48 protein-coding genes, 2 tRNA genes and 1 pseudogene (1 of these 51 only partly in view) are annotated in these 57671 nt (G+C 42.3%); 28 read left to right on the forward strand and 23 right to left on the reverse strand.

Annotated features, from left to right (window positions below; translation table 11 throughout):
• Nucleotides 1–372: 372 nt before the first annotated feature.
• The 12 genes from QQ041_RS12750 to QQ041_RS12805 all read left to right on the forward strand — a co-directional run bounded on the left by QQ041_RS12750 (nt 373) and on the right by QQ041_RS12805 (nt 11147).
• The gene (locus tag QQ041_RS12750; protein WP_285954106.1) at nt 373–984 is read left to right on the forward strand and encodes a flavin reductase family protein; all 612 of its coding nucleotides are present in this window, start codon (nt 373–375) and stop codon (nt 982–984) included.
• 58 nt (nt 985–1042) lie between these two features.
• Nucleotides 1043–2089: a nicotinate-nucleotide--dimethylbenzimidazole phosphoribosyltransferase gene (gene cobT, locus QQ041_RS12755; protein ID WP_285954107.1), complete on the forward strand. Its 1047-nt coding sequence runs from the start codon at nt 1043–1045 to the stop codon at nt 2087–2089.
• Nucleotides 2089–2895: an adenosylcobinamide-GDP ribazoletransferase gene (locus tag QQ041_RS12760; RefSeq protein ID WP_285954108.1), complete on the forward strand. Its 807-nt coding sequence runs from the start codon at nt 2089–2091 to the stop codon at nt 2893–2895. Before cobT ends, QQ041_RS12760 begins: the two co-directional genes overlap by 1 nt.
• 9 nt (nt 2896–2904) lie before the next feature.
• The gene (cobU, locus tag QQ041_RS12765; protein WP_285954109.1) at nt 2905–3507 is read left to right on the forward strand and encodes a bifunctional adenosylcobinamide kinase/adenosylcobinamide-phosphate guanylyltransferase; all 603 of its coding nucleotides are present in this window, start codon (nt 2905–2907) and stop codon (nt 3505–3507) included.
• 9 nt (nt 3508–3516) lie between these two features.
• Entirely contained in the window at nt 3517–4134 is a 618-nt protein-coding gene (gene cobC / locus QQ041_RS12770) for an alpha-ribazole phosphatase family protein (protein WP_285954110.1), read from the forward strand.
• A gap of 134 nt (nt 4135–4268) precedes the next feature.
• Nucleotides 4269–6065 (forward strand): M3 family oligoendopeptidase, encoded by a 1797-nt coding sequence (locus tag QQ041_RS12775; protein WP_285954111.1) that lies wholly within the window; start codon nt 4269–4271, stop codon nt 6063–6065.
• A gap of 278 nt (nt 6066–6343) precedes the next feature.
• Complete coding sequence (locus QQ041_RS12780; protein ID WP_285954112.1) at nt 6344–7372, forward strand: succinylglutamate desuccinylase; 1029 nt, start codon at nt 6344–6346, stop codon at nt 7370–7372.
• A gap of 135 nt (nt 7373–7507) precedes the next feature.
• A complete protein-coding gene (gene btuC, locus QQ041_RS12785) occupies nt 7508–8503 on the forward strand; it encodes a vitamin B12 ABC transporter permease BtuC (RefSeq protein ID WP_019824084.1) in 996 nt (331 codons plus the stop codon).
• Nucleotides 8490–9248 (forward strand): vitamin B12 ABC transporter ATP-binding protein BtuD, encoded by a 759-nt coding sequence (gene btuD / locus QQ041_RS12790; RefSeq protein ID WP_285954113.1) that lies wholly within the window; start codon nt 8490–8492, stop codon nt 9246–9248. Before btuC ends, btuD begins: the two co-directional genes overlap by 14 nt.
• Before the next feature lie 92 nt (nt 9249–9340).
• Nucleotides 9341–9700 carry a DUF6559 family protein gene (locus QQ041_RS12795; RefSeq protein ID WP_285954114.1) on the forward strand — a complete coding sequence of 120 codons (360 nt, stop codon included), beginning with the start codon at nt 9341–9343 and terminating at the stop codon, nt 9698–9700.
• Between the two features lie 498 nt (nt 9701–10198).
• Entirely contained in the window at nt 10199–10378 is a 180-nt protein-coding gene (locus tag QQ041_RS12800; protein ID WP_285954115.1) for a hypothetical protein, read from the forward strand.
• A gap of 280 nt (nt 10379–10658) precedes the next feature.
• A complete protein-coding gene (locus tag QQ041_RS12805) occupies nt 10659–11147 on the forward strand; it encodes a GNAT family N-acetyltransferase (RefSeq protein WP_285954116.1) in 489 nt (162 codons plus the stop codon).
• 121 nt (nt 11148–11268) lie between these two features.
• Here the strand turns inward: QQ041_RS12805 and QQ041_RS12810 are convergent, their stop codons facing one another.
• Nucleotides 11269–11844: a nucleoside triphosphate pyrophosphohydrolase family protein gene (locus QQ041_RS12810; RefSeq protein ID WP_017059167.1), complete on the reverse strand. Its 576-nt coding sequence runs from the start codon at nt 11842–11844 to the stop codon at nt 11269–11271.
• A 213-nt stretch (nt 11845–12057) separates the two neighbouring features.
• Between QQ041_RS12810 and QQ041_RS12815 the strand changes: the two genes are divergently transcribed.
• A complete protein-coding gene (locus tag QQ041_RS12815) occupies nt 12058–13128 on the forward strand; it encodes a diguanylate cyclase (RefSeq protein ID WP_285954117.1) in 1071 nt (356 codons plus the stop codon).
• Between the two features lie 28 nt (nt 13129–13156).
• Here QQ041_RS12815 and QQ041_RS12820 read toward each other — a convergent pair whose 3' ends face one another.
• Entirely contained in the window at nt 13157–13723 is a 567-nt protein-coding gene (locus QQ041_RS12820; protein WP_017096948.1) for a DUF1415 domain-containing protein, read from the reverse strand.
• 85 nt (nt 13724–13808) lie between these two features.
• On the reverse strand, nt 13809–15008 hold the full coding sequence (locus tag QQ041_RS12825; RefSeq protein ID WP_146491207.1) for an MFS transporter: 1200 nt from the start codon (nt 15006–15008) through the stop codon (nt 13809–13811).
• Nucleotides 15009–15118: 110 nt separating this feature from the next.
• On the opposite strand from QQ041_RS12825, the gene QQ041_RS12830 reads away from it, so the two are divergent.
• A complete protein-coding gene (locus tag QQ041_RS12830) occupies nt 15119–15991 on the forward strand; it encodes a LysR substrate-binding domain-containing protein (RefSeq protein WP_285954118.1) in 873 nt (290 codons plus the stop codon).
• 89 nt (nt 15992–16080) lie between these two features.
• On the opposite strand, the gene QQ041_RS12835 is transcribed toward QQ041_RS12830, so the two are convergent.
• The gene (locus QQ041_RS12835) at nt 16081–16317 is read right to left on the reverse strand and encodes a glutaredoxin family protein (RefSeq protein WP_016786183.1); all 237 of its coding nucleotides are present in this window, start codon (nt 16315–16317) and stop codon (nt 16081–16083) included.
• A gap of 153 nt (nt 16318–16470) precedes the next feature.
• Between QQ041_RS12835 and QQ041_RS12840 the strand changes: the two genes are divergently transcribed.
• On the forward strand, nt 16471–16968 hold the full coding sequence (locus tag QQ041_RS12840; RefSeq protein WP_004734935.1) for a YgjP-like metallopeptidase domain-containing protein: 498 nt from the start codon (nt 16471–16473) through the stop codon (nt 16966–16968).
• Between the two features lie 4 nt (nt 16969–16972).
• Complete coding sequence (gene rlmF / locus QQ041_RS12845) at nt 16973–18274, forward strand: 23S rRNA (adenine(1618)-N(6))-methyltransferase RlmF (protein WP_285954119.1); 1302 nt, start codon at nt 16973–16975, stop codon at nt 18272–18274.
• 89 nt (nt 18275–18363) lie between these two features.
• Here rlmF and pilW read toward each other — a convergent pair whose 3' ends face one another.
• Nucleotides 18364–19131, reverse strand: a complete 768-nt coding sequence (gene pilW, locus QQ041_RS12850) for a type IV pilus biogenesis/stability protein PilW (protein WP_285954120.1) — start codon at nt 19129–19131, stop codon at nt 18364–18366.
• A 168-nt stretch (nt 19132–19299) separates the two neighbouring features.
• A complete protein-coding gene (gene metA, locus QQ041_RS12855) occupies nt 19300–20241 on the reverse strand; it encodes a homoserine O-succinyltransferase (protein ID WP_060981869.1) in 942 nt (313 codons plus the stop codon).
• Between the two features lie 275 nt (nt 20242–20516).
• On the opposite strand from metA, the gene QQ041_RS12860 reads away from it, so the two are divergent.
• On the forward strand, nt 20517–20885 hold the full coding sequence (locus tag QQ041_RS12860; RefSeq protein WP_146491203.1) for an ATP-binding protein: 369 nt from the start codon (nt 20517–20519) through the stop codon (nt 20883–20885).
• Between the two features lie 121 nt (nt 20886–21006).
• The gene (locus QQ041_RS12865; RefSeq protein ID WP_048611912.1) at nt 21007–21429 is read left to right on the forward strand and encodes a DUF3859 domain-containing protein; all 423 of its coding nucleotides are present in this window, start codon (nt 21007–21009) and stop codon (nt 21427–21429) included.
• 105 nt (nt 21430–21534) lie between these two features.
• Here the strand turns inward: QQ041_RS12865 and QQ041_RS12870 are convergent, their stop codons facing one another.
• On the reverse strand, nt 21535–22641 hold the full coding sequence (locus QQ041_RS12870) for a M20/M25/M40 family metallo-hydrolase (protein ID WP_285954121.1): 1107 nt from the start codon (nt 22639–22641) through the stop codon (nt 21535–21537).
• 258 nt (nt 22642–22899) lie between these two features.
• On the opposite strand from QQ041_RS12870, the gene QQ041_RS12875 reads away from it, so the two are divergent.
• On the forward strand, nt 22900–24858 hold the full coding sequence (locus QQ041_RS12875) for a GGDEF domain-containing protein (protein WP_285954122.1): 1959 nt from the start codon (nt 22900–22902) through the stop codon (nt 24856–24858).
• A gap of 129 nt (nt 24859–24987) precedes the next feature.
• Here QQ041_RS12875 and QQ041_RS12880 read toward each other — a convergent pair whose 3' ends face one another.
• Nucleotides 24988–25173, reverse strand: coding sequence for a hypothetical protein (locus QQ041_RS12880; protein WP_048658547.1), 186 nt, complete (start codon nt 25171–25173; stop codon nt 24988–24990).
• Nucleotides 25174–25446: 273 nt separating this feature from the next.
• Here QQ041_RS12880 and QQ041_RS12885 point away from each other — a divergent pair, with 273 nt between their 5' ends.
• The 4 genes and pseudogenes from QQ041_RS12885 to QQ041_RS12900 all read left to right on the forward strand — a co-directional run.
• The gene (locus tag QQ041_RS12885) at nt 25447–26109 is read left to right on the forward strand and encodes a DUF2726 domain-containing protein (protein WP_048658548.1); all 663 of its coding nucleotides are present in this window, start codon (nt 25447–25449) and stop codon (nt 26107–26109) included.
• A 168-nt stretch (nt 26110–26277) separates the two neighbouring features.
• Nucleotides 26278–26354: transfer RNA gene (locus QQ041_RS12890), tRNA-Val, on the forward strand.
• A 70-nt stretch (nt 26355–26424) separates the two neighbouring features.
• Nucleotides 26425–26501, forward strand: a tRNA-Val gene (locus tag QQ041_RS12895).
• 333 nt (nt 26502–26834) lie between these two features.
• Nucleotides 26835–27060, forward strand: a pseudogene (locus QQ041_RS12900) (IS481 family transposase); the annotation flags it as partial.
• Between the two features lie 199 nt (nt 27061–27259).
• Here QQ041_RS12900 and QQ041_RS12905 read toward each other — a convergent pair.
• Together QQ041_RS12905 and QQ041_RS12910 are read right to left on the reverse strand one after the other, a co-directional pair.
• Nucleotides 27260–29497, reverse strand: a complete 2238-nt coding sequence (locus QQ041_RS12905; RefSeq protein WP_285954123.1) for a hypothetical protein — start codon at nt 29495–29497, stop codon at nt 27260–27262.
• A gap of 554 nt (nt 29498–30051) precedes the next feature.
• Nucleotides 30052–30273 carry a helix-turn-helix transcriptional regulator gene (locus QQ041_RS12910; RefSeq protein ID WP_285954124.1) on the reverse strand — a complete coding sequence of 74 codons (222 nt, stop codon included), beginning with the start codon at nt 30271–30273 and terminating at the stop codon, nt 30052–30054.
• A 111-nt stretch (nt 30274–30384) separates the two neighbouring features.
• Here QQ041_RS12910 and QQ041_RS12915 point away from each other — a divergent pair, with 111 nt between their 5' ends.
• The 4 genes from QQ041_RS12915 (at nt 30385) to QQ041_RS12935 (ending at nt 32585) form a co-directional block, all read left to right on the forward strand.
• Nucleotides 30385–30621 carry a hypothetical protein gene (locus tag QQ041_RS12915; protein WP_017070423.1) on the forward strand — a complete coding sequence of 79 codons (237 nt, stop codon included), beginning with the start codon at nt 30385–30387 and terminating at the stop codon, nt 30619–30621.
• Nucleotides 30614–31834, forward strand: a complete 1221-nt coding sequence (locus QQ041_RS12925) for a tyrosine-type recombinase/integrase (protein ID WP_353057836.1) — start codon at nt 30614–30616, stop codon at nt 31832–31834. The genes QQ041_RS12915 and QQ041_RS12925 overlap by 8 nt, the downstream gene beginning before the upstream one ends.
• Complete coding sequence (locus tag QQ041_RS12930; protein WP_061018163.1) at nt 31831–32142, forward strand: hypothetical protein; 312 nt, start codon at nt 31831–31833, stop codon at nt 32140–32142. The genes QQ041_RS12925 and QQ041_RS12930 overlap by 4 nt, the downstream gene beginning before the upstream one ends.
• Nucleotides 32143–32294: 152 nt before the next feature.
• Nucleotides 32295–32585: a hypothetical protein gene (locus QQ041_RS12935; RefSeq protein WP_285954125.1), complete on the forward strand. Its 291-nt coding sequence runs from the start codon at nt 32295–32297 to the stop codon at nt 32583–32585.
• Nucleotides 32586–33009: 424 nt separating this feature from the next.
• Here QQ041_RS12935 and brxL read toward each other — a convergent pair whose 3' ends face one another.
• The 13 genes from brxL to QQ041_RS13000 form a co-directional block, all read right to left on the reverse strand.
• Nucleotides 33010–35049, reverse strand: a complete 2040-nt coding sequence (brxL, locus tag QQ041_RS12940) for a protease Lon-related BREX system protein BrxL (protein ID WP_285954224.1) — start codon at nt 35047–35049, stop codon at nt 33010–33012.
• Nucleotides 35050–35193: 144 nt separating this feature from the next.
• The gene (pglZ, locus tag QQ041_RS12945; protein WP_285954126.1) at nt 35194–37914 is read right to left on the reverse strand and encodes a BREX-1 system phosphatase PglZ type A; all 2721 of its coding nucleotides are present in this window, start codon (nt 37912–37914) and stop codon (nt 35194–35196) included.
• A gap of 166 nt (nt 37915–38080) precedes the next feature.
• Nucleotides 38081–38959: a hypothetical protein gene (locus QQ041_RS12950; RefSeq protein WP_102573398.1), complete on the reverse strand. Its 879-nt coding sequence runs from the start codon at nt 38957–38959 to the stop codon at nt 38081–38083.
• Nucleotides 38959–39702, reverse strand: coding sequence for a DUF3944 domain-containing protein (locus tag QQ041_RS12955; RefSeq protein WP_285954127.1), 744 nt, complete (start codon nt 39700–39702; stop codon nt 38959–38961). Before QQ041_RS12955 ends, QQ041_RS12950 begins: the two co-directional genes overlap by 1 nt.
• Before the next feature lie 117 nt (nt 39703–39819).
• Nucleotides 39820–41577 (reverse strand): hypothetical protein, encoded by a 1758-nt coding sequence (locus QQ041_RS12960; protein ID WP_285954128.1) that lies wholly within the window; start codon nt 41575–41577, stop codon nt 39820–39822.
• Nucleotide 41578: 1 nt separating this feature from the next.
• Nucleotides 41579–43012, reverse strand: coding sequence for a hypothetical protein (locus QQ041_RS12965; protein ID WP_285954129.1), 1434 nt, complete (start codon nt 43010–43012; stop codon nt 41579–41581).
• Between the two features lie 148 nt (nt 43013–43160).
• Nucleotides 43161–44957, reverse strand: coding sequence for an ankyrin repeat domain-containing protein (locus QQ041_RS12970; RefSeq protein ID WP_285954130.1), 1797 nt, complete (start codon nt 44955–44957; stop codon nt 43161–43163).
• 118 nt (nt 44958–45075) lie between these two features.
• Nucleotides 45076–47001, reverse strand: a complete 1926-nt coding sequence (locus tag QQ041_RS12975; RefSeq protein WP_285954131.1) for a DUF262 domain-containing protein — start codon at nt 46999–47001, stop codon at nt 45076–45078.
• A 58-nt stretch (nt 47002–47059) separates the two neighbouring features.
• A complete protein-coding gene (gene pglX / locus QQ041_RS12980; protein ID WP_285954132.1) occupies nt 47060–50767 on the reverse strand; it encodes a BREX-1 system adenine-specific DNA-methyltransferase PglX in 3708 nt (1235 codons plus the stop codon).
• A 106-nt stretch (nt 50768–50873) separates the two neighbouring features.
• Nucleotides 50874–54617, reverse strand: coding sequence for a BREX system P-loop protein BrxC (gene brxC, locus QQ041_RS12985; protein WP_285954133.1), 3744 nt, complete (start codon nt 54615–54617; stop codon nt 50874–50876).
• Nucleotides 54618–54726: 109 nt separating this feature from the next.
• Nucleotides 54727–55290: a DUF1788 domain-containing protein gene (locus tag QQ041_RS12990; RefSeq protein ID WP_102420195.1), complete on the reverse strand. Its 564-nt coding sequence runs from the start codon at nt 55288–55290 to the stop codon at nt 54727–54729.
• A complete protein-coding gene (locus QQ041_RS12995) occupies nt 55290–55889 on the reverse strand; it encodes a DUF1819 family protein (protein ID WP_102420194.1) in 600 nt (199 codons plus the stop codon). Before QQ041_RS12995 ends, QQ041_RS12990 begins: the two co-directional genes overlap by 1 nt.
• 9 nt (nt 55890–55898) lie before the next feature.
• A complete protein-coding gene (locus QQ041_RS13000) occupies nt 55899–56798 on the reverse strand; it encodes a WYL domain-containing protein (protein WP_285954134.1) in 900 nt (299 codons plus the stop codon).
• Between the two features lie 192 nt (nt 56799–56990).
• On the opposite strand from QQ041_RS13000, the gene QQ041_RS13005 reads away from it, so the two are divergent.
• Nucleotides 56991–57671 carry the 5' portion of a UvrD-helicase domain-containing protein gene (locus QQ041_RS13005; RefSeq protein WP_285954135.1) on the forward strand. Its footprint extends 2313 nt past the window's final position, so only the first 681 of its 2994 coding nucleotides appear in the window; it begins with the start codon at nt 56991–56993; its stop codon lies beyond the right edge, outside the window.

Consider the following 57671-nt stretch of genomic DNA (forward strand, 5'->3'; position numbering starts at 1 on the left):
GCTTGAATTCGGAATCATTACACCTCCTAAATCACTTTTCTGAACTTTGTTGCTTTCAACCGGTTGTGTTGCTTGGTGTTGCATTTTGTAGCTAATAGTGTGGGTGTTCACTGTATGGATACTTATCAATGGAGAGATCAACAAGTACTTTAAATAAAGCATAAACGGTGCCAAAACATAAGTTATTGATTTTTAGCTTTGGTGGTGTTCGATACGAAACCCTGTTGTGTTTTTTGATTCTCAATTTGAGAAAAAGTGCTCTTGAACTGATTAAATTAAGAACACTCTCTGCGATTTCGGTTGATTAGGCATAGATACAGCATTGCTTAACACGTAAACTGAGTCGTAATTCACATAGACCAAGGACGTGCTATGAACCTCAAGCTTGATACTCTCGCTCCCACTCAGATCTATCACCTGATGACACAAACCGTTGTTCCTCGCCCGATAGCGTGGGCATTGACGGAATCTTCTGACCAAGAGTACAACCTAGCGCCTTTCTCTTATTTCACGCCTGTTTCCAGCAACCCGCCGCTACTGATGCTATCGGTTGGGAAAAAGCCATCGGGCGAAATCAAAGATACCACCCGTAATGCCCTTGAAACGGGTAAATTGGTCATTCATATCGCGTCAGCCAGTTCTGCCGAGGTGATGACGGCGACAGCAGCCACGCTCGATCATGGTGAGTCTGAAGTAACCGCGAATAATATCGAGTTGGTTGAATTTGAAGGCTTTTCTTTACCTAGAGTGAAGGAGTGTGCTGTGGCGTTTGGTTGCACATTGTATGAAGTTAAAGAAGTCGGTGAAGTACCGCAAAGTCTCATCTTTGCTCAAGTTGAAACCGTGTACATTTCCGAAGATGTGATCGATAAAGAGAGTGAGCGCTTGAAGGTTGATGCACTAGCACTGGATCCTTTATCTCGACTTGGTGGGGGGGAATACGCGACGCTTTCCAATGTGTTCTCTGTCGCACGCCCTAAGTAATAATCCCTAAGTAGTAGCTCCTAAATCAACGTACCCAGAATAAGCGTTTTTAAAAACTATGTTAGATACCCAATACTCGCAGTACATCCAACACCGAATTGACCAAAAAACCAAACCGCTCGGTGCGCTTGGCTTACTAGAAAAAGTCGCACATAAACTGGCATTGATTCAGAGCCAAGGCAAAGAAACTGCGGTTGAGCACATCGAATTGAATAAGCCAAGTATCATCATATTTGCTGGCGACCATGGCATAGCCGATGAAGGTGTGAGTATTGCTCCAAGTGCCGTGACACAACAGATGGTGCTGAACTTCTTAAACGGCGGCGCGGCGATAAATTGCTTCTGTGCGGTGAGTGATATCGATATCACGGTAGTCGACACGGGGATATTGTTGCCTGTGGAATCAGACAGTGGCATGTTGATCTCTCAGCGTTTAGGTACACGAACCAATAACTTTGCCAATGAAGCGGCAATGAGCCTCGAAACGGTTGAGCGTGGGATTGAACTGGGTACAGAACTTATTTCTAGAACCATTTCAAATGGAACCAATATCATCATGTTTGGTGAAATGGGCATCGGAAATACCAGCAGCGCATCTGCGATCTTAAGTGCGTTAGCGAATCGGTCTGCAGATGAGTGTGTTGGCCTAGGCACTGGCATCAACAATGAACAGCTTGCACGTAAAGTGGCTGTGGTTGAGCAAGGTGTTGCTCGTTGCAAAGGTTTAGCTGCGAAAGAAGTTAAAGATATTAAAGAGGTACTAGCACAAGTCGGTGGCTATGAAATCGTTCAAATGGTCGGTGGTTTCCTTGGTGCTTACCAGAACAAAACGCCAGTATTAGTCGATGGCTTTATCGTGTCGGTTGCAGCTTATGTTGCGACCTTAATTGAACCGAACTGCCGTGACTATATGATCTTTGCACATCGCTCTGAAGAGTCTGGTCACAAGATTTTGCTAGAGCTGCTCGACGCTGAACCGTTGCTTGATCTTGGATTGAGGTTAGGCGAGGGCACGGGTGCTGCTTTAGCCATGCCAATTGTTCGTGCGGCTGCAGAGTTTTATAACAATATGGCGAGCTTCGAAAGTGCTGGAGTCACGGTTTAATGAGTGATGTACCAGAAAGATCGTTGAAAGATCGAGTCACTTATCAGTGGGAGCTGTTTGCGCTGGCGATGGGTTTCTTTTCTCGCTTGCCAATGCCAAAGAACACGTCCTATTCATCAGAGCGAATGAATCGTTCGGGTCGCTACTTTTCAATGGTTGGTTTGTTACTTGGTGTGTTGTGTGGCGGTGTGTTCTTGTTGCTCGATGCCATACTGCCGAGTGCAGTCGCCATCTTTTTGATGATGAGCTTTAGCTTAATGCTCACCGGTGCTTTCCATGAAGACGGGTTGACCGACATGGCGGATGGCATTGGTGGTGGAATGACGCTCGAACGCCGTTTGACCATCATGAAAGATAGCCGTATCGGCACATATGGCGCGTCTGCGCTTATCATGGCTTTGCTTGGTAAGTGGATTCTTTTGAATGAACTGGTCACCATGACTGCTCTGTTTATGGTTATCGTTACCAGTTATACCTTTAGTCGCGCGATTGCTGCATCGCTGATTTACGACATGCCTTACGTTAGCGATCTGGATACAAGTAAGAGTAAGCCTCTAGCCAATAAACAAACCAAGGGCGAACTTGTCTTCCTTATGTTGGTTGGTCTGTTACCAAGTTTGTGGTTTGGGTTGGCGTTTACGTGTGTTTTAGTTGTGATTGCTTACCTGTTTAGAGTGGGCTTCAAAAAGTGGTTAATCGCACGTATTGGTGGCTTTACTGGCGACTGCTTGGGGGCAGCTCAACAGTTGATTGAGTTGCTGACTTACCTTGTATTCATTACTGCATTTTACAATGGCTTTCTATAACGGCTTCCTATGACGAACACGAATCAAATTAATCAAACAAAGCAGCGAAACTGCCATCTGATATTAGGCGGGGCTCGTTCTGGCAAGTCGAGTTTTGCAGAGCAACAAGCATTATGTGCGCTTGAAGCATGTTCAAATGGACGCCTCAACTATATTGCGACAGCCACTTATTTGGACGACGAAATGCGAGAACGAATCGCCCATCATAAAGAGCGTCGCGGTAAACAGTGGATTGAGCATGAAGTGCCTGTCGAATTGGCTACGAAACTGCAGTCGTTTAATCAAGATGATGTAGTACTGATTGACTGCCTAACACTCTGGCTGAACAACATCATCTTTGAACTGGGCGATGACACAACCAATGAACAGGTTGAAGCCGTTGTGGAACTATTGGTGCAAAGCGTCGAGCAAAGCCCTGCGCAAATTATCATGGTCTCTAACGAAGTCGGTTTAGGTGTTGTGCCATTGGGTAAAGTGTCGCGCTTGTTTGTGGACAATGCAGGGAGAATGAACCAAGCGCTAGCTTGCGTCGTTGAACGCGTCACACTGGTCGCTGCCGGATTGCCGCTGCACTTAAAACCATCTAATCACTTGCTTGATACTCAAGGCTAGGTCGCACTCATGGTCAATGGAACAACCAAAAATATCTATTTACTGAGACATGGCAAGGTTGAAGGAAAAGCTGCACTCAATGGTTTATCTGATGTGTTGGTTAACCCAAACCTTCAACAACAGATTTGTGATGCGTTGGCTGAGCATGATATCGCTTTCGATGGTGTTATTACCTCACCATTAAGACGATGCAGTGACCTGGCAACCCTGTATGCAGAGCGCATGTCGGTGCCTTTGTCAGTCGCTCCTGATTTCCAAGAAATGAATTTCGGTGAAGTTGATGGTGTCCCATTTGATGAACTTGAAGACAAGTGGGCGATGTTAGACACTTTTTGGCAAGATCCCGCAAATCATCAACTGACTGGTGCGGAAAGTTTACAGAGCTTCCATAACAGAGTAACTCAAGCTTGGTCGCAACTTTTGAACAATCCAAGTGACAATCTATTGTTGGTTACTCATGGTGGCGTTATTCGAATGTTATTGGCGCATTGCCTTGATATTGATTGGAAAAATCCGAGCTTGTACTCGAAGTTATCGATAGAGAATGCATCAATAACCCATATTCAAGTCACTCAGTTTGCACAGAGCTTTATCAGCGTTAAATCGATAGGGTTGCCTATTCTCTGAGTGTTAAAAATACACAGTTTTAAGAATTAACAATCTATTAGAACTGTAAATAGAAATATAAATAGAAGTATAAAGCGGTGTTCACAGCCGCTATACCTGATTGGTATTACTACCTACGTGAAAGGAATTTAGTCATGACAACACCAAGTTGGGATCTAAGCATTGCTTATAGCGATCTTAATGATGCAAAAATCGAACAGGACATTGAACTCATTCAGCAGTGCATTGAGCTGTTGAACCTACACGTTGAAAAGCGTCACATTATTCTAGCGATGCAAAACGCGATTCAGACTTCTGAAGCGGCTGGCACGCTACTAAGCACGATCAACACCTTCGCTAACTGCCACGCATCGGTAGACGCGACGCACACAGAAGCCAAAGCACTGCTTGGTCGAGTTGCCAAATTGAACTCTGAAATGTCTCAAGCATTTAGTCCTTACGAAGACACACTAATTCATGCAGAACCAGAGTTTATTGATGCAGTATTAGAGCATGAGAGTGCGGACGTAGCAGGGCAACGTTTTGCGATTGAAAGTTCTCGTAAGTTATCAAGCAGCCGACTCAGTGTTGCTGAAGAGCAGTTGTTAGCGGCTATGAAGGTTGATGGCCGTGATGGGTGGGGGCGTTTATACGACAACCTAACCGGTTCTTTAAAGCTGTCACTAAAGCTGGACGGTGAAGAGGAAGCTCTGGGCTTTTCTCAAGCGGCGAGCTTGTTGTATGGCAGCGAATTCGACAAACAAGAACCGGCATGGCGTGCCGTTCAAGGCGCAATGAAGACGCATCAAGAGTCGTTTGCTTCGATCCTAAATGCATTGGCTGGGTGGCGACTGACAGAAAACAAAAAGCGCTCGAAAATTAGCGATGTGCATTTCCTTGATCCAAGCCTACACGGCAGTCGCATTGTGCCTGAAACGTTAGACACCATGATGTCTGTCGCTAAAGCTAATCGTGAGGTTGGGCAAAAAGCGGGTCTATTAATGGCAAAGGTTCACGGGCTCGATGAAATGAAGCCTTGGAACCATTTAGCAGCGATGCCACCACTCGGTGACAGCGAATCTAAGGTTTATCCATTTGATGAAGCGATCGAAGTGATTAAAACCGCCTTCGCTGAAGTAAATCCAGAGATGGCTGATTTCGTCGCATTAATGGTTGAGAACGGTTGGATTGATGCCGCTCCAGCAGCCAATAAACGTCTAGGTGCGTACTGCACTAAATTTGCTGCGACACGCACCCCGCTTGTGTTCATGACATGGAGTGGTAGCCGCTCTGACTTAATGACACTGGCACACGAGTTGGGCCACGCATTCCACAACTGGGTAATGAAAGACATGCCGTTGTGTCAAACTCGCTACCCAATGACACTAGCAGAAACCGCTTCAATCTTCGCTGAAAACATCGTTCGTGACCACTTGTTACAACAAGCACAAACACGTAATGAGAAACTTGAAATGCTGTGGGAAGAGCTTTCTTCTTCTTTGGCACTAATGGTGAATATTCCCGTTCGCTTCGAATTTGAAAAAGCCTTCTACGAGCAGCGTGAAAAAGGCGAGCTCACGGCTCAGCAGCTGTGTGACCTGATGGAAACCACTTGGAAAGAGTGGTACGGCGAGGCAATGACAGAAGCTGACCCTTACTTCTGGGCGAGCAAGCTGCACTTCAGCATCTCTCAAGTGAGCTTTTATAACTATCCATACCTGTTCGGTTATCTGTTCAGTAAAGGTGTTTACGCTCAGCGCGATGCGAAAGGTGAGCAGTTCTACAGCGATTACGTTTCGTTGCTTCGTGATACGGGCAGCATGATGGCGGAAGAAGTCGTTCAAAAGCACTTAGGAATGGACCTGACTCAAGTTGATTTTTGGCAACAAAGCATCGACATGGTCAAAGTTCAAATCGATGAATTTGAAAGATTGCTCGATCAGGAAGATTAATTGATCTCAATCTGTTCATGGCAGGTAAGAGCTGTGTTAGCTTACGTGGCTCTTATCTTGCTGACATGACTTGAGAAAAGCTGAGACAGCCAAAAGTTGCTTTAAATAGAGAAAGTTATTTGGAACAGATGTCGGTTAGTAAAGTCAGCAGGTAATATAAAAATATATGGGTAGTATTTGTGAGTGATAACGGAGTTTCTATTGATAAGTGCGATCCTAGCAACACAATTTCTATGTACAATTTATTAACATACGGCCGTGCAATTAAGGAGTAGCGCATGACGAAGACCCTCTTTCGCCAATCATTTCTTTTTGACAGCCTAGATCTTGAGCAAGAAGTGGTTGCAGGACAGACCGTACTGACTAACGGTGTTCAAATTAAGCTTCATCAACGCGGTGTATTGGAAGTGATTCCCGCGGAGTATAATTCCGAAACCAAGAACATCATATTTTCAACCGGTGTTCATGGCGACGAAACCTCACCAATGGAGCTGATTGATAAGCTCATTGAGGATATTGAAACTGGCTTCCAAGTGGTGACAGCAAGATGTTTGTTCATCATCGCACACCCTGAAGCGACCAACGCGCATACTCGTTTTCTTGATGTGAATATGAATCGTCTGTTTGATGATAAGCAGCACGAGAGTAATCGAGAAGTGGATATCGCGAAGAATCTAAAGTACTTGGTTACGGAGTTTTACAAAGAAACGGTACCTGCCACTCGCTGGCATTTAGACCTGCACTGTGCAATCCGTTTATCTAAGCATTACTCTTTTGCCGTGAGCCCTAAGGTTCGCCACGAAGTACGTAGCAAGGCCTTGTTCGATTTTATCAACAGTGCGCACGTTGAAGCTGTGTTGTTGTCGAATGCGCCAACGAGCACCTTCAGCTGGTACAGCGCTGAAAACTTTGAAGCGCAAGCACTGACAATGGAGTTAGGGCAGGTAGCAAGAATTGGTGAGAACCAGCTTGATAAGCTTACTGCTTTCGATTTGGCGATGCGCAATCTGATTGCTGAAATAGAACCAGAGCATTTACCAAAGAAAACCATTACTTATCGCGTAAGCCGAACCATAGTTCGTTTGCACGATGACTTTGATTTCATGTTCTCTGATGCCGTTGAGAACTTTACGGCGTTCAAACACGGTGAAGTGTTCGGTCATGATGGTGATAAGCCATTAATGGCGAAGAATGAAAACGAAGCCGTCGTGTTCCCGAATCGAAACGTTGCTATCGGTCAACGAGCTGCCTTAATGGTGTGCGAAGTTGAAACTCGATTCGACCATGGTCAGTTGGTGTACGATTAATACCTAGGCGTTGTTTTGTTTGTTCAAAACAGCCTCTCAACTGGTTGAAATATCAAGGTTCACATTACGGTGTGAGCCTTGAGTTTATTTGGGGATACAGGTAAGGTTACGCGAACATTTTCAAAGTAGCTTGATATGGATTTCCAACAACTTCTTCACCAAAAACAGCGCAAATGGACCCGAGCCATTTATCTGATGGCAGCACTGCTTGTCGCGCTGAGTGCGATTTACCTAATGGTTGGCGATCTTTTCATTTCACCTCTGGGCACATTGTCCACGTTAGAACAAAAACTACTGATTGATTTACGCTTACCTCGATTATTAGCAGCGATTGCTATCGGGGCTGGGTTAGCCGTATCTGGCGCAAGCTTACAAGTCTTATTGGGTAACGTATTAGCAGAACCTGGTGTGCTTGGCATTTCTGGTGGCGCAAGCTTGGCGATGGTGATTGTACTGTTCTTCTTGCCGTTTGCTCCGACTCCAGAACTGTTCATGATTGCCGCCGTTTTAGGTTCGCTCTGTTTCACCGTGATTCTGGTGAGCATGGTAAAAACGATGCGACTCACCACGGCTAAATTACTGCTGGTGGGGGTAGCGTTAGGCATTCTTTCTGGCGCGATGGTGACATGGGCGTTCTATTTTAGTGATGACCTCAGTCTACGTTTATTGATGTACTGGCTGATGGGCAGCTTGGGTGGCGTCACTTGGTATCAACACTCGCTCACGTTAGTCATGATTCCCGTGATTATTTGGCTGTGCCTGCAAGGTAGCAAGTTGGATAAGTTGATGATTGGCGAGACTCATGCTGCGCAACTGGGTGTGAACGTGCCTAAACTGCGTTGGCGCTTAATCTTCGCTGTGTCTATTTTAGTCGGTTGCGCGGTGGCATTAGGCGGCGTAATCAGCTTTGTTGGCTTGGTTGTGCCACACTTATTGCGTTTAGCGATTGGTACCGATAACCGATACCTTCTTCCTTTATCTGCCGTTGCTGGCGCTGCATTGTTGGTGTTTGCTGATATTTGCGCGCGTACATTACTCGATTCTGCAGAACTGCCTTTGGGTGTGATGACCACAAGTATCGGTGCACCTATCTTCATTTGGATGTTAATTAAAAATCATGATTCAAATTAAGAGCCTGAGCGTCGGCGCTCGTTTATTACCCCTATCATTTGAGCTCAAGCAAGGGCAGGTGACTCACGTTATCGGCCCGAATGGCAGCGGTAAAAGTACCTTACTCGAATCGATATCTGGCATTAGTGATGGTTACAAAGGCGATATAAAGATCGACGGGCAGGATTTGTCGGAACTGTCTCTACAAGATTTATCACTGCATCGTGCTTATCTTTGTCAAAGTGCAAGACCTGCTTTCAACTTAGAAGTGTTCCAATATCTCGCGCTCTCATTACCAAGTTCATCACACGGCCTTGATACTGAAATCAACGCAGCTTTGGAAGAGATAAGCCAGATGTTGGACATCACAGACAAACTTCATCGCTCAATTCAGACACTGTCTGGTGGTGAATGGCAACGCGTCCGTTTGGCGGGAATGTGCTTGCAAATTTGGCCGACGCTTAATCCTTACGCAAAGCTATTGATCCTCGATGAACCCGCAGCTCCGCTGGATATTGCTCAAGAAGCCTTATTGTACAAGCTTATTGAACGAGTGGCGGAGAAGGGTATTACCGTGATCATGGCCAACCACGACCTGAATCGCACCTTAAGACACGCCGACCAGGTGTTGCTGCTCGATAAAGGCGTACTTCAAGCATCAGGTACAGCTGATCAAGTGCTTACTCCAGAACAACTAGAATCGGTGTTCAATACCGAAGTCAAAAGTATCTCAGTCGATAATCAAACCTATCTGCTGTTTGGTTAGAGAGGGCTTTTGGCTAGAAAGAGTATTTGCTAAAAAGGTCATCTGGTTCAGCTGATTATTGGGTTAAAGACGAGCTAGTAAAGGGATCAAATATGTTTAGATACATCCAAAGACGAAGAATCAAAAAGGTGATTAAGCTGCTATCTGCAAAGATGGTAAAGAGCTACGGAAGCCGTGACTTCTTCTCTATCGGACAAGTCGAAACGAGTTCTAAAGAGCTGAGCAACCGCCAACAACAAATTGCATTGGCGTTGTTTGCTGATCCACAGAATCTCGATGCTGAGCTGGCATCCACCATTCAATTGTTGAGAAATGATGTATCTAACGATTTCTTTGGTGGTGAAGGCTACAACGCACGCGACGTTCTAAACCTTTTAGGTGGCAGAGGCTGGAAGGGCGGTCGCATGGACGATGACATGTCACACCGTATGGGCATGAATAGCCGCTATTAAAGCCTGATACCACTTATTTCTTCCGGTATTGTTCTCGTTAAAATCGTTATTTTAACGAGAAGCTCCTTTTCATCCATTCTCTATTCGTTAAAACCCATCTATTAAACAAGCCTAAAATCCTTTTAACAACCAGTAACTGCTTTATTTCTTTTCTGGGCAAACCTCATGTTTTTCAGTTAGATAAACCTCCTTCCAGTTCATGCACATCTGCGATTTATCTAGGTGGTGAAGTTGTTCTCTACACCAACTAACTTTCATAAACTGTTACGGCGTCGGTCTAGTTAGGACTTAGTCAATACTCATATAAATGTAAATGGCACTACAATGATGTAGTGCTATTTTTTAGGCTTAGTTTGTCGTCACTTGGCGTAAAATGGTAAGCCTTAAATCAAGTGTCTGAGTAGAATTATCTCAAACGAAACAAGTGAACTAGGAGTGGTTCTAGTCACTGTATCTTATTCGAATGGATGCTTTGAAACTCCGAAAGAGGAATGACTTATGTACGAACTAACACTACTTCTAAGCCTAATGATCGGTGGTGCGGATAGCACTGCTGAAATGGATATCAATACCCAATTTACGACTCTTGAAGAGTGTAACCAAGAAGGTGCAGCGTTAGCTAAGAAGTTAAATGCAACAGACCTTAAAGTCATTCAAGTTCAATGTGAGCGTGATTAACCAGAACAGAATTAGTTAGATCATGATGAACCAAAGCTAACTAACACCATAGATTTGTCGGTGTGGGCACACCCGAGGTGCCCATATCGAATTACCTCCAGTTTAACTAACCTTGATTCCTCAAATGTACTTCTTCAGATCATCCACATACATTCCCCACATCAGCCCCAATAAAAACAATTTCATCTAACCTATTGTTAATTATTTACTATTTGATAGTGTGTCTAGGTGCACATTAAGGATGTGTTTCATATTTAGCGAAGAAATATTAGGAGTTGCGATGAGTATTATAGTGAGACGGTCTGAACCGTCAGATGCAAAGGGAATCAAAGAAGTTTACGAATGCACTAATGCTTATACCGGTACGCTGCAACTCCCAAATCCGTCTCTTGAAAGCTGGCAAAAACGAATCTCTAATATTCCCGACAACGTGTACTCGTATGTCGCGATGATCGACGATGAGATTGTTGGCAACTTGGGAATGGAAGTGTGTGTAAACCCGAGAAGGCGTCATGTTGCTTCATTTGGTATGGGTGTTAAAGACGATGCATTAGGCAAAGGTGTCGGTAGCCAACTGCTCGCAACAGCAATCGACTTGTGTGATAACTGGATTAACATCAAGCGAATGGAGTTAACGGTGTATACCGATAACGAAAGAGCGATCAGCCTGTATAAGAAATTTGGTTTTGTCATTGAAGGGGAGTCTGCTGGGTTTGCCTTTAGAAATGGCGAATATGTGGCGGCTTACCACATGGCGCGACTGGTATAGCATTTAGCTACAATTAACACACTTAGAATTAACTGACAGATAATAAAACGCCACGTTATTTAAACGTGGCGTTTGCTATTTTAGTCCGTTGGTCGCATTAAACAACCAGTCTTAACCTGGCTTAAGCCGTTAGAGGCTCAAGGTTCGCAGGACGGTAATGTACAGATTTTAGTACTTTACCTTGGCGAACGGTTTTGCCTTCAGATACGAAGTCTTCCGCGCACTTCGCGATGATGTACTCGCCTTTTTGAACCGCCATCAGTTTGATGTTCTGCTCAGCATAGAAAGCTTCAGTTTCTGCGTATTCTGTTTCGTTACGGCACACTTTGCTCATGTTGCTTGAGTGCACTTCATCCCAGCAAGGTAGGAAATCGATTGAGCGGTTTTTAGAAACATTCAACAGTAGATCGATCAGGTAGCTGATTGCTAGGTTGTCTTCTACCTTAGCTTGACCAAGGTGAACCAAACGTCCCATCAAAACATAAACGCTGTCTACAATAGCGTCCGCTTGTTCGATTTTAGAGTCAGCTTCTGCAAGTTCTGTTAGTTCTTCGATCGCTAGAGAGGTGTGTAGCGTATCGCCTTTTTCGTCCATTGTTTCAGGAGCAGCAACAGGCAGATCAAAAGTGCTGCGGAACTCTTCAATGTCGCGGTAAAGGTGATCGTAGATTTCTTGGCTTAGTTGAGAAAGGTTCATATTCCTATCCATTCTGTTTCGTTAATGGGGCATTTTAACAAAGGCGGGAATAGGGTGCTAACGCAAAGTCGAAGAAGTCGACTTTTATTCATTGGACCAATGAGGTATTTTGCATACAAACCAATTGATTATTATGTTTTATTACCCTTTACTCTTCTAAATATACCAAATATTGATGTTGTCATTAAACTCGGCAGCAGTGGGATCCCAGTTATGAACCAAGCCAGTGAAAGTGAAATTGTGATACGACGCTTGTATCAAATCACCAATGATTATCGAAAGGGCTTCGATAGCCAGATCGTTCAGCTGCTTATCATGGGGCTTGAACGCTTCAATCTAGATATTGGAATCTTATCCAAAGTCGATGGTAATACTTATTTGGTTGAACACTGCGTAACACCTGAAGAGGTTGAGCTCAATAGCGGAGATACCTTCGATTATCGTTCTACCTATTGCGAAATTACTTGTAAATCGATTGGTCCTATCTGCATTGAGCATTGCGGTAAACATGATAAGTATGCGACTCACCCTGCCTACCAATCTTTTGGTTTAGAGTCTTACATTGGCATCCCGATCTTCGTTAATGATGAGCTTTATGGCACCTTAAACTTCTCAAGCCCAGCCCCTTATCACCGTGAGTTTAAAGAGTTCGACATCGACGTTATGAGGTTAATGGCTTCATGGATCGAAGTGGAACTGGTTAGAAGACAGCAAGAACGAAAGCTAAAAGAACTGAATGAGAAATTGGAGTACCAAGCACTGTATGACCCTCTGACACATTTGCCAAATAGACGTTGCTTGTTCAAAACGTTGAACGCAGAAGTGGAGCAGTTAAAAGGATCTTTAGGGAAGGGAACCTTGGCAGTTGTAGACATCGATTTCTTTAAACAGGTTAATGATACTTATGGTCACCAAATGGGTGATGTTGTATTAAAGAAAGTGGCAAGCGTACTGAACAATAATACCCAAGAAGGTGAGTTTGTGGCGCGTTTTGGTGGTGAGGAGTTCATTCTTTGGTATCCAAATAAAACACCAAGTTGTGTTGAAGATAAGTTCATGACTCTTTTGCAAAAGATGAAGAAAATCACACTGGATAGAAAGCCTGTCACTATATCAATCGGTGCGTGTCATTTTGAGTTGAGCACAGGGGATACCAAAGGGGAAAGGATGTCGGCGTTAGATAAGCTAATCAAAGTTGCCGATGAATGTCTGTATATTGCGAAACAAAATGGACGAGATCAGTTCATTTCTCGTCCATATCATCAAGAGCGCTCAGGAATATGAGCCAGCATGTTAGCGATTAACTGAACTATTAGCTGAACAGGTAAGGGAACAGTTTACGACGTTCTTCTGGCGTTAAAGATTCAACTCTAGCGATGTTAGTATCTGGAATTGCTTCAGGGTTAGGGTAATGCTTTAACACCTTTTCCATGCTAGCTTCACGAATCAAATGGTAAACCGGATACGGAGAACGGTTCGTTAGGTTTTCATCGTCTTCTGGATCCGCGCCACCAAAGCAATAGTCTGGGTGGAAGGTCGCCACTTGGTAAACACCTTCCCAATCTTCTTGCTTGATCAATGCTTCAATCCAATCAATGAACATGTTGTAGTCAAAGAAATCTTGCAGCATGTTTGGCACGACAACCAGCGTTGTTTCTAACTCAGCGACTGGCGTGTTATCTAACTCTACGAAATGCGTCATGATGTCTTCCAACAACGCTTCTTCCGTATTCGCTTCACTCACAAAGATCTTAATCTGTTTATTACGTTGTGGCTTGGCTGCGAATGGACACAGGTTTAGACCAATAACGACATCATCTAACCACTGTTTTACTTGGTCGTGGATGGTTTGAAGATCTGTGCTTTGAGTGTTCGACATAACAGGTTCCGAAATGAAATTTTGCGTAGGATATCAGAACGGACGTTAATCAAAAGCACTAATTGAGTTACAAACTCAGCCGTAGTTATGCTTGTGCGAGTTTGGACGCCGATACTTGTAGCTGTTTCAACTGGTAGACCCAAGCAAATATCGCGACATAGAAGATTGAACCGCCCGCAATCACGCCATTCCAACCAAACAACTGCCAGCAATATAAGAGTAAGAAACCACCTAAACTGCCGCCGATGTAGTAGTGGACTAAGTAAAGTGCCGTTGCTGTCGCTTTGGCGCTCGGTGCTTTTTGACTCACCCAAGAGTAGGCTAGAGTGTGGGCAAAGAACGCGCCGCCACTAATCAATAACAAGCCCGCTAACATGAACGGGACTTTGTCGACGGCAGAAACCAGCATTCCAATTAGGCTAATGCACACGCCCATCAATATACCGTTTAACGGATCGAAACGAAGTGTCCATTTGTTTGAGAGCTTAGAACTCACTGTTCCGGCCAAGTAACATAAGAATATCAGCGATGCTAAACCCACAGGCACTGAATGAGGTGCGGATACTAGCCTAAAGCCCATTACTGAATACAGGTTTACGAACAGGGCAAAGTTAGCCCCACCAACTAACATCGCGAGCCACAAGGTACGGTTTCTTAAGTGCATCATTACAGAACGGTTATGGTGAAAGAACAGCCCTTTCTGTGGTTTGAAGTTTTGTTGGTCAGGCAGGCTATACGCAATATAGAGTGCGCCAAGCAAAGAGCCGACAACGAAAAACAAAACTGTCGCATGCCAATCGAAATAATCCGTAATCAAGCCACCCAATACACGCCCGAAGATACCGCCTAGTGAGTTAGCCGCAATATAACCACCAATCGCGACTGCGAATGCTTTGGGTGATAACTCCTCGACCATATAGGCAACCGCCACACCAGCGAATGCCGCAACAGCAATTCCCATGAGTGCTCTAGCAATAACCAGTTGTAGTAGGGTAGTTGTGAACACCATGCTCAATCCAATTAAAGGAATAGCGAACAGACTGAACAGAATGATGGGTTTTCGGCCAAAGGTTTCAGAAGCGATTGCCCAAGGCACCAAACTGATGGAGAGCCCAAGTGTTGTTGCAGCAAACAGCCAGTTGATTTGAGTTTCAGATACTTGGAAGTGCTCCGCCATGTGCGGCAAGATTGGCTGAAAGAGGTAAAGGTTACAGAAAATGATAAACGAGCCAATCGCTAATGATTGGGTGATGCGTTTGTATTGAGGACTGCCTTTATCAAACATTTACGTTGTGCCTGCACGAGTTAGTAAGCTATTTGTGAACAAGTTATCAGCACAAGTGTGATTAAAGAAATATATTAAAAATATCACCTCTATATATTAAATATATCGTCATGCTTGAATCAAAACCACTTCGACATTTTCTGGCTGTTGCGCAGTTTGGTAATTTCACTCAGGCCGCCAAAGCGCTGCATATCGCTCAACCCGCATTGAGTATCTCCATAAAAAAACTCGAACAAATGCTTGAGTTGATTCTGTTTCGTCGTGGAGATAAATCCGTCACCTTAACGGAAGAGGGAAAGGTACTGTTTGAGCATGCAAAGCGAATCGCCCAGCAGTTTGATGATGCGCAGCTTGCGATGAATGAGTTAAAGGGGTTGGAGAAAGGCGAGGTGCGGTTAGGCGCTCCAAGCATGATGGGGAGTTATTTTTTCCCGCAAGTTGTGATGGCATTTAAAAGCCAATACCCAAACCTAAAGTTGACCTTGATTGATGCCGGCACCGCATCGATTCGAGAAATGTTGTTAAACGGCGAACTCGATATCGGCGTAATCAACCATGAGAATGTCCCTGATGATCTTGAAACTGACCACCTGTTAAGCTCAGAAATGCTAGCGGTCGTTGGCAAAGATCACCCACTGGCAACGCAACCATCCATCACCTTTGAAGAGTTTTTTGCTCAAGAGCTGATCATGTTCAAATCAGGCTACTTCCACCGTGATTTTATCGATGCTACTTGCAAGAAGTACAACCTCGATATGACCATCGCGTTCGAAACCAATTTATTGCCGATGATTCTTTCTATCGTGAAGCGAGAGTTTGCCATCACCGCTTTGCTCAGTTTGGTTACAGAATACGAGGAAGACGTAGTAGGCGTGCCATTTAAAGACCCTGTGAAGCTGAATCTATCTTTGGCGTGGAGAAAAGAAGGGTATCTGTCAAAAGCAGACCGAACCTTTATCGATTTCGTTAAGCGGTATGTGTGATTTAGAATGTCATAGACAAAACAAAGCCCGAACATCCTAGGTTGGACATTCGGGCTTTGTTTGTAGAAATATAAGTCTCTTAAATCACGTTAAGTGTTCTTTGAGTTATACATCTTATCGAAGTTCTTCTGATTCCAGCCGACCATCACTTGATCGCCGATCTTAAGCACGGGGATAGAACGAGCACCCATCGCTTGTAATTCTTTACGACCACGCTGCATCTTTGCATTCGTCAGGCGGTAAACAATTTTCTTAGAGTCTAAATACCTTTGGGCATCTTTACAGTGCGGGCACTTGTCTGCGACGTACAATACAACACGTTTCATTTTTACAATCTCTTTTTGAGTCTAGCTCTTGGTGAATCTCACTAAAGTGTAACGAATCCTAGGTGATTAGCAAAGTGTGATCAGTTACACTATGCGGCTCAATTTTCAAGACCACAACGTATTGTCGTGGTGTAACTTGTACGGTCTTTCAGCATGCATCCTTCTTTACGCTATATTCAAGGCTATCCAAAGCACATACTTGATCCTGTGACGCAACTTGTTGAGTCGGGAAAATTAGTGCCGTGGTTTGAAGCTCGCTACCCAAAGAATCATGAAATAAAAAGCGAGAAAGCCCTGTTTGACTATGCGATTGAGATAAAAAATCGCTACATGAAAAAAACACCACCGATCAGCAAAGTGATTTACGACGGTAAGATACACCTAATCAACAATGCGTTGGGTCTGCATTCTTACGTTGCCAAGAATCATGGTGGAAAGATCAAATCAAAGAATGAGATTCGTATCGCCAGTGTTTTTAAAAATGCACCAGAACCTTTGCTGAGAATGCTGGTGGTACACGAACTGGCGCATATCAAAGAGAAAGAGCACGACAAAGCCTTTTACCAACTATGCTGTCACATGGAGCCGGAATATCATCAACTTGAGTTGGATGCCCGTTTATTCATGATGTATTTAGATTTAAAGAAGTAGCCCAATGAGCCAATCACAAAATAGAACGACGCTAAGCCTGTCGAAAAACAGCACTTCATCAGTAAAAACAAAAGACAATAAAAATAAAGAAGGTAGCGACAAGCGTATTTCTACAAAGAACACATCTGATAAAAGCCGCAAGAATAGTGCACCGAAAGGTGCGGGCAATAACAAAGCAAAGCGACCTTTTGCAAAAGATAGCAAAGGCAAACCGGGTTCAAATAAAGGATCATCGAATAAGGGTTCTTTCAATCAAACGGCTTTTAACAAGAACGCAGCCCAGAAAAGACGTTCGGCTGAAAAACCTCAAGGTGGGTTACACCCAAGAAACCAGCACACTGGTCGTTATGACTTTGAGTTGTTGGTTGCAGCCTTGCCCGAGCTAAAAGAGCATCTGATCAAGAACCCAGTGGGTGAAGACACCATTAATTTCTCTGATCCATTAGCCGTTAAGCTACTCAACAAAGCTTTGTTGGCGCATCACTATGGCGTTAAACATTGGGATATTCCTGCAGGTTACTTGTGTCCGCCAATTCCTGGTCGTGCAGACTACATTCACAGAGTAGCTGACATCCTTAATAGCGATGGCCAAGGCGAACCTTATAACCACGCGTCTGTGAAAGCGCTAGATATTGGTGTTGGTGCAAACTGTATTTACCCAATCATTGGTGCGACAGAGTATAAGTGGCGCTGCACGGGAACTGATGTCGACTCAGTCTCTATCAAAACAGCGAACTTCATTGCGGAAAGTAACCCTAATCTAAAAGGTAAGATCCGGGCTCGCCTACAAGCGGACTCTGAATCTATCTTTAAGGGTGTGATTAAAGATAATGAACGTTACGATGTCACTATTTGTAACCCTCCATTCCATAGCTCTCTTGAAGAAGCGGAAAAGGGGTCACAACGTAAACTGGATAATCTAGCGGCAAACCGTGCTAAGAAAGCAGGTCAGTCATTCAAGCCAGAAACGAACAAGAAGCCAGTTAAGTTAGATAGATCAACTAAGCAAGATAAACCAACCTTAAACTTTGGTGGTCAAAAAGCCGAGCTTTGGTGCCCGGGTGGCGAAGCCGCTTTCATTATGAAGATGGCAAGAGAGAGTCAACTTTTTGCTACTCAAGTCTTGTGGTTTACGACATTGATTTCTAAGAAAGATAACGTTGATATGGTTCGTTCAGAGCTTGGTAAGCTACGAGCTAAACAAGTAAAAGTCGTGGAGATGTCGCAAGGCCAGAAGGTAAGTCGCTTTATCGCATGGACCTTTATGGACGACGAGCAAAGACAAGAGTGGATTGCGCTCAAATAGCCGCTACACTTAGTTAAGATATTAAGCTGAAATTACGAACGGGCTTGTTGTTAATGCAACAAGCCCGTTTTTTGTGTTTTGCATATACGCTAAGCAGAAAGTAACTCATCTAACTTACTCTGATATTTCTGTTCTAGAGCTCTGTTACCTGCTTTGTTTTCGAGATCGACCAAGATTTTAAGCGATGGAATTTGATAGCCATAACGCTGGTGGAATTTGAATAAACGGAGTCGAGCGTCATTGTAATTGGCGTCACTCACTTCAATTTTTGATAACTGTAGTATCGATTTTACGCGGTTTGGATCGTGGTCAATCGCTCTGCTGAAGTAGTACTTCGCTTGGTCGGTATTGCCAGCCTTAAATGCGCAAAACGCGGCATTTTCATAACTTGCAGACACCAAGTAGTAGTAGGGCTGGTCGATAGCACGATTAAAGTATTTATCGGCTTGTTCGTATTCGCCTTGTTTACACAAGAATGTACCGTAGTTGTTCAATACATTGCCGTTTCTTGAATCGAGACTGAGCGCTTTGCGGTAAGTGGTTCTCGCTTCGTCTACTTCGCCCACTTGTTCGTAGTAATGCGCCATTGAAAGCCGAGCACGGTAGTAGCTAGGTGCGTGTTTAATTGCGAGCTCAAGATTTTCACGCGCTCTTACCATATTGCCTTGTCCCATATAGCCCAAACCTAATTCGATTCGAGATTCAGACATCGCAATAGGGTCACTTTCAATTTTTGGTGGCCCCTCAGTAACAGAGACGCAACCGACCAACGAAATCAAGGCGAGTAGAACCACGCTTGATAATGGATGGGGTCGGGATGACGAAATCGGGTTTGAGAATGACGGCTTGGCAGGCATGTGAAGCTCCTTATGAACACCAACCCATCATATAAAATCAAACCCATTGAAGTGTTAAATCTATTATGGAATGCGACTCAACCACCATAAAAAAACGCGTCCAATTCGTCGTTTTATCAACAACCTACTGAACACGGCTTTATGTGTTTTTGAATCGGAATAAAGAACTTAATCGTCTTTAGTGAAATTTTCTTCGCTGAAATGATCCAAATCATAAGGCGTTTGTTGGTAAACGCAGTAGTTTAGCCAGTTAGAGAACAACAAGTGCCCATGACTACGCCAGCTTGCAACAGGCTTGTTGTCTGGATTGTTGTTCGGGTAGTAGTTGATTGGTATAACAGGCTCCATGCCTTCACCTAAATCACGAATGTATTCATTGTGAAGTGTATGGGAGTCGTATTCAGGGTGACCTGTTACAAACACGTTTCGCTTATCTTTGGTCGCCGCTAGATATACACCCGCAACATCAGAAGTCGCAAGAACATCAAGGTCGGTATGCTCAGCTAAGTACTCCTGAGAGAAGTCAGCATAGCGAGAGTGCGGTGCCAAGAATGTATCGTCGAAGCCACGTAAAATAGGGTGGTATGGGTTATGTATCTCGTGGTTATAAACACCAGATAGCTTCTCTTTACGAGTACGTTTAGGCAAATCATACAATAACTTCAAACCAGCCTGAGCCGCCCAACATACGTATAGAGTTGAAGTCACGTGTTTGTTTGCCCATTCCATGATGGTTTTTAAATGATCCCAGTAGATAACATCTTCAAATTGAACCAAGCCAAGCGGCGCACCAGTGATGATCAATCCATCAAAGTTTCTTCCTTTGACCATTTCAAATTGGCGGTAGAAGTTATCAAGGTGTTCAGTCGGTGTGTTTTTACTTGGCCGGTCATCAATGCGCAGCAGCTCTACGTCCACTTGCAATGGGCTGTTTGATAGTAGGCGTAAAAATTGAGTTTCAGTTTCAATCTTTTTCGGCATTAGGTTGAGGATCAAGACTCGAAGTGGACGAATTTCCTGTGTCGATGCTCTTGATAACGGCATAACGAAGATGTTTTCTTCACGAAGAACATCAGATGCTGGCAATTGGTCTGGAATGCGAATAGGCACAGCTTTCTCCCTAAGCTAGATATGTAGACGTCTATACATCTAAATCTATAGTAGTTTGATACGCTTGTCGATATGCAAAATGGATAGATGTAAATTATTTGTGTTTTCTATCAGAAGCAATCCACGGGCTTCGAGGGAAGTCTCGTAGTAATCAGTGATTACCTGACTCTAGTGTAAGGACTTGGTTTTCGGACGCAGAGTAAAGGCAGTTATCAGAGAAACTCTTTATTATTTACGATAAACTCATGGTTTCGAATTAGCCTGTAAAGTGACAGATGAAGTTAATACTCATTCGAGGGTTGCCCGGTTCTGGCAAATCAACAAAAGCAAAAACCTACGATGCATTGCATGTTGAAGCCGATATGTATTATGTGAATGAGCAAGGTGAGTACCATTTTGACCCTAGGCAGCTGCAACAAGCACATGAGTGGTGTCAGAACACGGCTGAAAATGGTCTAAAGCAAGGCCTTGATGTCGTGGTCTCAAATACCTTCATCAAACAATGGGAAATGAAGGCTTATCGTCAACTTGCACTTAAATACAACGCTGACTTGGTGATTGAAGTTTGCCGAGAGAACTATGGCACTATTCACAATATTGAACCTTCGGTGATCAAGCGAATGGCGAAAGATTGGCAAGAATAGCCCTGTCTGTACTTTCTGCTAACAAGCATTTAGCTAGCATTTGTTTCATTAGAACTTGGCTAACGAGTCGACGTCAACAAATGATGAATATTAAGTAATACATAATTATTAGGTAATACACATGGCAAAGCGCTCTGTTGTGGTCGACATGACCTCTTATGGTATCTACTCTACATGGGATTCAAAATCTAAAGACCTCCCAAAAATCCAAGAGTTCACCACCATCGTTGATGCTGAAATCGACGTGGAGTTTGGCTATATCTTGAATATAAAAAAAGCCAAAGGCGAGAAGATTCGTTACTGCATTTATCACCCGAACATCACCACTGATAAAGGTGAGGTACTTGAACCGTTCGATGGCGAAGAGTATGTCGGCAACAACGACTGGGATTTTTACTTAGGTGACACTATTTGGGCGCCTGTCTCGAACAAGCTAGGCAAATGGCGTATGACGGTCGAGCTAAAAGGCAACATCATCGCAGATAAGACATTCGATTTAGTAGCGAAAGACGAAGGCCAGTTCTGGAAGCGTAGAGGTTTCTAGGTTCGAACTTTCAACTAAGTACAGACACAAAAAAGCCGAGTCATATGTGGACTCGGCTTTTCGTTATGAGCTAAATGGTAGTCTCCATCTAGCTCACAAGTAAGATTATTGTGTTACGTAAGCCACAACAAACTCAGTGATAGCAACCATGTCTTTCACTGCGATGTACTCTTCAGTGGTGTGTACTTTCGCCATACCAGTCGATAGGTTAACGGTTGTTAGACCTTTCGCATTGAAGTTGTTTGCATCACTACCGCCACCGGTGCGTTTGGTGTTTGCCGTTACGCCAAGCTTTTCGAACGCTGATTTGATCGAAAGAATATGCGGGTGATCGTCTGCAATAACGAATGCATCGTAAGCACGAGTTGATTCGATTTCTACTTCAGCACCGAACTGCTTTGCGCTCTCTTCGAATGTCGAGATCATGTGTTCGACTTGCGCTGTTAGCTTTTCGCCGTTTAGGGAACGAGCTTCCGCAACCACTTTAAGCTCTGGCATTACGATGTTAGTCGCTTGACCGCCTTCAATAATACCAACGTTTGCTGTTGTTTCTTCATCAATACGAAGCAGGTTCATCTTAGTGATAGCGTCTGCTGCCACTTGAATCGCGCTGATGCCTTCTTCTGGTGCTAGACCAGCATGAGCAGGGCGACCTTTAATCTTAGCAACGATTTTCTGTTGGCCAGGTGCTGCATTTACGATAGTGCCGATCGGACCGCCCGTATCTAGTACAATAGCGTGCTCAGATTTAATGTAAGACATATCGAAGTTCAAAGAACCAAATAGACCACCTTCTTCGAATACTGTGAATGCAATTTCAATGGTTTTGTGTGCTTGGCCTTCAGCTTTGATTACGCGAATTGCTTCCATGATAGCCGCAATACCAGACTTATCATCACCACCTAGAATTGTGTTGCCTTTTGAACGAATGATGCCGTCTTCGATGATTGGCTCAATGCCGATGCCTGGCGTTACAGTGTCCATGTGGCAGCTGAACACTGTGCTGCCTGGAAGAGTGCCATCAAGACGAGCGTAAATGTTGAAACCATTAGACACTTCTTCAGAAACCGCCAGTTTGTGAACTTCAAAACCTAGTTCACCGAGTTGCTCAGCTAAAGCTTCAGCAATCGCTTTTTCGTTACGAGATTCACTATCAATTTTCACTAGATCGCAGAAATGTTCTACAAGACGTTGTTCATTAATTTGGGTCATTGTTAATTCTCATTATGCTTCCGCTTGTTCTAAAGAAGCCGCGGAGGTAGGAACAGGAAAATTACTATAACGCCAATGTGGTAGATGATTGTCTGAGTTAAATCAAGAAAGTTACCTGATTATTCTATTTAATGAGAAAAACACTACTCAGATCTACCAGTGCACAGGATTTTAATCTGTATATCTGTCGGGTATAATGTTTAGCCGCTTTGAAAAACGTCGATGAAATTGGAATACAATCAATAATGGCGCAGATAAATGAATAGAAACAATGTGTTAGGTTCATTCCTCCTCGTCATTCTGATGAGTGTTGTGCTTGGGCTGTATTTGCTCTATCCAACTTATGACGACGATTTAAAGCATATCCGCCCTGAAAACCCGAGTGTTTATAGTCCAGAGAAAGAGTTATTACTCTCTCAATATGGATCTGCATTGATTGATATTCTCGATATATCCCGTGGTGATCCTAATCTAGCTTCCAAACAACTCGAAGCTCTGCAAGTCAAGTTCCCAAACCAAGATAAAGCCATCTATCGTGCTTACGAATTGATGATTTTGTCGAACCTCGCCCAACACAAACTGGATACCGAAGCGGTTTCCGAATACGTCAGACAGATTAAAGCACTCGCACAACACGAACATATGGGTTGGCTAAAGGCCCAATCTCTAGTTGAGTTGGCGATCGAATACATCAGTAAGGGTGAGTTAGCGGAGTCTGAAATCCAAATCAGAGCAGCGATAGATATCGCAGAATCGCTCCACTATGAAGAGTTGTTGATTAAGGCCTATAACACGGCTGGTGTCATCAACAATATCCGCAATGACTTTCCTGAAGCTCAATACTTTTTCCATAAAGGCTTAGATCTGGGCAAGAAGTACCCTCATCACATCTACAACAGCAAGTTAGTGTCTAACATGGCACTGCTTTATATCTATTTGGAAGATTGGCCTAAAGCACTTGAGCTGATTCAAAAAGCCAAAAGACTCTATTATAAGAGCGGATTACTTGAAGCGTCTACCATAGGTGTGTTGCATGTGAATGAGTCTTTTGCCTATCTGCGCAGTGGTGAGTTAGTGAAAGGCCGAGAGGCGTATCAAAGTGCTGCCAAACTCAATGGCGATAACGTGAGTGAGCGATACAAAATCATCTTGTTAAAAGCAGAGAGTGATGTGTTGTTGGCGGAAAAGAACTTTGAGTCAGCACGGCAAGTCGCAAACCTGTGCCTTAGATATCCGAGAGTGGACAGATACACACTTCAACTGGGTCAGTGTTATTTAAACAGAGCCTTAGCTAATATTGGTCTGAATCGAGACAATTTTGTCTTTGCAGATCTTAAGCGGTCGTATGCAATGTTCGACATTGTTGGCTCTCGAAGTTGGAAGGTTCTCGGTTTAAGAACACTTGCAGAATACTATGACTCAAGAGGCGACAGCGAGAACGCACTTCGCTACTTCAAACTCTACTACAAGGGTAACAAGGCACTGTTGTTTGACAAGCGTCAGAGCGATATTTTCTTGCTCGAACAAGATTTTGCTACGGCATCATTAGCTAAAGAGAATGAACTGCTAAATGCAGAGAAAGAGTTGGGTGAGCTGACCTTAGATAAGCAGCAGTTACGAAATCGAATTGTTGTCGCGTTGGGTATCATGGTGATGTTCAGCGCCGCGTTACTTTTGATAAGGTTGCGCTCCATCCAGAAGACCAACAAAGAGTTACTCAAGCAATCAACAAGATGCGAACTGACAGGCTTATACAATAGGCGTTACTTGGAACAACTGTTAACTAAGCCAATACCACACCATTTGTCGCCATTCGGGTATACGCTCGCTATTCTTGATTTGGACCGCTTCAAACAAGTTAATGACACTTATGGGCATGATATCGGCGACCAAGTGCTGGTGGAAGTCGCTAAGCGTTTGGAGAAAATATTATCAACAAATGATGTTGTGGCAAGATGGGGTGGGGAAGAGTTTGTTTTGTTGCTTGCTGGGAATCAAGAACCTGATAAAGAACTTGAGCTGATAAGGCAAGCGATCGCTGACCAACCGATTGAAACGCATTCTGGCTTACTAGAATTAACTACATCGATTGGTGCGACGACTCATCTAACGGAACAACAGTTAAATAGTCGTACCTATAAGAAACACTTAAAATCGGCAGACGACGCTTTGTATCAAGCTAAGCAGTCAGGGCGTAATAAAGTCGTTATCGTTTGAGAACCCAAACTTGGTTAATCCCCTGTAATCAGGAAACCTGAACTTCCATAACTAAGCGATAAGAGTGCTTATCTGAAATAATACAGCTATCTACTCTTATTCGCTTAATTCAGACTTTGATTTGGTGAATTATTTAGCGACACCTTGAAGCATTTCAACCAGTTCGCCTTCTGTAGAAGGTTCTCTTGCTAGTTCAATCACAGCGGAAGCGCCACCTTTTAACATGTAAGCTCGAGTTCCGCAGTGGTCATAGTGGAACCATTTGCCATCAACACATACGTCGGTATAACATCTTGGGTCTTGTTTAAGTTCCATATCAACTTCCTTATTAACATCTGTCTAACGTTTTTTAGACTAGTTGATCACAAATTCAAGTAAATTGATCTAAATCAATCTAGAGTGTAATTGATGATTTGATCATCAAAATAGGAGAGATGTGTCTAGCGCGGGAGCGAGCTCTCGGTGATTACAGCGCTCAAAGGTCGTGATTTTGGTTGGTAACTCTCGCTCTTTTGCTTGCCAGGTGGTGTATTTCTACATACGCTAGCCACTCTCTTAATCCCTATACAGACTTGATTGTGTTGGAAAATGACTAATATCTTTATCGTTGTGATTGTTCTGGTAGTGTTCTTTTACTTTATTCAAAAGTATGTAGTGAAACACGATGACACCAAAGACCATGCTTACCAGAAGAAAGGGGCGTTGATGTCGGCGCAACAGGCGACATTCTATAATGCGCTAAAATCTGCTGTGGGTAACCATGGGGAAGTGTTTGCTAAAGTCAGCATGTCGAACGTGCTTGTTCCAGCTAAGACGAATAACAAGAAGAATTGGTTTATCGCCAACAACAAGATCTCACGTAGTTACTTTGATTTTGTCGTCTGCGACCCACGAACGTTAGAACCCCGTGTGATCATCGAACTCGATAACGGTAAAGAGCTCAATAAAGGGAAAGTCGACCGCGAAAAGCTACTGATTCACGTTTGTAAATCAGCAGGCTTGCCACTGATTGGTGCATCTATTAAACACAGCTATCAAGTGAGCCGTTTGAAGAGGCTACTGGCAGCCCACATCGATTTGATCGAGCCATCAAAAGAAGTTCGATTCTGTAAGAAATGTGGCAGCCCGATGATCATCAAACTGGCAAGCCAAGGCGATTACAAAGGTCGACGATTCTTCACTTGTAGCCGCCAGCCTAACTGTACGTATACCGAGAATTACAACGTCGTGTTCGATGTAGATGAGGAATAACGTAAAGTAACACTCAATACTTAGTGTGATGTAACTCAACTTTATTTGCGTTTCACGTCTAAAAATTCAACGTATTGGTGCGAATAAGAGCAAACGGTTGATTCAAGTGTAATTTCTACTTGCGCCGCAATAAATCAGTCGTTAATATCTTCCTCGTTCTAAAGGAATGCGTCCGTAGCTCAGTTGGTTAGAGTACCGCCTTGACATGGCGGGGGTCGGTGATTCGAGTTCACTCGGACGCACCATTCCTTCTTTAGTTTTTATTGCATAACTATTGAGTTTGTCACAATGGTAGTAATAAGAAATTAGAACATCGCCCGCTTAGCTCAGTTGGTTAGAGTACTTGCATGACATGCAAGGTGTCACTGGTTCGAGTCCAGTAGCGGGCACCAAATTCAAAAAGAAAGCCCACCTAGTGTGGGCTTTTTTGTACCTGTCACATTTACATAGTTATTCATTTCGTATCAGCCTCAATGGTTTTGTTTCAGCTGACTCTTGTCTGGTTAGGCACAATTAGTTCCTTTCGTGCCCATGCAGTGCCCACGTTCAACTAACACGGCTAGTTTAGGCTGTCGCTACGCTCTCACCACTAAGAACTTAAATCTCAGCATACTCTTGGACAAAAACTTCTTAGAGTAATCAGTTTAGCTAGACAGATGCGAATAAGTGTAAATATAGAAAATTGCTTAGTTAATTGTCCAGTTTGGCTGGAGCAATTCAGTATTCGAGTGAACTAGCATGATTACCAACTTTACTTGGCCATCAATGATGACGACCACGCTAAAACCATGCCGCCATAAACCAATGATATCTGCGAACGCTTCCACAAGACCATATTGAATAATTTCTGCCAAATGACGTCCAGAGAGAAACTCAATGACTCAATGACTCAATGACTCAATGGATAAGTTGCAAAAAATCTGGGCCGAAATGAATCTAGCCCAGATGTAATCTGAAAGGCTCCGAGTCAAAAGTAGGTGACTGTCAGATCAGGTCTGAATTAGTACAACACATCAGATGCCTCTTAACGTTCTCTACTAAAATGTTCGTCCTCGCCCCGCCTTAATACGCTGAATGAGAAATATTATCTCTTCGACTACACATTCGATGACTTCAGCTTTACTTGCTGCTTTGCGTCGAGAGTAGCAGATCACAATTTGAACTTCTGCGATTGACTCATTCGCCAATCATTTTTGGCCATTCTTTCAAAGTGTGTAGCTAAATATAAACGTGACTTTTGACTAACCTGTCCTTTTAAGTTCTGTTCAGCATTCACTAAGGCTTGCTCAACAAATGTTTGTAAGGAGATAAGTCCACTGAGTTTACTCAATTTGGCTTCAAGTAGTGGGTCTTCAAGAATTTGCTGGAATGGTATCCAAGCCCCTGATTTGGATTCTCGTTCAAGTTGTCCTTTCGTTGGGTAGATACGTCCACCAGCCCTGACGTAATGCATTTCAGTAAAGGTTTTAGCAATGTTTTCGACAATCGGTTCATTGCCCTTTGAGAAATGTAGGTTTTTTACTCGCCCCGAGATAAACTTCTTTCCTGCCAAGGCCTCGATACGAGCCTCCCAATCCTCATAGTTTGATTTATAGTGATTTAGGAGTTTCTTCTCCGAGCTATTCCAATAGCCAGGCTTAGGGAGATATTGCAGATAGCCGAAGCTCCGAGCCAATATCATTTTAGCTAAGTCAGAATTGGTTTTGATTTCATCATCAGTATTGGTGGTTAGATGTTCCTCAAAATACAAGTCGCACTGCTTACAAATGTCGGTTGTCCCTGTGTGAGTCATGATCACTACAAGTGACTGGTGATTAATAAAATCAATCAATTCAAACTCTACACGGCTAGGAAGTAACCGACTCCCAGCCTGATAATAGAGTGTGTTTTTAAGCTCCTTACCAATTTTGATTTCATTCATCGTGCGTGAACTTTGGATGGTTTTATCACACCGGTATTCAATTTTCGGCTTATTCAATTCTTTGGCCTGTTTCAGCAACGCAAGCAACTTTTCTGATAATTGGGCACAGCTCGTTGCAACCACATCATCGCTACTCATAATAAAGGAGCTAAAAGGAGAGCTCATTAGGTCACGATAGTATTGCTTTCTATTATGATAATAAGCATTTTCAGTTTTGTTGTGGGGTTCTTTGTTCTGCGTAAATAGCTCAGGGTTCACCATGGAGACTTCGATGATGAGTGTGCTACATAAGACACCATCGGCTCGACGCTCGTCAAACTCTGAGAGATTACATTGAACGTCATAGGAAAATTGATAACCCAACTTTTCCACTTTAGTCTTAAAGGTCGGTGCTTCAATGGTACGTCTTATTTTGAGCTCTCCTGCTGAGCCAATGCCTGTTGAGTCTATAGCGAGCATATGTGCTTTTGGAAGATTCACATCTATGAGTTGTTCGTTAATTATCTCTTTTTGCAATTCATAGATGTCGGTATAACCGTATTTCTTGATTGCTCTTCGAATAGTGACATCGCTATGACTGACGTCAGGATTGGACTTGAGTAGAGTTAAGGGAAACACGCATCCGTATTCCTTTAATAAATCAGATATGAACTTCTTTAATCGGGTTAGACCTTCATAACCCTCGAACACGCCTTTTGCACCTTTTTGCGGTGGTAGGTAATCGAGAAGTGGCGTGTCATCTTTCATTTCGGTGAAAACAGAACTGCAATTGTTGAGTAGTGGATGTTTTAATTTTCGAATATCGTCAATCGACGGACACTTGCTGTAGATACTCAGTAAGACTGCTAGGTAGACCATGTACGTCCATTCAAGATCAATGTCTGGGTGCTTTATTCCCTTGGTCGACCATGTCTTTACGCTGGATTCTAAAAACGAAGAAAGCGCTTTAATATTCTCCTTCTCGTACATCTTTGAGTAGCTAAACCCCGGTATATTGATTTGACCGCTTTTGACTAACTCAAAAAATTTGATATGCAGATTACTGTATTTACCATTGTTATTATCCGGCCAAAAGGCGTCCTTTAGTGGTTTAGGCAGGCTCATAGCTTTTATGCCGATTTCAGATTTATCCATACAAAGGGTCAGTTGTTGATGGCACTTTAGAAGTGATCTGCCTGAATAAAAGCAACCGGTGGTATTTACAAGCTCTGCCAGTCCATCAATTAGGGCTTTTCTGCCATCATCCGAGTCCCACTTAACGCTGCCTGTTGTGCGCCTCAAGTTTCTTCCCAAGTCATATCTACGGGCAACCTCATCAAGATTTAACCCTGTTTTGAGAAGTGGTCTCAACAAGTTGTACTTTTGCGGATTCTCTTTAATAGCTTCGCTTAGTTTGTGCACTGATGGCAGTCCACCTACAGCCCGGATTAATTCAATTTGTTCAGAGTTTAATTTAATAACTGTCATTGAGATGATTGCTCTAAAAGGAAAACACACTTTGTTTAAGTAATTTGAAATTTTCAGGCTAAATTAGTAATGCTCGTACCAGCAGTTTTGGACACCGAGTTCAATGAGCACAATCACTAACAAGGTGAGTCATAACAGGCACGCATCCTGCGGATACCCAAAGCAGAATATATTACCCATGTGAATAGCACATCTATATTGAAGAAGAATCAGAGAGCAATTAATGCCGTAACTTTTATTCTGGCGTGCCCCCTCTCGATTCATTGCTTCAAGCATACTTGCACGCACAGCCATGCGCTATTCTTCACAGATTATATTATGTAACGGAAAATATGGGCGTCAATGTGGTTAGACCTTATACTCTAACGAGCTTTGGGGCAAAACTAAGCTAGCCACTTGCTGTATTCAATAAACTAGCAGTAACTGTACTATTAGGAGAGGGCTTCTTAACCTAAGATAAAGTCCTTATTCCAAACAATAGATCATCTGGAAGGGGAAATTGAAGTGGGATAGTTGAGAGAACGCTATGATCTAGATACCTATCTAACTGGCTCTTATTCTGGTATGTACTCTATAAGCTCTTCGATCTTGCAGTCGAAGAATTTACACAATTCATTCAAAGTGGTCGTTGTGGTTGTATAACCTTTGTTATTAGCAAGCTTTGACATCGCGGAGCTTTGAATTCCAACGGCTTCGGCAATTTCAGATAAAGTAATCTTACGTTTTTCGCGTAACGATTTAATCTCTAATAATTCTTTAATCTTATATTTAATCATTTCTATATAATTATTTGGTATATAATTCGTCTTGATAGGACGAATTGATGGCTCTATAGTTTGTCTTGTCAGGACGAAAATTATTCTTGGCTAGCAAATAAGGAGGTCATTATGGACCAAACATTATTGACTGCAAAAGAGCTCGCAAGTCGTATCAAATTTAGCGCCAACTATATTAACGCGACATTGCGAGACTCTCTTTTCATCGAAGGTAAGCATTACATCCGACCTTTCAATGGTCGCAAAATTCTCTACATTTGGGAAGCTATTGAGCGGGATTTGTATCAATCTGCATCTCGAAATCAAAATATAATTCCAATGGCTGGGGGGCGTATCTGTTATGGGTAAAGTGCGAGAACGAAATGGAAAACTATTTCTGGATTTTAGGTACAACGATATCCGATGCAGAGAACAGACAGCCTTACCTAATACCATTCAAAATACCAGGAAGTTGCAAAAGCTGCTTAATCAGATAGATGCAGACATAAGACTGGGATCTTTCGTCTACAGGGATTACTTTCCGAGCTCAAGTAGAGCTGCTCGATTTCTTGAGGAGGACTGTAAGGCTGAAAAGGTAAAGAACGAAATGTTGGGAAGTTATAAAAGTGCGGTACACGAAGCACAAGGAACTTCCCTTATTTCATTAGAAGATTTTGCCGCTGAGTGGTATGAAGAAAACGAGAGTCGATGGAAAGAAAGTTATAAAGAGAGTATCCGTTTATACCTTTATAGATACCTTGTTCCACACTTTGGAACTACTTCTATTGATCAGATCTCTAGGCCAGATATTTTGAAGTTCAGAGCCGAATTAGCTAAACCAAAATCGGGTAAGAAACTATCAGCAGAGTTTATTAATCACGTGATGACGCCATTAAGGATGATGCTGTCAGAAGCTGCAGATCGTTATGAATTTAGAACTCCGTTTGAAAACATTAAAGCGTTGAGAATTGATAGAAGAGACGTCCAGCCGTTTAGTATTGAGGAAGTAATGCATTTTCTCGATAAAATTAGGGATGATTACAAGACGTATTTCACCACACGCTTCTTTACTGGGATGCGGACTTCAGAGATTGATGGTTTGAAGTGGCAATACGTAGATTTCAATTTGAAGACAATTTCTGTTCGTGAAACTTATGTACATGGGAGAATGGATACAGTGAAGACGACAGGTTCTGCTAGAGATATTCAAATGAACTCTCATGTTTATGAGGCTTTGGAAAAGCAATTCAAGTTAACAGGGGAAGGAGAGTTCGTCTTTACAAATGCTGCAGGGAACCCTTTGGACAAAGGGAATGTCCGTGACCGAATTTGGAAGCCTGCGTTAAAAGAGATGGGGTTGAAGTATCGTCGTCCATACGAAACGCGCCATACTTATGCCACTCTGATGCTTGCCGCTGGTGAAGCGCCTGAGTGGATAGCTAGGCAAATGGGGCATACGACGACCAAGATGCTTTTTCAGACATACAGCCGTTTCGTTCCTAATTTAACGCGGAATGATGGAAGTGCATTTGAACGTCTATTGAAAAAAGCTAATAGTGGTGGGTTAGGAGGTGATAAATGAAGTATTCTCCTTTGACAATCCATTGCACTAGTTTGTGCTTCGATGTGATTCAAGGGCAACATTTCAAAGCCATGTCACATCAGGATATCGATGAAAGCTATCAAGAAGTCTATTGTTTGGTAAGAGAAAGAACGTCATTACACCCAATGCATTATGTAAGAGAGCATAAGTTTGTGAGTGAGGTGGCGGAAGTTGTAGTAACGGTGCTTCATCACTGCTTGAATGAGCCTATAAAGCGGGATTCTGATTGGGTACTTGAAGTTATTGAAGCATCAATTGATAAGTCAATAAAACGATATGTAAATTGAATGCTTAGCTTTATTGCTCATAGCTCATAGCTCATAGCTCCTAGAACGTAGATGTTCGCGTTAATCTAGGGGCTAAATTACTATTGTTACTGCTGCACGAAAGTTCGTTACGGTTGTCATCAAAAAATAAATAAGATTTAGAGGGGATAGATATGCTTAAAGTTGGAGTGATTGATTATATAGCGACAGGAGAAGGTCGACATATCTATATAAAAACCGGCACTGAAGACTCTATTCGATGCAACGTTGGAGATTGGCTTTATCAAGGTGCGGACGTATATTCTATTGAAGAATGGTTGGAAATTGACAGAGCCTCTGATTCCAGTAATGAGCGAAACTCAGGTGTAGTTATTCTTAAAACGTATGCTCCTGCGTTATGGGATGCGATGGTAAAAGGTTTAGTTATGAAAGTGGATATTGAATACCACGATAATCAAAGCTAACTAAGGCTTAGCTTTAGCCACATTCATGAACCTCATCTTGGTAGATACGTTTTCACAAGCTTATAAATCTCATTTCGAAACCCCTTTCAAATATTATGCTTCTCAACGAAACGACTTAGTTTGAGAGGCCTGTCATGTGTAAACAATCAATAATTTTATGGCTGAAGTAGAGCGTGAAATTAGAGCGAGTAAAGCTGAAGTGGGTGATTCTAAGCTTCTCCTCAATTGCCTAATCCCGCAAAGCTAACGCGCCTTTATGGTGAACCCGCTAGGTGCGTAATGATTGCTTCTGGTTTAAAACCAGAAAGCTATCACTAAACATCACGAATACCGAGAGAGCAGATCTGATGGCGATACCTAAAACCGATCTGAGTATATTACATAAAGCGGCCACAACAACCGCTTTTATCTACTCGGAATGTGCCTAGCTAACCCCGAGCGCTTTATATACCGCATCAATAGGATCACTATAGAAGCTCACTTGGAACTTGGTAAAAGTCTCTGCTGGTACGGTAGGGATGTCTGTGGCAGATGCCATCGGAATCAATATTTTTGTTGCACCCGCTTCAAGAGCAACTTGCATGGAACCAGCTAAATCTTGCACTGGGTTTAGTACACCGCCAAGTGTCATCGACCCTAGTACAACCATTGATTCTTGCATAGGCTTATTCAGCAAAGCTGAACAGCTAGCGATCAGCGAGGCAAGGCTTGAACTGTGAGAATTACCTGACATCTGTAAGTCAACGAAGTGCAGGTGGAACTCATGGTCTGAGAATTGGCTGTTTGCAGCAATGCGTGATAAGTTGCCTTTAAAATACTCAAACCCGATCTTTACTTGTTCTTTTGCTTCGGTATCTGAACTTAAACCTGAGGTTGTAAGTTTTCCATTACCCGCAGTCTTTTGCGTTTCTACTCGGAACACACCGAGTTTACCGCTATGGCCAGGACTAACAAAGTGAATCACTCCAGGGTTTGGAATGCCTGGTGCAATTAGCTGAGAACCACCTTGTTCTGGTACGTTAACAAAAAACTCTTCAAGACTCTCATTATCAATATAAGAGAAATTCACATCGAAGAACTCCATACCGCCAATTTTTTTCAATTGCTCTTTGACACGTCGGCGAACTTCTAACGCGTATGTTAAGCAAGTGCGAACATCTTCTTTAGTATATTCACCGTGTGGGACGAGAAGTTTCAATAAGCCTGAAGTAGTGCGACGCACACCAATGACATCACGCTGATTAAGGTTATTACCTAGCTTAAAGAACTTATCAATAGCATCTGAGAACGTCTGCTTACGCATTTCACGCATGTACTCTGCAAGATAGTCTGTAATCAACCCAAAACGGTTTGTGAAGAACTCAGGACGCATCTTAGGTATTTCCCACCCTGGGATATAGGCATGGAAACGGTCAAAGAAAGCGGCATCGATCATCTCTTGAGGGAATGGAGCGAGTAGGTGGCTTGTTTTTACAAGAGTTTCTACGCTTTGGTCTATGTTACCGACGAAAACCATAGAGGCTTTTGCTTCAATGGAGTCACGACCTCGGCTAAAAGAGCCTGAAGCCATATAGTCCTTCATTATTTGCACGCCGTCTTTGTCTTTAAAACGAATACCAGCAACTTCATCGAACGCCACAATATCCCACATACCTACAAGCCCTACTTGGCGTGAAGACATATTGTAGAAAAGGTTAGCAACGGTTGTTTGGCCACCAGATACGAGTAAAGAATTCGGAGAACATTCTTTGTATACGTGTGATTTACCCGTACCACGAGGGCCAAGTTCACAGACGTTATAGTTGTTTTCTACAAACGGGATCATGCGAGCCAAGATATGCCACTTAGCCCTTTGCTCAAGGTTTGTAGGCTCCATGCCGATCGAGCGCAATAGCAAATCTAACCACTGATCCATCGAGAAGTTTCGACGAGCATTAAAGACTTCGTCCATATTCATCGATGGCATTTGAATTGCTTTAAGACCAAGCACAGAGAATGGTGACGTCTTTTGTCCTTCTTCAAAGAAATAGCTTAGAGTCACGATACACCAGATACCACCTGTCAGTAGTTTCTCGTTCTCTTTCACCATGCTGGCAGGGATCACTGCATCTTTGATACCGAGATTTGATAAGCTTGCTTCATAGACGTCTTTCTTTTGGTTGAGCTTAACCGATATCTTATCAATGACTTTATGTGTACCGCGCTCACGTATGAGAGATTTAACCTTCTCAGCTTCATCAGGTCGAACGTAGTTATCCGTTAAGATTTTCTTAACACGTCCCATTCCTGCTTCGATAAGGTCGTCATCGGTTGCCGAGCAGTACATACCAAGTAGATATTCAAGGACATAAACAGGGACATTTGCCCCTTCTTTAAGCTGTTTCGTTAAGTCTTTGCGAACAACGCGTCCTTTGAACTCAGTGGTCATGAGATCGTCTAAGTCGACATCTCGAACATCTTTGATTTCTTGTGCAATGACCTCTCCCTGAGAAAGGGGACTTTCATCAGGTTGTGGAGGTGTGTCATTTTCTTCATTGTCAAAATGATGGTAGTGATGAACTTCCGTTGCTTTACTATCGTTGTTATCGTCAATCATGAATAGGTTCCGTTAAAAAAGATCATCAAAATCGTCTTGGATTGCTAAGTCGATTGTTACCGAATGAGTTGCGTAGCGATCACCTTGCTCACTATCCCACATGATCAGTTTATATGGGGTAGTTCGATCGAAGTTGCTGCCGTTTAGCGTCAGTATCGCATTGCGCTTGCGTTCATCAGAATTTGAGGCTGAAGAGTCAAATAGTATCTGTGCTTTGTTTGAAACAACTGTGCCTTCAGGGTCTTCTATCCAAATGTTTAGGTTACGCTCTTTAAATTGATCGCCAACGGCGTTGGTTTGTAAGAACTCAATTTTCTCATTAAGTGTAACAATACGAAGCCCATTACTCAGTGGCACTACACCTACTTTTTGTTTTGCGGTCGTCTTTTGTTTGGTCGTTTTCAAGTGTTCAATACGAAGGACTGGAACACAAATCTCTTGAGGCATGATCCCACCATGAATGAACTTAGCACCACCCACAAAGTTAAAGCGGTTTGAGCCTCGAGGAACAATAAACTCGGCTTGGTCACCATTTGCAGACAACTTAGCCGTTACGGCCATATCGCCTTTCCAATAGAAGCTGTCTTTTGGAAGGTGTTGACCGATAAGGTAGCGCTTTTTAGCCTCTACCGTCCCACTTGGTTTGACGGATAGCGCGGTTTTATCTGACTCAACGACATCGCTCGATTTAAATAAGAAACCGTGATCAGCCGTGACCAAGATTCTGTTACCGTTTAATTTGTTGATGATGCGCTCGACAAGTAATCTGACTTGCTCGATACCGTCGGCACAGGCATCAAAGGTCTGATTCTCTGTTGCCGCTTTATCACCAATAGCATCTATTTGATCATGGTAAATGTACACGACACGAGCATCAGCTACCGCTTTACGACCTTCTTCGTTTGTCCAATTGAGAACATCAGAAGCTTTTACTGCCATACCTTGGTATTTTTCAAGTACAGCGTGTCGGTTGTCCAAACCATGAACACTTAGGCCATCAGCTTTGTATTTAACATCTTTTCCGATGTGAGCAGTCAGCTCTTTGTGAGGTAGTAAAGACGCCATTCCAAGCTGAGTATAGCTAGGCACGACACCAAGCTGTGATTTGATAACAGACTTAAAGCGTTTTTCCTTATTTATTTGCTCATGTATATCATGTGCGACTTCATAACGAAGGGCGTCACTTATAATTACAAATACGCGCTTTATCTGACTCGATTGGAAGATGCGTTCTACTTCATTGTTGTAGAAGTCATATTGGTTCAAGACGCCATTGATTTTCCATGTGTCTAATAAGTTTTCATCGTCGACATGCTTGCCCCACGCAATGGCTAAATCATGCAAGTACCAATTTACGTACAAGTCTTCAATGTCTTCGACCAGCTTCAGTTTCTTTAGAATGTCTGAGCCTTGATGAGCAACATGGTTTGCGTTCTCACAGAAGTTTCGATAAGCCGTATCGAAAAGGAAAAGTTCTTGCTCGTAAGCCCTGTAAAGATCTTTAGCTGAATCAAAATCAAAGCCATCAATATATTTAGACTTAAGAGAGTAGAACTGTTTCGCTGCTTTGATTGCCTTATAAACGTTCGCGTATTTTGTATCCACAAACTCAGCTCTAACATGACACCAGTGAGTCGTGAGACGGTGTGATACAAGGCTGTTCAGTTCTTCTGAGCTTAATGAAGCGATATGTTTTGCGAGTAAAATTGATAACTGTTTGTCTGCAAACTCAAATGTTTCAACGAGTCTTAGTTTTTCAGGTGATTCTATCAGACGCAATTTATCTGAGATTTCATAATCAGTTTCTATACGACGAGAAAGGCGATTATAGCCATCTTGACAACTGCGACCTTCACGTAATTGTACGACAAAGCTTACAACTTGAGCACGACGGCCTGAATTCAAACCTACGCGTTCAGCGGTATATCCTGCTTCAAGCTGCTCTTGAGTAGGCATTGGTAGTAGATGTGTAGTAAACCGTCCAACGACCTCGTCACTATTTGAACAACCGCTGTTGATAAGAGACTGATAGCATTCAGTAAAGAGAAGCTTTACTGCTAGTTCTTGAATCGTTGGTTTCAGGTGGCAGGAGTCACCTGTTGCTTCAACAATATATCCAAGTTCTTCGTAAGCAAACTTCCAGAACGCTTCATTTAAATTGAACTTATCAAGTTCTGCCAAAAGTTCTTCGGTATCAAAATCGACGGATAGTTGTACTAGAAGGGTTTGTAAAATGGTAACAAACGTTGGTGTTTCTATCTTTAATGCAGCTGCAATTAGGGCTAGCTCTAGCTCTCGTTCTGTAGCAGAAGGTGGAAGAATTTTCTTTAATCGTGCTACGCGCTGCTTGCTACCAAAGAATGCTTTATATTTAGCAATGACAGGGCGAAACTCCATGTTCATACCGATTTCATTCAGAATCATGGAGCTGCTATCTGCATAAAACTCTTGTGCGTAAAGCCTGATGTCGTATAGCCAATCACGGGTTGGATCATTAGGAGTCGTGTTGCTGTATAGAAGGAAAGCCGTTTCAGGTTCCATTAGCTCAATACGATGCTTTACTTCCAAGTGGGACAAAGTATCAAGGTAGATAACTTGAGTCCTTTCGTAAGACGTATCAAGAGATAGCGATTCAATGAGATCGTTAAACTCGTTGTCAGTATCCTGCCAAAAGACAAGTCTACTTTTTTCAAATTTGGCTAATAGCCCACTAGTGATCTGATCAATATTCATCGTTGTTTTACTTCGCCTGAATGTGGCTGTTGAAATGTGCTAACTGTTTGTCAGTTTAACACTTTATGAAGTAAAAATCGCTGAGTGAGGAAGATGGTGAAGTGATAGTTAGATGCTTGTAGTCACGCAGGTTAAGAAACGTTCGAACAAGCATCAAGTAGTGGTATTAACTAATTAACTCTCTAGATGGGCTAACAAGCTGTTGGAGTAAGGACTTATTGTTGTTAGAGTCAAAAAGAGCTTTTAGATCATCTTTTTTATCATGAAAGGTCAATGCAACAGGGTTGGCGTCTCCACGGATCGCAGCTTTTGCTTTTGAGTTACACCAGTCTCTGTAATGTTGAAGGGTAAGGTTGTAGCGTTTGGTATTTTCACGCATAAGGTGTTCGGATAATTTGAACTTCCCATATCGGTCACATAGCTGACTTTCCAGATAGATCGCCTTTGGCATAATATCGAGAACCATTGTTATGAAATCCAACATTTGTTCAAGGTTACGTTCGGTAAGTTGATCGGCAAATGAAATAAGGTTATCTATCAATGAGAGAACTTCGTTTCTCTCAATAGAAAGTTGAGAGATAAGGTTTGCAGCGATATCTTGAGTTTCTGAAACTAAGGATTTATCCAGTAAAAGGACTCGTGTGGATTCTATTGCTCCAAAATACTTGGATAATTTTTCCATGTAAAACATTACATTTTGAGCGCTGATTTCTGAAGAAATTAGATCCATTGTTTCTTGGAGCTTATCTATTTTCTTCGCTAAATACATGGTTTGAACGACGATAGCACCAACAATAATCGTTGTAGACAATCCAATGGCGGCCATTTGGGTGGCATGACTAGCTTGGATTAATTTACTTATCTCGTTTAATTTTTCAGGATCAAATGCGACTCCCTTTAACGGCATGTGTTGCACAATGCCAGACTTCTCAGCCAGTTCTGTCCAATAGGCGACCCCATCTCTTAGAGTTATTTTCCCGTTTTTTAAGCCTTCAAGTACTTCGGGATAGACTTTTTCCCAGTCAAAAGTAAAAATTGTTTCCATTAGAATATCGGCTCCTCTTCATTGAGCATTTGTTGACGCATAGCAGCAATTTGCACAACCGCTGGTAGTGTCACTCTAAAAGCAGGGCCGCTAATTGCAGGTATAGTTAATAGGACAGTAATTGCGATGCCTATAGGGCCTGCAAAAACGCCAATTGCACGAGCTAAACCAGCGTTTGCTGCTAAGGTTAATCCTCTTCCTAGTAGCGCCTTAGCAACAGCATTCGCAACAATCATTGCGACTTGATAAGACATAAAGCCTCCCATCCGAATAGCTGCAATAATCGCTGTCAGTGCGGCACTGCTTGTTAGTGAAGCATCGATTTTCAATTCTTCCCGTAACGCATCCCTTTCTGAATCGGACATTTTTTCCCATGAATCTGCGAATAATTTTGCTAAAAGCGCTTGTTCAATCTTTACAGTATCTGCTTTGTAATCTGTCTTTATTTTTAGTTTTTTACAAACATCCGTGAGTATTTCCCTGTATTCAACACCAGATCTTCTAAACAGATTGACTAACGTATCACCTCCGAAGTGTTGAAGCTCACCTGCGATAAGTTGCCATACTTGTTGATAGTTATCTTTTGCGCCCTTAAATTGCTTATCACTTGTTAAAGTCTCGGCGTAACGAGTCTTACCGTCTTTATCTGTCGTTAGATATTTCACTAATACACCAAGCATCTCATTATCTGCATAACGTAATAGTGGTTCTAAGTCTTTGTCTTTTCTGTATGTATTGCTCATTTGTATTTACCGTGCACAGCCTTGTACTGACGTTGTTTAGAATAGGCACTGGATTACAGAGCCTTATATTTATTAGTTTCTGGTTCTAAGAAAATGTCGTTCCTAGAATTAGTAAAGTTAATATGTTCCGAGTTTATACTCACCGACAGGATCACACGTAATCGTCGCAGGCCCTGAAGCTTGGAGAATATTTTTCCTAGCACCGCCTAAAGACACAGCTATCCGTGAGTAGTCTTGCTCTAGTTCTGGGTATTCAGCCGCTAACCATTGGGGAAATTCTTGTGTCTGTACTAGGTTCAGTGTTTTTCCGTGAGCCGAGATGGTTCCATTTGCGAGAACTTTGACCATTGGCAACTGAGCACCACCACCCGTTAAGGCAACTGCGAGCGCGTTGTTAGGAGCAGCGTGTACAAAACTAGGCGATATGTTGTTTAAGATTTCTTGCATACACTCTTTGAGTGATTTTGAAAATGATTCTACTTGAGGCAAAGCCATAAACTCATCAAGCGTGATTTCAACAACGTCTCCGTTGAATAAGGTGGCGGAGATGAAACCATCTCTAAATAGTGCTTCTTTGTAATCTCTCAAGTGTAAGTTTAACGCGCCAAATGTATTAAGGTAGAGAGGGTTATCTTGGCGTATATCTGCTTTATTGAGGATCACGCCTTGAAGTAGTTTATCTAGGTGGTTGCCTGCTTCCGTGATACCTCTGTTGGAATCTTTAATCTCTAAAGCTGCACTTTTCTTCAACTTCTCATCATATTTCATACGATACAGGCTGAAATCACTAGTACCTGCGCCAATATCAATAACCATTACTAATGAGTTAACATTCTCTTGCCACGAGATAAGGGAGCCTGCGACCCCAAGTGGCTCAGTGACATCCTCTCGAATAAAATTGAACTTAAAATTATTCTTTCTGATTTGCGTAATAGCATTAAGGAAATCATCCAACTCGATCCCTGAAGAAAATTGTAAATCAAATGTATCAGCGAGGATCTGGGCTTCTCCTAATAGCTGTTTGAGTTTATTCACGACTTGGACATGTTTCATTTTGTCGAAGCAAGGCATAGCAAAGCGGCGGAGTATGTTTTTATCTATCCCCTGTAATGACGTAGCTTGGTTCATTGCCCATGTAAAGTAGCTTAGGTAAGCCAATACCATATCTTCATAAGTGATTTGTGAGCTAGTAGGGTTGAATTGCTTACCTACTTCCGAGGATAAACCTTCCTCAGATAAGTAGCGTTTTATATTATCGAGTCGCTGTCTATGGGTATCAGGAGGTTGAATATGTGACATCTGTACTGCGGCTTGACCGAACCAAATCTTACCTAGATCATCAATAAAGACGGATGAGACAAGCATATTTTCACTGATTTCTTCTTGGTCACCAGGTATTCCAAGAGATATAACTTCTATATCCTCAATTGCGTCATCATCAGTTTCTTCAGAAATCAAGGTGGCTTTAGACATTGCTGTACCAAAGTCTAAGCAGACTCGAACATTGCTTTTAGGCGTAGGGAGAGACATGGTACTGATATTTAATGGGGTATAAGTTACCGAAGGTTTGACTTCTTCAATAGAGGGTATGTCGGCTCTGACATCGCTTTCTAACTCTAATTCAGGCTCGACTAAAGAAGGTTCGGGTTCGGCTGTTTTCTCTTGTTTAGCAACAGGAACATCAATGAAAGTCGTTTTTTCATCTTCTCCTTGTGACTGGTCAACTTCTTGTTTTAAGTGATCGAGTGCATGTGTTAAAGCTCTAAATTCACGTTCAGTCAGCTCGCCAGGTAATACGTATCCACCATCCTGCGCTGGCTTAAACCTTTCCAGTAGATTCTGGAGTAATATTTGTGATTCTAGGTTATTTGTCATCTTAATCTTCTACAGCCTCTACCCAAGGTTTTACCAGTGTCTTTATTTTTCCACCAAATTCTTTTTGGATGCCATCTCGGACTACTCGGACTTTTCGAACACCGTATTTATGTCCACCAAGCATTTCATGTTGCATTGGGTTGTACTCAATGACTTGTCCTAGATTTTCGGTGTGCGTTAATTTTCGCATTCGTGCTAGTTGACGGGCGATTCTAGACATATCACCAAAACCACTTGATGCTTTCTTTACGGTCGATGCGAGAGGAGGATCTGAAATTTCTAAGAAAGGAACGACAGCTCGTTCGAGTTTCTCCATAGTATTTTGACTTGTTTCTACTTGAATAAGTAGCGAGCCAATTTGTTGATCTTCAGAATTACCAAGGGTGTGCACTGGTTCTTTAGCCGAGATAACTTGCTTTCCTCCATTCAACCACCATTCTTTGACTTGTGGGTCTAACTCTTGACTGGAATCAAAATGACGCTTGAGTGCTGGAATGACTTGAGCTTTTGAGTAGTACGCTTTAGAAAGCTGTTTCATTATGTTGCTGTCAGTTCGATTCTGGCGAGCGAGAACAAGAGCAGCTTCTTTCAAGTTAGTCTTGATTCTCGGAAGGAACTCAGAGTCCCGATTAATTTCTCCCCAAAGATTGCTACTCAGAACATTTCTGGATATTTCTAAGACCTGATAGGTATCTGCAAGTAGAGCGTTTGAAAATCTTAGCTCGATGGTACGTATCAATATCGCCAAAGCGTCGTCAACAATATCAATCATTACTGTTGACTCGACGGAAGGGGAGGAGTGCATAAGAATCGAATGCAACCAACTAGCAAGAGATTTGCCAACGTTGTTACCAACGTCGCCGTTCCAATCTTTTATTATTTCATTCCAAGCTCTTGTAATCCGACGAGCACGCTTCATGCGAGTATCAGCCGAGTCAATAATAGAAAGGTAGGTAAATGAATCTTTGCCGAGTAGAAGTAAGTCACTTAGGTTGCTGCTGCCAATCAAAGCATTCTGAATCAGTGTTCTACGAGCATTTTCAGCTGTATCAGCTAGAACAGCTTGCCTCAAACAGTAGTCTACGACCCAAGGGTCTTGAATGTGCCTTATAGATTGAGCAGCATAATGTTTTTCGTCACCGTCCGTGAGCATATCAAAATCACAAGGCTCATCATTAAATAGCTGAGGAAGGTATTGATAAACTTCATTTTGCCGACTTCGAGCGACAGCAGCGAGTCGTCCAAGAGAAGCTGCTGCTTTCAATCTCAGAGGGCTGAGAGGGTTACTATCTTCAGTAGCAAAATCTATGACTACATCAAGAACTCGATGAAGGTTATCACCTTTAATAACGCCCTGAATAGATTGCTTTGCCATGCAGTCAGTCAAAATAGTGTTTACGCCTACCAAAGAATCTTGTGATTCAATTTGTGACAATATGGCTTCGCTACTCAATTTCAATTCCTCAATTTTATTGTGAAGTTAGTGTACCTAACTGCATACCATATATTTTGATATCAGTCATTCGGTGAACAATTATATGGTGGTTTAGTGCCGAATCGTCCGTACCAAATGACTATACGATTTAAGGTTGTGAGCTAAATGCAATGAACTCAAAAGCTCGAATGCGTTCTCGATACTCATGCGATAGACATTCAACTAAACTGGATTCAGAAGAGCATGATTGGTCGATGTCCTTTAACCATTTTCTCTGGTCAGTTTTTAGAGCTTGTGCGTTGGGAGACTGGTCGTAGGCTTCACCATACAGGTAGCTAAGTTCTCTGTCGTAATCAGAAAGCATGGTATCGGAGCAAATGGCTTTCTCTCTAGTACTTGAAGCCAGTTCACAGTTGAAGCTTGGCCCTGGTTTGGATAAATAGGCGCGTGCTTTACTTGAGTTGAATCGCCAGTTCTTATCCATGTAGCTGAAATAGTCATTGCCCTTACTATCTTTCAATTTAGGATCAGCTCCTGCATCTAGTAGTAACTGTATTGTCCTTTGGCTCGCATTCTCTGCTGCATACATCAGCGGTGTTCTGCCATAAGTCGTCAGGTTTTCTGCTAGTGGGAAGTCAAAGCGAGCCGTGTTTATGGTTGTTGTGTTGATCATCTCAGAGTTGTTAAGCATAACTGATACGGCCTTCGGATTGTTCATATGGGCAGCGTACATTAGGAGATTTTTACCAAATGCATTTGCCTCCGATAGCGCACATTTCGAATTAGGCTCGGCGCATTGTGCTACCAAATCTTCAAGCACCATTGACTTATCCAATACCAGCGAGAGGCAATCAGTCATATTTCTTTGGTTGTCATGATAGTAATCGAATGACTCACTGTTAATATTCTCTTGGCAGCTTTTCAAAATGGATTCGGTATCATTGTCTGAAAGAGCCTCTGTGAGTTGCTTTAACTGTGCACGGCCATTTTCGTCAAGCTGTCTTCGGTCATAATCAGCGTAAACCTGATCCAAGATTAGTGAAGCAAGGTTATTAGCGTCGAGCTGGTTAGAAGTTTCAGTAAAGTAACCTTTCAAGTAAGAGCGGTTGATTGATGCTATGTTTTTCGCAGATCCCAGTTCTCTAGCTGACCAAGCGTCACTTTGAGCCAGATATGCCAAGCTATCGACTTCTTTATCGCTGTCAGCGTTCTCTGTATGAACTGATGGGCGGTATATGACATCTAACATCAAATCATGAGTATAGGAATAGTACCGACTTCCCATGCTCCCAAAGTTGCCTTCGATATCCGTCATAAAATATTGCAGAGCATGGCGATAAGCTAAATCGAGGTTGTCTTTCCTGACATCAACAGATATAGGTGGCTCTACGTTGCACACTGCTTGTCCGTTACCATTCTTGATGGAATAAACTGTAATTGGTTTATAAAGGCCTGAAGTTGCCATCACATAAGGTTGTTCTTGGAAATAGAATACATTCCAAAATGATCTATAAAACCAGCCAAATGGCCCAGCATTATGGAAGTTACCTTGGAGTGTTATGTTATCGTTAGTCTGGTATTGATAAGTAAGACCTCTCCACCACTCAAAGCCACTGATGTGTAGCTGTAAGTCTTCATTTTTTGAGGTGTCACCTGACCTGAAGTTCAAAGATTTGGGCGATGATAACTTTGCCGAGTCTAGAGTCCAGTTAGTCCACGAAAAATTATCATTAGTAAATGGTGGCTTTACTGTCAGTTGATTTTCATCGTTGAGGTTCACCTCACTTGCCAGTCTGAGAGAGTAGCTGTCAGACTGTGAGCTTGAATAAATGGTGTTTAGCTCTTGAGAAAGGGCTTGGCAAACAGGGGGCTGAACACTAGCGAGTGCAGTGGAAGATAGCCCTAAAGATGCTACCCAGCCTATAAGCGAAAAAGTCCGACGCATAATTGTAATTCTCTGTTTGTATCAGTAAAGCAAGGCACAGCTCTGAGACTGTGCTCAATCACAGATACGGTTTGTCGAGGAGCTAAGCTCTTAGACAAACCGTGTTAATTATTTGAATTTATGATTCGTTTGTTGGCGCTTTCATTAGAAAGCTTAGGTGCAAGAGTTGCGCTTTGAACTGCTCATCACCTAATGAAATTTGCCAACGCTCTTCCATGAAATCAAAGAGGTCTAAGCCTCTAGATAGGATACATTCAGGTAACCACTCATCAAGCTGAGCAATCTCATTTTCCGAAGCAGAACCATTGTAATAGCCGACTCCATTACCGTTATTTTTCTTGTCGTTGAAACCGTCATTTTGAAGGCTCGAATTTTTAGCTCTACTTAGAGGTACTAAGTTACCCAATGAGTTAGCAATGAGAGTTGTTTGTTCTTTGTCTAAATGACCAAAGCGCGAGTTCCAGTATTCACAGTCAGGTGTTTGGGGGAAAATGTGCTCAATGGTGATGTTATCTTTTTTAGTTGCTTTTAAGTCTGACCAACCTAATTTAACCGCAGATTGTTTGCCTCGCTTCGTAAGCCATTGATCATGTTCATACAAAAAGTAACGTAAGCCATCCCATTTAAAGAAGCCACCTAGGCCAAGCTCGTATTTTTCATCTATGTAACTTTTGAATCGTTGAGGGTCGTAGTAACTATTAACCCAATTGTTAATCGTATTAATCACTGAGTCTATGTTGATGCTTTTAGTTACCAAGTCCCGCGCCATGGAGAAGAATTCGGAATCTCCCGTATTTGAACGTCGATGGCATAAAGAAAATAGCGTGAAGTTATAACGTTCCGCTGCGATGAGTAGCTTGTTTATATCATCGACAGGTTGTTTAGAAACGAACGCTGCAAGGATTAACGGTCTAAAAGCCCTAAAGCTTAGTCGTTGAAGCCTATCAAGAAGTTGTTTGTTCTGTTCGTCTTTATAATCTGTTAACGAGAAGTAGGGGTTGTGGATATAGAACCAGTGGCGAATCGACTCTTGTAAGCTAGTTACATAATCACTTATTTCAGCGACTGTGACTTGATCATCTGATTTTTTCGGGTGAGTGACATTTCTGGCAGTGAACTTATCATTGAGTAGATACTTGATGTAATCATCGCCTTTGTTTCGACTGTACTTAAAGTACATCGTCCAATGATTACGCAAAAAGAGATCTTCATTTAATGGAGCATCAGGGTTTTTGCCCAGATATTCGTACATCGTTTTCCAAGCACTATTAACTTTACTTCGGAGAACATCGTGCCCTTCATGATCATGGAATAGCGTAGAGAGATAAATAAGGCGGTTTTTTAGTAACTCAAGACTAGTTAATGGCTTACCACGGTTATTCATGGTTTCGAATGTAACGAAGACGTCGATCTCTTCATCAATTTCATACAGGTTAAACTTGAGCTTCTGAGTTAACTTCTTAAATATCAATGCAATATCATCGGGTTCAAGCTGTTCCAATTGTTCTTTGAAGTAGCTCTTTGCTGCCAGTAAGTTCTGTGTATACAGAGTTTCTTGATGTAAGTTGCTATGTGAATGTTCGCCGAAGATCGTTGTTTTAAGGTACTCGTCACTTGGGTTGTCTTTTTCGTAGCCAAAAATGAAACTTTCACGTTGACCATCATCGGCTTTAAATAAAATATACTGCTTGCGGATACTATCTAGCGATTGATAGTTAAGTTGTACCTTTGAGTCAACAGACTCAATAATGGCTTGAATGAGGATCATTGATGTTGTTAATCGTTGCTGCCCATCAACGACATAGAAGGGTTTGAATCCAACACCATCGATAATCCATTCATCTTGTTCCCATTTTTGCCATAGTTTCGCTTTAACAGGTTCTAATGTAATGACTCCAGTATAGTGAACACGGGTAGGGTCAAGCTGGATAATATCTTCCCAAAAATCGACAAGTTGCTGTCTTGACCAAGCGTAGCCGCGCTGGTAATCAGGAATTCGTAAAATGCGACGTTCAAAAATGTCATTTAGACTTTGTAATTTCATTATTATTATTCTCGAAAGATAGAAAAAGAGCAGCCGTAAGGCTGCTCAATGAATCAATTTATTTGATTACTTCTGGGTTCTTACCGTGGATCGCTTTTACGTCAGCGAGTAGGTTGCCGAACTTGCCGTAGTTAACCTTAACGCCGTCATCGAGGTCTAGGCTGATCTTCATTTCGGCTAAGTGTTTTAGCTCTTCATCGAAAGTGACCAGTTCAGCTTGCTTCTTATCGATAATTTTTAGTTCTTTGTCGATAGCTCGTAGTTCTGCACCAGAAGCCGTTGCTTTAGAATCTTCAAGGATGTTCTTGCGGCTCTCAAGCTTACCCATAAGTGGTGTGACATACTCGGTGCGCATGCGTGACAGCGTACCTTCGTTGTAACGGTGTAGGTAAACCAAACACTCGAATGCTTTTGCTTTACCAGAGCTAAACAGCCAGTAAATTGGGCGTTTCTTGTAAGTCTTCAAGTGATCTTTATAGAACTGATTGGAGAAGTAACGACGAATGGTATCAATCGAACTTTCACCTTTCTTAGGTTTGATTGCATTCAGACATAAACTCTCTGCAACGAAGTCTAAGTTTTCTTGAAGGTGTTCTTTACCCCATACGGTTTTCACAAATTCGCGGAAGCGGGTAGTGGCATCATCTTCAAACACCCAGTCTTCATCAGCTAATGGTACGATGCCGTCATCATCCGCAGAGAAAGTTTTGTATGCTCCTTCGGTAGCTAGTTCTTTAAAGCCTTCATTTCTAGAGTGAGCATAGACTAGTCCTTCGCGGTCGAGGGAATAACGACCCATCATATTGCCTACAAAATAGCTCAGCAGTTCGCATATTGTTTCGGAACGATATTTGAGTGCAGCATTTTCAACATTCCTATATCGATACTTGATGTTTTGATTTAAAGTTATCTCTTCGTCTTTTATGAAGTTAGTAGGGTTCTCACTTTTGTAGGCATCATTGACAGCATTTTCGACAACTAATGATAGAGCCTTTGATCTTTCGGTATGCTCTTCCCCCTTAGCTGTGTAGAAATCCCATGAGTTTGATACTGAATCTTTAGAGATACTAACGATCGAATTACGTGTAAATTTCCATGAAGTCTCGAAAAGATCCCAATCAACCTTTGAAATGCTTATTAGTTCTTCTACTGCGTCATGAACTTCTTTATTAACATGTATGTTTTTATGTAGAGGAAGTTTGGCAATCTCACCTGATTGGAAATTTACTGTAGGAGATAAGAACTCCAAATAGCTTGAACATGTCTCAGAGTTTAGAAACCCAAGAACATTTAAGCAACAGTCCTTTCGAGGAAAAGCACCATTGCTAGCATCAGAAAAAATGAATCCAGACGGATAGTAACGTGTAGAAAAATTTCCACTAGAGATGCGTGACCATGAAATAGACTCCCTAAAAAATTTGTCTTCGTTGACTATTCTTCCGCCAACCTGTTTTGCAGGGTTTGCAGCAATAAAATCTCTGATATTTTTCCCATTTTTATACCAATTAATTACATAATCTTGGTTTCCATACCATTTTCGATATGATCCTCCCTTGATAAATGGATACCAAACTTTATTAGATTCTTTACTGAAGTCAGCATCGGCACAGTTGAACTCGATCTCTGAGTAATCAAGCTCATGCCATAGTCTCAAGAACTTTTCGTTATCAGTACTGGACATTCCTGCTTTAGGGTCTGCCAGCTCACGCAAGCTTTCATTGCTAGTAAAAGAGTTTAACTGGTTCCTTTCAATCCAGTATGCGATAGGGCTACCAGGGATTTTATTGAAGTCTTCTGAGGTTGCTGTTTTGAGGCGCTCGTTCTGGATCGGAAATTCCCTTGGTACTCCGCGTTCATTAATATCATCATTTTCACAATATGAAAATGAACCGCAGTATCCAGAAATATTACGATTTTGGAATACAGTTGCATTGGTTCCAAATGCAATTTTCATGACTCCATTACCCATGTGAAGCATTGTTTCAATAGTCGAATTGTTGAGTAAGTTATCACGCATCTTCTCAAAACTTGATAGGAACATCCAAGATTGCATAGTTACCATAGAGTTAAAACCATTAGGAGTTAACCATTTGAAACCACGCTCAATGAACATAGCAAACAAATCAGATTTAGAATTTGGGTAGGACTTTTTAGCAAAGTCTTTCAAAGCCGCATTCATGCCTTTTGAACCCATATATGGTGGGTTCGCTACTGCTACATCGTACTTTGTGGCTAATATCACGCCTTGATTAATAATAGGTAATAGTGCTTGTGCTGCTTCTTTTGCCGTTGGTTGATTACCTAGTTCTTTCTCAGCTAGTTTTTCTTGCAACGTAGTCAGAGAGGTTAGATATTGGTCATCAACTTCAATTAATGAACCTAAGTTTTTAGCATCTATAAATTGTTCGTTTAGGTAGCACAGTAAATCGAAATAAACTTTGTTCTCTTCTGATACTTCACCTGTATCTAATTGTGGTTCTGCGAACAGATCTCCAATTGAACCTGCTTGATTGTTACCATCAAGATCCAAATCAGCCCATAACTGGTTAATATTAATGTTTTCAGTGGATTGAATTGAGTGGATATTCATTTTGATATCACGCGAGAAGATACGCTTATCGTCTTCACGTGCTTTCATTAATACAGCAAATGCAGCCATCTGCGCAGCACGATCATCAATATCTAGCCCGTAGATGTTTTTAGTGAGAATAAGCTCTGGAATTTCACGTAGGCGATAACCTCGCTCTAGATAGATTTCCCGCAGAACTTCATACACTTCAACCAAAATGTGACCAGAACCACAAGCAGGGTCTAGCACTTTGATTCCTTCAGGGTCAATGCTGGTCGGTGTTATGGCTTTTAGTTGTTCGATTACATCGTCACTCTGTTCAGCAGGTGTAATGTAATACTCCATTTTGTCTTTCAGCTCAGAGTCAGGGTAGGTTGCTAGCCATTGACGGCCAAGCGAGTTTTGAACGAGATACTTAACAATCCAATTAGGGGTAAATAGTTGAGTCGCAGCAGGAATATCTTCACGCTTAACGACTTTACCAATAACCGCATCTTTGTGTTCAGAGATGTAGAACTGATATAGCCAACCGATAACTTCAATCTCTTGCCAATTATCTTCAGGGATATCGTTAACTAAATCCTTTAGGATTGAATCAGTTTTGGTGAGGTTATCTGGTAGTAGTAACTCAGTAGCATCATCCAGTTTTTCAAACATGAATGGCATAGCTTCGCTTAGCTGGTGGCATTGACCTAATAGGAGAGTGCGGTAAAGCTCTTCTTCTTTGTTGCCATCAAGCACCATGTCGATGATCTGGTCTTTGTTCAAACCAAGCTCATCAGATACGTCAGCTGCTGAGTTTAAAATCTCAAAACCTTCACCAAACTGTGCGCCTTCGGCTTTACTCAATACACGAAAACCGTGGTCTAGGTATTCGTTAACTTCCATATAGCGGACAGCAGTTAGGCGGTTAAACCATGTAAATGCCGTTTCGTTGATAAACTGATTAAAGCCATTTGTGTGATCAAACTTACCATCGTGCGTGCCTAACGCTTCAATACGTTTTACTAGCTGATTGCGCTGCTGACCTTGTTTACGCGTGTAAATTTCTTTCTCGATAATAGCGCTGTCACCATCAATCGTGATGTCGCTAATATGGTCTTCAAAAATCCCTAGCTTTGCCGCTCTATTTTTTACTGCATCCATAAAAGCAACGCGTGCTTTTGGTGCATAGGCTTTTAGTTTATTGGTGTTCATTGAATTCTCATCTAATTCGGTTGGATTTCCACGCTCATAGAGCGTGGGTTCCTTTGTATCTTTGTTGTTTCAACTGCTGCTCTCGGTAGATAAGAGCAGTAATGGGCTACTTAATACGAACTTTATGGTTTGAAGCAATTAACCCAGAAAGTTGAGTCTTGAGTGCCGCAAGGTAGTTGTCTAACTCTTCTTCCGTTTCAAGGTAAGTGGTATCACCTAACTCTTGGAATACAGCCCCCGCTTTGACGGTCACAACTTTTTTAGCTTTCGGTTTTGCTACCACAGGCTCTGCAACTTTTAATGGTTCCTTTGTTGCACTCGCACCATAAGGAGCTGAGCCTGTAGGTTCTAGATCTAATGCACCATTATCTTGAGCACTTGAGCCTTTTGTTGAGTCTGGCTGTGGGGTTTGAGCCTCTTTTTTACGATGCTCTTCATCAAGGGCTGCTTGGCGTTCAGCTGCTTTAATTTGCTGGTCAATAAAGGCGTTAATGATCTCTTCAGCTTGCTCTACTAAGCTTTCTGAATTTCTCAGCTCTTCATTGATTTCAGCAATGCTGGTTAGGTGTTCTAAGCGTTTACGAGACAGCTGCAACGGGCGAAGTGCATCATTACTGATGGTATCTGTCGCTTTTGAGTCTGTTACGTGTTGTTGAACATCATCGATAGCGGCTTCAAGTTTACTTGCTACTTCTTTACGGCGAACTACCAGCATTTCGTCATTTATGGTTCTTACGGTTTCGATTAGGCCCTGAACTTGACGGATTTTCCCGTAAGGGCGCTCATCGTTATAAATCGCTTCCAGTTTTTCTAATGCGGTATTCGCAACTTCAGAGGTTTTGAGTAGATGACGGTTTTTCGCAAACTCAATACTCAGGGCGTTCGCTAGGCTTTGCCATGTTGAGAATTGTTTTTCATAGAAGACATCTAGCTCTTCATAATCTTCTTCAAATTCTTCTAAACCAGAACCTTGGCGCAAGAACTCGTCGATGAACTTATAGCTACCTTGTTGCTCAACAAGAGAAGAAATTGAGAGAATGCCATCTTCAATTTCATTTTTCCCAGGGAACTTGCCTGTTGTCGATTTTGCTTTGAAATCCTTCAGCTTGGCTAGCATGCCCTTAAGAAGCTGAAGCGCTTGCTCATGAAGATCTTTTTCATTCGCTGGTGCATTTTTGTGGAATACAGACTTGTACAGCTTGGCTGCTTTTTTTAGGTTTGCTTCAGACTGTTGTTGAATACGGCGAATACGTAAATTGGCACGCTTAGCATTTTTGTCTAGGTGGTCAAAGGCACTGCGTAAAGGCACGTCTTGTTGGTTTGCTTGCAGTGTGATTTTGTTTGCTACCGCTAAGCGAGCAATCATCAGGATGATTTCGTTATCGTTCCAACCAAACGGGCTACGTGAAAATTTCTTCACCATGTCGCCAGCGGTAAGAGGGCGGCCATACTCATCACTGATAGAGATATGTTGCTCTAGCTCGAAAATAGCACGAGGGTTTGCTTCAACGTCTGATAAGTCGATGTTTAGCTGGCTTAGGTCATCAACAATCAATGTCTGTTGAATTTGTTGGCGAATGTCACCGTTATAAGGTTTAACAAACTTAAGCTTATTGAACGTATCTTCAATCACCTGGCGATAAGCATTGTCGATAATCGCGGTAGCGGTTGCACCTTTAGTACTGTAATTGTGACCTAGTAGGTAGAAGTCTGATTGCTTAATGACCTCTTCTAACTCAGTGACAATAAGTTTACGTCGAGCGCTGTTTTCAGCTGCTTTAGCACGAATTAGCAGCTCCATATCGGCATCGCGGCCAGCATTACGCTTGGTGTATTTAGCGGTACGAATATAAGTACGTAACTCACCGAACAAACGAGACTTGTCTTGTAATTTGATCAAGATTGAATCAGAAGACTCATTGCCGCAAACGGCATCGCTCATGTCATCGTAGCTGGCATCAATTGGCGAGATCACTTTTAGGTGTAGATCGTTATCAATCGAGCCTTTTTCAAAAGGTTGACCGTTACAGTAGCGTGATACAGGGAAATCCTGTTTGTTCTCTGGGTAACGGTACGTTTTACTGCTGCGTAAGATCTCTTCAAATAGGATCTTGCTGAGTTCAGCTGTTTCGTCTGATGTTTCGATGTCGGTATTTTGAATCTCTTTCTCGATCTCTTTTTCTTCGTTAGTTAGGAATTTATATTCATCACCTTCACGAGCAATCAAGAGGTTGTTTTCTAACGCATCTAATCTATCTGTGATGTCGATACGAAGCTGGCGTTTGTCTTGGTCTACTTCAGAGATACACAGTGTAACGATGTTATCGATCGTAGATTTCATTTCTTCTACATAACGAATCATAAATAGCGTTTGAAGAACTTGAATTGCAAATTCATCAATTGATGCTTTTTGTTGAGCTTGGTTGATATCACGAACAACAGCGGTATCAAGGAACTTCTTAATAGAAGGGTAGAAGCTGTATAGCGGGATCAAACGACCAATGTCATCGGTAACAAATTGATTGGTAGCGGTTTGGAATGCTTCAATAAGTGAACGTTCACCTTTGGCTAGGTGCGTACCTGCTGCGCCTGCTTGAGAAATACCAGAAAACACTTTTTGGATTAGGTTGTACTGGTAAGGTGCAAACGGGTAGCTTGATACGAAGTTATCTGTTCCAGAGAAATTTGAGAACTCGGCCTTGTTGGTTTGTTCAAAGCTAAGTTGGCTGCGAATGATGTCGCCTTTTTCATTGTATAAAGCGGCTAGGGCAGTTTGCGCAGGTTCTGTTTTATCCAATAGACGTTTTTCGATAACTTCGTTTACGTTTGAGCTAGATAGCGAGATACGATCAAAGCGTTGTTGGATACGAGAGAAGTCGTTCTTACGCGAGCCTTCTTGCATTTTACCCAGAACAGCATCGATGTCTTCTTGTGACGTCACGACTACCCATGCGCGACCTTCACAGATTGTGCCTAGGCTTTCTGTGATGGTTTGAAGCTTGAGCATCATTTGTGTGTTTTGCCCAATGTACTGACCAATTTCATCCACAAAGAAGCTAATGCGGCGTTCAGGGCTGCCGTCTAGGTATTGTTTAACCCATTTACAGAAGTTTTGAATGTCTAGGCTGAAGTTGTTTTCTAAGCGCTCTATCGCTTGGCGGCCTGCTTCTTCAGATTGACCTGTTACTTTAGCGAAGGCTTCAGCAAGGTCATCACGGTAGAAGTCATAAGAATCACGCTCTTCAAGCCAGGATGAACCAGAAAGCTCTTCAAAAGCTTGGTGGAATTCTTGAAGCTTGCCACGTGCATCTAAGTCACGCTCAAGGTCTGCAATGTGGGCATGATCGCCAGAGTAGCCCATCTTTTCGTTAAAGACTTTTAGGAATACTTTTAAGATTGCGTCTTCTTTGTCGTCTGTATCTGCGCGGCTATCAATGTTGAAGAGGATAACGTTGTTTTCTTTTTGAATCGCACGACGCATATCGCCTAACAGCATTTGATCTTCTGCTAGTTTGTCTTCGAAGAAATCAATCGCTCGCTTTGTAACGCCACCATGTGTGGTTTCTACGTTTTTCAGCAGGTACGACATGATTTTGATAAAGTGAGATTTACCAGAGCCAAAGAAACCCGATACCCAAATACCAGACTTACCTGTTGCAGAGGCTTTTTTAGGGTCGTCTACTGAGGGCATGTAGTATTTGAAGAACTGCTCAATATGACCTTTAAGCTCAGCGGTGATGACATATTCGTCGAGTTCGACGAAGACGGTTTCATTACCTACCTGGTCGGCTTTAACAACGCCATTGATTGGGCGCGAGATATCTTTGTTAAATAGCTGCTGTAACTGCATTTGATTTCCTAGCTAACTTTTTGTTTCAGAGAGTACTTATTTAATAACTGAGTACTTCTTCCGATTATGTTTAGTGCGACTACGTTTTTTAAGTGGACTCAAAGAAACGTTATGCCAGTTTAAAGGCTCGGTAATAGTTGTTTGATTCGATACGGCCAAATGGTTTAAGCGCCGCGCCATCATATTCACCTGGGTAGAACATTACAGTTGGAACTTGGCCTACTTTAGCGTGCAACGCATTGAGTAGTCCGTGACCTCGGACAATAGGCCAAACACTTCCCATGCCATGAAGCATGATAAAGTCACAATTATCTATGTTGGCTTCTTTCACTATGAATTCTGCAACGCGATTCTGCTCTAATGGCCCTTTTAATGCTTTAAAGAGTGCTTCATCGCCTTTCGCAAATTGCATCTTGAATGACTTATCGAGTAGTCGGCGTGATTCCAGCAACTTAATGATCATCTCAAACAAATTGATACTGGCAAAGGTGTAGCCTCTGTTTGACAGTTTCTTTTCTAACAGCTCAATATGCTCACGAACTGCCAGTTCATGCTCTGGTTTATAGTCAAAGATATAAAAGCCGATCTCACCACCAAGCTCCTTATTCTGAAGGAACTCATCACTTTCTAGGCGTGATTGGATGTTGTCTAAGCGTTGTTGTAACTGGAGCATTAGTAAATCTCCATAGCTTGGATGATGTCGTCTCTATCCATATCGACTAATAGCTGACGTACATCTGGCGTAATGTAAATGTTGGTGAGTACTTTGGTTTTTGTGCTTTCTAAGAAGCCACCGTCTGTCATGACTTTGAATGCGACTTGGGCAATTTTGTAGGTTGAAGATTCCGACATATCAGCGAAGTCAGGATAAATACGGCACTTATCTTCCCAGAAGTATTCCCAATCTTTCATATCGATATTTTCGCGATACATGCGTTTTGCATCCATCACAACAGTACGCATGAAGTCAGCAAGTAGCGGAGAGTTAATCAGTGTTGCAGCCATCATTAACTGTGCCGCTTCTTCGTGGTTAGCGTTAACCAAAGTCGATAGGAATTTATTTCCCAAGTTGGCAATGCGCTTTTTTATCGTTGCAGCATTGCGTTTAGCCGATGCTGGAGAGCGCTTTTGAAGAATGTTTTGATCAACAATGGCATCATCCCATTGTTCTTTGCTTGGATCTGAAAGCAGTAACTCTGCGATAAGCTGAGCTTCTGTGATCATTAGGCTGCCACCGATCAGGTCGCCAAGGTATTTTTTATGTTCTGCCATGTTTACGTCCTAATTGATGCTTTCAGTATTAACTGTACTTGTAGATTCAGAGTAACCCGATGCAAGATGCAAGTTGTCGACACCATACAAGGTTGGTCTATTCGCAAGCCATAATTGGTGTTCAGGCGTCGTTTGCGTTGCGTTCTCAGAGCAATCGACATTCCAACGCCGTAATAGGTAACCCGTTAATGCTGCGCGAACTTCAATGGAGAGTCTTCCATTCTTCATAGAGTAATCAAGTTCAATTGCTTTTGGGTAATCTACGTTATTCGGGTGAGGTACTAGCTCTAAAGGTACAAACCTCATCCATTGTTTATCTGCGAGCATGGTTTGAGTTTCGAGTATGGCGTTACCCGATAGTTCAGCTTTGGTAATGCGAGAAATAACGAAGTCGCGGAACTCATTCGTTTGGCAATCATAAGCGCGAATGTGCCAACGCAATCCGTTATCAACAATAGAGTGGGGAACGACAGTTCGTTTTTTCTCGCCGCTAGATAGCGACACGTAACTTATCTTTACCGCTTTGTTGTTCAGAGCTGCTTGAGTAAGGACAGCTACGATGTTGGTGTTAGGCGCGTTAAGTTGGCTTGGAGCTTCAAATGGAATGCCTAAGCCGTTAATAACACTGTCTTCACCTGAGAGTTGATTGGCTAGCTTGCCAAGCGTTTCATTTGTGTTGTGATTAAATAGAGGGACAAATGCTTTTGTTTGAAAGTATCTTTTCTCAGCGTTGTCGTAGGTAAGGTTATGGGCTGCCATCTCTTTGTAGAGGTTGATATCGCGAGTGGCATTCGATAGTCCCATCTTAAAATGTTCTACAACTTCTGAACGCGTAAAGTGGCCGACAAACATCAATTTAAAGTCGATGTAAGCAAGCCTTTGTTTTTGTGCGTAGTTGAGATTATCCATGAAATCCATACTATTTTTAATTTGGGCATAGTATGAACCATTTTGGGTTGGACTTCAATTGTTGGGGCTGATTGCTTTACGCTTAACTGTTACTGATTTGTTCACTGCTATTGGTTAGAATAATAACCATACATGTATTCTGGATTATTAGTGGCGATGCAGAATTTAAAATCCAATTATTGAAGTAGTCTGATGCATTTAAGTACACATCCAGCGGTAAACTTGTGGAATAAACTATGGAAAAAGAACCAGTCTGTCGTTCTATCACCAACCAACATTAGACTAGAATACTCCCCTCAAAGTTTAGAGATTCTGCTAGATTCGCTAGTAAATATATCCATTGAAAAGGGTTTGTTCTTTCATCGTTTAGTTATTGAAACTGAAGATAACGGTGTTGTTGTTTTGAAAGGTTATCGTCAATCAGATCTAATGGATTTTACTCAAAAGACGATTGATTCTTTGTTGCTTCTCATTGCGAGTAGTGATCGATGGCTAGCATATCAAGATTCCTTAGCAAAGCTTCACGCCAGAAGTTGTTATTTGTCATCTTATGAATGGAGGCCTATAGCCTCGGCTTATCAGCTCGTGTGTAAGTTGCAGAATTTGGGTATAACGCCAGATCAATTAACGAGTCCTTTGCACAGAAGTGTCTATGAAGAGGCTAAATCACTTTCTTCGGAAAGCGTAAGTGAACTAGGGCGAAATCTGCACAATGAACAAGTGACACCACTATTAGTCTCTAAATACAAACGCTTCTTTGATGAGGTAGAGAAAAATCCATTAACAGACAAGCAAAGAATTGCTTGTGTAACTAATGATGATCACAACCTTGTGATTGCAGGCGCTGGTACGGGTAAAACGGCAACGTTAGTG

The sequence above is a fragment of the Vibrio sp. TMPB1044 genome, from assembly GCF_030442075.1.
GTDB classification, from domain to species: Bacteria; Pseudomonadota; Gammaproteobacteria; order Enterobacterales; family Vibrionaceae; genus Vibrio; species Vibrio satsumensis.

Coding starts and splice junctions, on each gene's coding strand:
- QQ041_RS12750 (WP_285954106.1), top strand. CDS start 373: ATGAACCTCAAGCTTGATACTCTCGCTCCCACTCAGATCTATCACCTG.
- cobT (WP_285954107.1), top strand. CDS start 1,043: ATGTTAGATACCCAATACTCGCAGTACATCCAACACCGAATTGACCAA.
- QQ041_RS12760 (WP_285954108.1), top strand. CDS start 2,089: ATGAGTGATGTACCAGAAAGATCGTTGAAAGATCGAGTCACTTATCAG.
- cobU (WP_285954109.1), top strand. CDS start 2,905: ATGACGAACACGAATCAAATTAATCAAACAAAGCAGCGAAACTGCCAT.
- cobC (WP_285954110.1), top strand. CDS start 3,517: ATGGTCAATGGAACAACCAAAAATATCTATTTACTGAGACATGGCAAG.
- QQ041_RS12775 (WP_285954111.1), top strand. CDS start 4,269: ATGACAACACCAAGTTGGGATCTAAGCATTGCTTATAGCGATCTTAAT.
- QQ041_RS12780 (WP_285954112.1), top strand. CDS start 6,344: ATGACGAAGACCCTCTTTCGCCAATCATTTCTTTTTGACAGCCTAGAT.
- btuC (WP_019824084.1), top strand. CDS start 7,508: ATGGATTTCCAACAACTTCTTCACCAAAAACAGCGCAAATGGACCCGA.
- btuD (WP_285954113.1), top strand. CDS start 8,490: ATGATTCAAATTAAGAGCCTGAGCGTCGGCGCTCGTTTATTACCCCTA.
- QQ041_RS12795 (WP_285954114.1), top strand. CDS start 9,341: ATGTTTAGATACATCCAAAGACGAAGAATCAAAAAGGTGATTAAGCTG.
- QQ041_RS12800 (WP_285954115.1), top strand. CDS start 10,199: ATGTACGAACTAACACTACTTCTAAGCCTAATGATCGGTGGTGCGGAT.
- QQ041_RS12805 (WP_285954116.1), top strand. CDS start 10,659: ATGAGTATTATAGTGAGACGGTCTGAACCGTCAGATGCAAAGGGAATC.
- QQ041_RS12810 (WP_017059167.1), bottom strand. CDS start 11,844: ATGAACCTTTCTCAACTAAGCCAAGAAATCTACGATCACCTTTACCGC.
- QQ041_RS12815 (WP_285954117.1), top strand. CDS start 12,058: ATGAACCAAGCCAGTGAAAGTGAAATTGTGATACGACGCTTGTATCAA.
- QQ041_RS12820 (WP_017096948.1), bottom strand. CDS start 13,723: ATGTCGAACACTCAAAGCACAGATCTTCAAACCATCCACGACCAAGTA.
- QQ041_RS12825 (WP_146491207.1), bottom strand. CDS start 15,008: ATGTTTGATAAAGGCAGTCCTCAATACAAACGCATCACCCAATCATTA.
- QQ041_RS12830 (WP_285954118.1), top strand. CDS start 15,119: ATGCTTGAATCAAAACCACTTCGACATTTTCTGGCTGTTGCGCAGTTT.
- QQ041_RS12835 (WP_016786183.1), bottom strand. CDS start 16,317: ATGAAACGTGTTGTATTGTACGTCGCAGACAAGTGCCCGCACTGTAAA.
- QQ041_RS12840 (WP_004734935.1), top strand. CDS start 16,471: ATGCATCCTTCTTTACGCTATATTCAAGGCTATCCAAAGCACATACTT.
- rlmF (WP_285954119.1), top strand. CDS start 16,973: ATGAGCCAATCACAAAATAGAACGACGCTAAGCCTGTCGAAAAACAGC.
- pilW (WP_285954120.1), bottom strand. CDS start 19,131: ATGCCTGCCAAGCCGTCATTCTCAAACCCGATTTCGTCATCCCGACCC.
- QQ041_RS12860 (WP_146491203.1), top strand. CDS start 20,517: ATGAAGTTAATACTCATTCGAGGGTTGCCCGGTTCTGGCAAATCAACA.
- QQ041_RS12865 (WP_048611912.1), top strand. CDS start 21,007: ATGGCAAAGCGCTCTGTTGTGGTCGACATGACCTCTTATGGTATCTAC.
- QQ041_RS12870 (WP_285954121.1), bottom strand. CDS start 22,641: ATGACCCAAATTAATGAACAACGTCTTGTAGAACATTTCTGCGATCTA.
- QQ041_RS12875 (WP_285954122.1), top strand. CDS start 22,900: ATGAATAGAAACAATGTGTTAGGTTCATTCCTCCTCGTCATTCTGATG.
- QQ041_RS12880 (WP_048658547.1), bottom strand. CDS start 25,173: ATGGAACTTAAACAAGACCCAAGATGTTATACCGACGTATGTGTTGAT.
- QQ041_RS12885 (WP_048658548.1), top strand. CDS start 25,447: ATGACTAATATCTTTATCGTTGTGATTGTTCTGGTAGTGTTCTTTTAC.
- QQ041_RS12905 (WP_285954123.1), bottom strand. CDS start 29,497: ATGACAGTTATTAAATTAAACTCTGAACAAATTGAATTAATCCGGGCT.
- QQ041_RS12910 (WP_285954124.1), bottom strand. CDS start 30,273: ATGATTAAATATAAGATTAAAGAATTATTAGAGATTAAATCGTTACGC.
- QQ041_RS12915 (WP_017070423.1), top strand. CDS start 30,385: ATGGACCAAACATTATTGACTGCAAAAGAGCTCGCAAGTCGTATCAAA.
- QQ041_RS12925 (WP_353057836.1), top strand. CDS start 30,614: ATGGGTAAAGTGCGAGAACGAAATGGAAAACTATTTCTGGATTTTAGG.
- QQ041_RS12930 (WP_061018163.1), top strand. CDS start 31,831: ATGAAGTATTCTCCTTTGACAATCCATTGCACTAGTTTGTGCTTCGAT.
- QQ041_RS12935 (WP_285954125.1), top strand. CDS start 32,295: ATGCTTAAAGTTGGAGTGATTGATTATATAGCGACAGGAGAAGGTCGA.
- pglZ (WP_285954126.1), bottom strand. CDS start 37,914: ATGAATATTGATCAGATCACTAGTGGGCTATTAGCCAAATTTGAAAAA.
- QQ041_RS12950 (WP_102573398.1), bottom strand. CDS start 38,959: ATGGAAACAATTTTTACTTTTGACTGGGAAAAAGTCTATCCCGAAGTA.
- QQ041_RS12955 (WP_285954127.1), bottom strand. CDS start 39,702: ATGAGCAATACATACAGAAAAGACAAAGACTTAGAACCACTATTACGT.
- QQ041_RS12960 (WP_285954128.1), bottom strand. CDS start 41,577: ATGACAAATAACCTAGAATCACAAATATTACTCCAGAATCTACTGGAA.
- QQ041_RS12970 (WP_285954130.1), bottom strand. CDS start 44,957: ATGCGTCGGACTTTTTCGCTTATAGGCTGGGTAGCATCTTTAGGGCTA.
- QQ041_RS12975 (WP_285954131.1), bottom strand. CDS start 47,001: ATGAAATTACAAAGTCTAAATGACATTTTTGAACGTCGCATTTTACGA.
- pglX (WP_285954132.1), bottom strand. CDS start 50,767: ATGAACACCAATAAACTAAAAGCCTATGCACCAAAAGCACGCGTTGCT.
- brxC (WP_285954133.1), bottom strand. CDS start 54,617: ATGCAGTTACAGCAGCTATTTAACAAAGATATCTCGCGCCCAATCAAT.
- QQ041_RS12990 (WP_102420195.1), bottom strand. CDS start 55,290: ATGCTCCAGTTACAACAACGCTTAGACAACATCCAATCACGCCTAGAA.
- QQ041_RS12995 (WP_102420194.1), bottom strand. CDS start 55,889: ATGGCAGAACATAAAAAATACCTTGGCGACCTGATCGGTGGCAGCCTA.
- QQ041_RS13000 (WP_285954134.1), bottom strand. CDS start 56,798: ATGGATAATCTCAACTACGCACAAAAACAAAGGCTTGCTTACATCGAC.